Source organism: Bradyrhizobium sp. Kon58 (assembly GCF_055807455.1).
Genome location: NZ_JBVVOT010000022.1, coordinates 56090 through 113760, shown reverse-complemented (window position 1 = coordinate 113760; position 57671 = coordinate 56090). Strand labels below are relative to the sequence as shown.

The 57671-nt window shown below is 64.2% G+C and carries 48 protein-coding genes (2 of these 48 running past the window's edge); 18 read left to right on the top strand and 30 right to left on the bottom strand.

Annotated features, from left to right (window positions below; translation table 11 throughout):
* On the top strand, positions 1 to 132 hold the 3' portion of the coding sequence (locus AC0L20_RS28740) for an amidase (RefSeq protein WP_473294060.1). Its footprint begins 1362 nt before the window's first position; the window shows 132 of its 1494 coding nt (coding positions 1363–1494); its start codon lies off the left edge, out of view; its stop codon occupies positions 130 to 132.
* A gap of 175 nt (positions 133 to 307) precedes the next feature.
* On the opposite strand, the gene AC0L20_RS28735 is transcribed toward AC0L20_RS28740, so the two are convergent.
* A complete protein-coding gene (locus AC0L20_RS28735; RefSeq protein ID WP_473294059.1) occupies positions 308 to 1207 on the bottom strand; it encodes a LysR substrate-binding domain-containing protein in 900 nt (299 codons plus the stop codon).
* Between the two features lie 178 nt (positions 1208 to 1385).
* On the opposite strand from AC0L20_RS28735, the gene AC0L20_RS28730 reads away from it, so the two are divergent.
* On the top strand, positions 1386 to 2183 hold the full coding sequence (locus AC0L20_RS28730; protein WP_027519798.1) for a fumarylacetoacetate hydrolase family protein: 798 nt from the start codon (positions 1386 to 1388) through the stop codon (positions 2181 to 2183).
* A 272-nt stretch (positions 2184 to 2455) separates the two neighbouring features.
* Here AC0L20_RS28730 and AC0L20_RS28725 read toward each other — a convergent pair whose 3' ends face one another.
* Positions 2456 to 3307 (bottom strand): HpcH/HpaI aldolase/citrate lyase family protein, encoded by an 852-nt coding sequence (locus AC0L20_RS28725; RefSeq protein WP_473294058.1) that lies wholly within the window; start codon positions 3305 to 3307, stop codon positions 2456 to 2458.
* Positions 3307 to 3810, bottom strand: a complete 504-nt coding sequence (locus AC0L20_RS28720; RefSeq protein ID WP_473294069.1) for a MaoC family dehydratase — start codon at positions 3808 to 3810, stop codon at positions 3307 to 3309. The genes AC0L20_RS28725 and AC0L20_RS28720 overlap by 1 nt, the downstream gene beginning before the upstream one ends.
* Before the next feature lie 178 nt (positions 3811 to 3988).
* Between AC0L20_RS28720 and AC0L20_RS28715 the strand changes: the two genes are divergently transcribed.
* Positions 3989 to 5155, top strand: coding sequence for an acyl-CoA dehydrogenase family protein (locus tag AC0L20_RS28715; protein WP_007613843.1), 1167 nt, complete (start codon positions 3989 to 3991; stop codon positions 5153 to 5155).
* A gap of 55 nt (positions 5156 to 5210) precedes the next feature.
* On the opposite strand, the gene AC0L20_RS28710 is transcribed toward AC0L20_RS28715, so the two are convergent.
* From AC0L20_RS28710 to AC0L20_RS28670, 9 genes are all read right to left on the bottom strand, one after another.
* Positions 5211 to 6794: an AMP-binding protein gene (locus tag AC0L20_RS28710; protein WP_473294057.1), complete on the bottom strand. Its 1584-nt coding sequence runs from the start codon at positions 6792 to 6794 to the stop codon at positions 5211 to 5213.
* 33 nt (positions 6795 to 6827) lie between these two features.
* Positions 6828 to 7463: a uracil phosphoribosyltransferase gene (gene upp, locus AC0L20_RS28705; protein ID WP_085351919.1), complete on the bottom strand. Its 636-nt coding sequence runs from the start codon at positions 7461 to 7463 to the stop codon at positions 6828 to 6830.
* Positions 7464 to 7622: 159 nt separating this feature from the next.
* Positions 7623 to 7751: a hypothetical protein gene (locus AC0L20_RS28700; RefSeq protein ID WP_473263600.1), complete on the bottom strand. Its 129-nt coding sequence runs from the start codon at positions 7749 to 7751 to the stop codon at positions 7623 to 7625.
* Positions 7752 to 7841: 90 nt separating this feature from the next.
* Entirely contained in the window at positions 7842 to 8228 is a 387-nt protein-coding gene (locus tag AC0L20_RS28695; protein ID WP_473294068.1) for a hypothetical protein, read from the bottom strand.
* A gap of 17 nt (positions 8229 to 8245) precedes the next feature.
* The gene (locus tag AC0L20_RS28690) at positions 8246 to 8437 is read right to left on the bottom strand and encodes a hypothetical protein (protein ID WP_473263599.1); all 192 of its coding nucleotides are present in this window, start codon (positions 8435 to 8437) and stop codon (positions 8246 to 8248) included.
* Positions 8438 to 8611: 174 nt separating this feature from the next.
* Positions 8612 to 9529 (bottom strand): 4-hydroxy-tetrahydrodipicolinate synthase, encoded by a 918-nt coding sequence (gene dapA, locus AC0L20_RS28685; RefSeq protein WP_473294056.1) that lies wholly within the window; start codon positions 9527 to 9529, stop codon positions 8612 to 8614.
* Between the two features lie 24 nt (positions 9530 to 9553).
* Positions 9554 to 9808, bottom strand: coding sequence for a hypothetical protein (locus tag AC0L20_RS28680; RefSeq protein WP_473294055.1), 255 nt, complete (start codon positions 9806 to 9808; stop codon positions 9554 to 9556).
* 132 nt (positions 9809 to 9940) lie between these two features.
* Positions 9941 to 10219, bottom strand: coding sequence for a hypothetical protein (locus AC0L20_RS28675; RefSeq protein WP_473294054.1), 279 nt, complete (start codon positions 10217 to 10219; stop codon positions 9941 to 9943).
* A gap of 20 nt (positions 10220 to 10239) precedes the next feature.
* Positions 10240 to 10710 (bottom strand): hypothetical protein, encoded by a 471-nt coding sequence (locus AC0L20_RS28670; RefSeq protein WP_473294053.1) that lies wholly within the window; start codon positions 10708 to 10710, stop codon positions 10240 to 10242.
* Between the two features lie 340 nt (positions 10711 to 11050).
* Here AC0L20_RS28670 and AC0L20_RS28665 point away from each other — a divergent pair, with 340 nt between their 5' ends.
* From AC0L20_RS28665 to AC0L20_RS28635, 7 genes are all read left to right on the top strand, one after another.
* The gene (locus AC0L20_RS28665; protein WP_473294052.1) at positions 11051 to 11218 is read left to right on the top strand and encodes a hypothetical protein; all 168 of its coding nucleotides are present in this window, start codon (positions 11051 to 11053) and stop codon (positions 11216 to 11218) included.
* Positions 11219 to 11229: 11 nt separating this feature from the next.
* Entirely contained in the window at positions 11230 to 11319 is a 90-nt protein-coding gene (locus tag AC0L20_RS28660; protein ID WP_007595755.1) for a K(+)-transporting ATPase subunit F, read from the top strand.
* 111 nt (positions 11320 to 11430) lie between these two features.
* Positions 11431 to 13134, top strand: coding sequence for a potassium-transporting ATPase subunit KdpA (gene kdpA, locus AC0L20_RS28655; protein ID WP_473294051.1), 1704 nt, complete (start codon positions 11431 to 11433; stop codon positions 13132 to 13134).
* A gap of 65 nt (positions 13135 to 13199) precedes the next feature.
* On the top strand, positions 13200 to 15314 hold the full coding sequence (gene kdpB, locus AC0L20_RS28650) for a potassium-transporting ATPase subunit KdpB (protein WP_473294050.1): 2115 nt from the start codon (positions 13200 to 13202) through the stop codon (positions 15312 to 15314).
* A 108-nt stretch (positions 15315 to 15422) separates the two neighbouring features.
* The gene (locus AC0L20_RS28645; RefSeq protein ID WP_473294049.1) at positions 15423 to 16025 is read left to right on the top strand and encodes a K(+)-transporting ATPase subunit C; all 603 of its coding nucleotides are present in this window, start codon (positions 15423 to 15425) and stop codon (positions 16023 to 16025) included.
* A 37-nt stretch (positions 16026 to 16062) separates the two neighbouring features.
* The gene (locus tag AC0L20_RS28640; RefSeq protein WP_473294048.1) at positions 16063 to 18786 is read left to right on the top strand and encodes a DUF4118 domain-containing protein; all 2724 of its coding nucleotides are present in this window, start codon (positions 16063 to 16065) and stop codon (positions 18784 to 18786) included.
* Positions 18783 to 19472 (top strand): response regulator, encoded by a 690-nt coding sequence (locus tag AC0L20_RS28635; protein ID WP_473294047.1) that lies wholly within the window; start codon positions 18783 to 18785, stop codon positions 19470 to 19472. Before AC0L20_RS28640 ends, AC0L20_RS28635 begins: the two co-directional genes overlap by 4 nt.
* 223 nt (positions 19473 to 19695) lie before the next feature.
* Here AC0L20_RS28635 and ku read toward each other — a convergent pair whose 3' ends face one another.
* Positions 19696 to 20580, bottom strand: coding sequence for a non-homologous end joining protein Ku (ku, locus tag AC0L20_RS28630; protein ID WP_473294046.1), 885 nt, complete (start codon positions 20578 to 20580; stop codon positions 19696 to 19698).
* A 118-nt stretch (positions 20581 to 20698) separates the two neighbouring features.
* On the opposite strand from ku, the gene ligD reads away from it, so the two are divergent.
* A complete protein-coding gene (gene ligD / locus AC0L20_RS28625; RefSeq protein ID WP_473294044.1) occupies positions 20699 to 23389 on the top strand; it encodes a DNA ligase D in 2691 nt (896 codons plus the stop codon).
* A gap of 94 nt (positions 23390 to 23483) precedes the next feature.
* Here the strand turns inward: ligD and AC0L20_RS28620 are convergent, their stop codons facing one another.
* Positions 23484 to 23648, bottom strand: coding sequence for a DUF3309 family protein (locus AC0L20_RS28620; protein ID WP_007595743.1), 165 nt, complete (start codon positions 23646 to 23648; stop codon positions 23484 to 23486).
* 185 nt (positions 23649 to 23833) lie between these two features.
* Between AC0L20_RS28620 and AC0L20_RS28615 the strand changes: the two genes are divergently transcribed.
* Entirely contained in the window at positions 23834 to 24151 is a 318-nt protein-coding gene (locus AC0L20_RS28615; RefSeq protein ID WP_473294043.1) for a polyhydroxyalkanoic acid system family protein, read from the top strand.
* A gap of 3 nt (positions 24152 to 24154) precedes the next feature.
* On the opposite strand, the gene treY is transcribed toward AC0L20_RS28615, so the two are convergent.
* Genes treY through AC0L20_RS28585 form a run of 6 tightly spaced genes read right to left on the bottom strand, consistent with a single transcriptional unit; the run spans position 24155 to position 38158 of the window.
* On the bottom strand, positions 24155 to 26941 hold the full coding sequence (gene treY / locus AC0L20_RS28610; protein WP_473294042.1) for a malto-oligosyltrehalose synthase: 2787 nt from the start codon (positions 26939 to 26941) through the stop codon (positions 24155 to 24157).
* Position 26942: 1 nt separating this feature from the next.
* Positions 26943 to 28697, bottom strand: a complete 1755-nt coding sequence (treZ, locus tag AC0L20_RS28605) for a malto-oligosyltrehalose trehalohydrolase (RefSeq protein ID WP_473294041.1) — start codon at positions 28695 to 28697, stop codon at positions 26943 to 26945.
* Positions 28694 to 30772: a glycogen debranching protein GlgX gene (glgX, locus tag AC0L20_RS28600; RefSeq protein WP_473294040.1), complete on the bottom strand. Its 2079-nt coding sequence runs from the start codon at positions 30770 to 30772 to the stop codon at positions 28694 to 28696. Before glgX ends, treZ begins: the two co-directional genes overlap by 4 nt.
* A 3-nt stretch (positions 30773 to 30775) precedes the next feature.
* The gene (gene glgB / locus AC0L20_RS28595; RefSeq protein WP_456768284.1) at positions 30776 to 32914 is read right to left on the bottom strand and encodes a 1,4-alpha-glucan branching protein GlgB; all 2139 of its coding nucleotides are present in this window, start codon (positions 32912 to 32914) and stop codon (positions 30776 to 30778) included.
* Complete coding sequence (treS, locus tag AC0L20_RS28590) at positions 32907 to 36200, bottom strand: maltose alpha-D-glucosyltransferase (protein WP_473294038.1); 3294 nt, start codon at positions 36198 to 36200, stop codon at positions 32907 to 32909. Before treS ends, glgB begins: the two co-directional genes overlap by 8 nt.
* Positions 36201 to 36211: 11 nt before the next feature.
* Positions 36212 to 38158, bottom strand: a complete 1947-nt coding sequence (locus AC0L20_RS28585) for a maltotransferase domain-containing protein (RefSeq protein WP_473294036.1) — start codon at positions 38156 to 38158, stop codon at positions 36212 to 36214.
* A gap of 204 nt (positions 38159 to 38362) precedes the next feature.
* Here AC0L20_RS28585 and malQ point away from each other — a divergent pair, with 204 nt between their 5' ends.
* Both malQ and AC0L20_RS28575 read left to right on the top strand, forming a co-directional pair.
* Complete coding sequence (gene malQ, locus AC0L20_RS28580; RefSeq protein ID WP_473294035.1) at positions 38363 to 40324, top strand: 4-alpha-glucanotransferase; 1962 nt, start codon at positions 38363 to 38365, stop codon at positions 40322 to 40324.
* Between the two features lie 42 nt (positions 40325 to 40366).
* The gene (locus AC0L20_RS28575) at positions 40367 to 42169 is read left to right on the top strand and encodes a glycoside hydrolase family 15 protein (RefSeq protein ID WP_473294034.1); all 1803 of its coding nucleotides are present in this window, start codon (positions 40367 to 40369) and stop codon (positions 42167 to 42169) included.
* A gap of 194 nt (positions 42170 to 42363) precedes the next feature.
* Here AC0L20_RS28575 and AC0L20_RS28570 read toward each other — a convergent pair whose 3' ends face one another.
* From AC0L20_RS28570 to AC0L20_RS28540, 7 genes are read right to left on the bottom strand one after another with little or no spacing between them, the layout of a single operon-like run.
* Positions 42364 to 42858: a phytanoyl-CoA dioxygenase family protein gene (locus AC0L20_RS28570; protein WP_473294033.1), complete on the bottom strand. Its 495-nt coding sequence runs from the start codon at positions 42856 to 42858 to the stop codon at positions 42364 to 42366.
* Positions 42859 to 42880: 22 nt separating this feature from the next.
* Positions 42881 to 43693 (bottom strand): HAD family hydrolase, encoded by an 813-nt coding sequence (locus AC0L20_RS28565; protein WP_473294032.1) that lies wholly within the window; start codon positions 43691 to 43693, stop codon positions 42881 to 42883.
* 34 nt (positions 43694 to 43727) lie between these two features.
* A complete protein-coding gene (locus tag AC0L20_RS28560; protein ID WP_007595717.1) occupies positions 43728 to 44258 on the bottom strand; it encodes a gluconokinase in 531 nt (176 codons plus the stop codon).
* A complete protein-coding gene (pgl, locus tag AC0L20_RS28555; RefSeq protein WP_473294031.1) occupies positions 44245 to 44994 on the bottom strand; it encodes a 6-phosphogluconolactonase in 750 nt (249 codons plus the stop codon). The genes AC0L20_RS28560 and pgl overlap by 14 nt, the downstream gene beginning before the upstream one ends.
* Positions 44991 to 46502, bottom strand: a complete 1512-nt coding sequence (gene zwf, locus AC0L20_RS28550; RefSeq protein ID WP_473294030.1) for a glucose-6-phosphate dehydrogenase — start codon at positions 46500 to 46502, stop codon at positions 44991 to 44993. Before zwf ends, pgl begins: the two co-directional genes overlap by 4 nt.
* A 38-nt stretch (positions 46503 to 46540) precedes the next feature.
* Complete coding sequence (gene gnd, locus AC0L20_RS28545; RefSeq protein WP_473294029.1) at positions 46541 to 47539, bottom strand: phosphogluconate dehydrogenase (NAD(+)-dependent, decarboxylating); 999 nt, start codon at positions 47537 to 47539, stop codon at positions 46541 to 46543.
* 14 nt (positions 47540 to 47553) lie between these two features.
* Complete coding sequence (locus tag AC0L20_RS28540) at positions 47554 to 50403, bottom strand: bifunctional transaldolase/phosoglucose isomerase (protein WP_473294028.1); 2850 nt, start codon at positions 50401 to 50403, stop codon at positions 47554 to 47556.
* 307 nt (positions 50404 to 50710) lie between these two features.
* Here AC0L20_RS28540 and AC0L20_RS28535 point away from each other — a divergent pair, with 307 nt between their 5' ends.
* The 4 genes from AC0L20_RS28535 (at position 50711) to AC0L20_RS28520 (ending at position 56445) form a co-directional block, all read left to right on the top strand.
* On the top strand, positions 50711 to 51373 hold the full coding sequence (locus tag AC0L20_RS28535; protein WP_473294027.1) for a hypothetical protein: 663 nt from the start codon (positions 50711 to 50713) through the stop codon (positions 51371 to 51373).
* 299 nt (positions 51374 to 51672) lie between these two features.
* On the top strand, positions 51673 to 53616 hold the full coding sequence (locus AC0L20_RS28530; RefSeq protein WP_106945859.1) for a PrkA family serine protein kinase: 1944 nt from the start codon (positions 51673 to 51675) through the stop codon (positions 53614 to 53616).
* A gap of 19 nt (positions 53617 to 53635) precedes the next feature.
* Positions 53636 to 54913 (top strand): YeaH/YhbH family protein, encoded by a 1278-nt coding sequence (locus AC0L20_RS28525; RefSeq protein ID WP_473294067.1) that lies wholly within the window; start codon positions 53636 to 53638, stop codon positions 54911 to 54913.
* Positions 54910 to 56445, top strand: a complete 1536-nt coding sequence (locus AC0L20_RS28520; RefSeq protein ID WP_007613791.1) for a SpoVR family protein — start codon at positions 54910 to 54912, stop codon at positions 56443 to 56445. The genes AC0L20_RS28525 and AC0L20_RS28520 overlap by 4 nt, the downstream gene beginning before the upstream one ends.
* Before the next feature lie 214 nt (positions 56446 to 56659).
* Here AC0L20_RS28520 and AC0L20_RS28515 read toward each other — a convergent pair whose 3' ends face one another.
* The 3 genes in view from AC0L20_RS28515 to AC0L20_RS28505 are tightly spaced (at most 44 nt apart) and all read right to left on the bottom strand, a layout consistent with a single transcriptional unit that may run on beyond the window.
* Positions 56660 to 57103 (bottom strand): DUF1801 domain-containing protein, encoded by a 444-nt coding sequence (locus tag AC0L20_RS28515; RefSeq protein ID WP_473294026.1) that lies wholly within the window; start codon positions 57101 to 57103, stop codon positions 56660 to 56662.
* A gap of 2 nt (positions 57104 to 57105) precedes the next feature.
* Positions 57106 to 57324 (bottom strand): hypothetical protein, encoded by a 219-nt coding sequence (locus AC0L20_RS28510; protein WP_473294025.1) that lies wholly within the window; start codon positions 57322 to 57324, stop codon positions 57106 to 57108.
* Positions 57325 to 57368: 44 nt separating this feature from the next.
* Positions 57369 to 57671, bottom strand: partial view of an SRPBCC family protein gene (locus AC0L20_RS28505; protein ID WP_473294024.1) — the 3' portion only. It continues 129 nt past the right edge of the window; only the last 303 of its 432 coding nucleotides appear in the window; its start codon lies beyond the right edge, outside the window; the stop codon is at positions 57369 to 57371.

The following is a 57671-nucleotide window of genomic DNA, read 5'->3' as shown; positions in this document are numbered from 1 at the left end:
GTCGCTCCCTGGCTCGACGAACCCACGATCTTCCGCATCGCCGCCGCGTTCGAGGCGGCGCAGCCCTGGGCAAACTTCTGGCCGTCACTGGCGCTCCGCGAAAGTCCCGCGCGCACGAAAGCGGCGCCTTAACCTCGCCCCGCTTGCGGGGAGAGGTCGGATTGCATCGGAGATGCAATCCGGGTGAGGGGGAGTTTCCGCGAAGGCAGCTGTCACCGAATGTGCGGAAGCAGCCCCTCACCCCAACCCTCTCCCCGTAAGAACGGGGCGAGGGAGCGCACCATCGCAGCGGGAACAGGCCCCCAGCTCAGGACAGCTCGATCGGATCGCCGCGGCCGCTGAGCTCTTCGTCGAGGCGCAGATAGTGCGCGAGATAGTCGTGCAAGGCGGTCGCCGCCTTCGAGGTTGCGCCGCTCGACTTGTAGAGCAGCAGCTCGATCTTCGGCAGCGGCGGCAGGCCCTCGTTCGGGCCGATCTCGCGCATCGCCGGGACCAGCGCGCTGCGGCCGAGTACGGTCACGGCCATGCCGGCGAAGGCGGCGGCCTGTAGGCCGCCGACGCTTTCGCTGACGCAGGCGATGCGCCAGCGCAAATTCGCGCGTTCCAGCGTATCGATCGCGTAGTCGCGATAGATGTTGCCCGGCGGTAGCAATGCCAGCGGAATGGGCCGTTCCTGGTGTGCGGCGGACTGCTCGCCGGTCATCCAGACCAGTTGCTCGCGCCGTACCACCTGGCCGCCCGTAAAATCGTTCATGCGGGTGACGAGGGCGATGTCGACATCGCCGCGCTTGACGAGGCCCACCAGCGGCGTCGAGAGCGCGCAATTGAGCTCGACCTGGACGCGGGGGAAGGATTTTCGGAACACGCTGAGGATCTGCGGCAGCATGAAGGCGGCATAGAGGTCGGGCGTGCCGAGTACGACCTGACCCTCGATCTCCTGTGACGCCAGCTGCGAAATCAATTCGTCATGCAACCGCAGGATGGATTTGGCGTAGGTGAGAACCGTGGTGCCGTCCTCGCTCAGCGTCAGCCGGCGCCCGGCATGCTCGAACAATTGCTTGCCGGTGAGCTTCTCCAGCCGCTGCAATTGCAGGGTGATCGCCGGCTGGGTGCGGCCCAGCCGCCGCGCGGTCTCGGTGATGCTCCCGGTCTCGACCACGGAGATCAGCGACCGGAGCATGCGGATATCGAGGCTGATGAGGTTCATGCGGCGTCCATGTCGCCCAGAATTTATGCAAGTTCCATGCTAGGGCGAAAGGGAGCAGGCGGCCCGTTCTCGTCGATTAGAGCACGTGCCGGTCCAGCATTGCTGGCATACTGAATATTGATTATCAGGCGGCTCGGCGCGCATGATGCGCCCAACGAACATAAAGGGAGCACAAAACATGAAAGAGACATCAGCAACGCGACGAGAGCTGCTCGCAATTGCCGCGGCCGCAGGTGCTGCCTCAATCGCGGAAGTTGCGCCGGCTGCGGCGCAGGCCGGCCCGAAACCGATCTTTCCTGTGCCGATGGTCACCATTCCGATCGTCGGCGAGGCCCAGGTGTTTCAGGTCCGCCGCATCTACTGCATCGGGCGCAACTATGCGGCGCACGCGATCGAGCGCGGCTCGGACCCGAACCGCGAGCCGCCGTTCTTCTTCCAGAAGCCGACCGACGCAATCCAGAACGTCGCTGTGGGCGAGGTCGCCGATCATCCTTATCCGTCGCTGACCAAGAACTATCACCACGAGGTCGAGCTGGTCGCCGCGCTGAAGTCTGGCGGCTCCAACATCCCGGCCGAGAAGGCGCTCGACCATGTCTATGGCTACGCGCTCGGCCTCGACATGACCCGACGCGATCTCCAGAACGGCATGGCCGCGGAGAAGAAGCCATGGGAGATAGGCAAGAGCTTTGACCACGCCGCGGTGATCGGACCGATCCACCCGGCCAGCAAGACCGGTCATTTCGACAAGGGAGCCATTTCACTGGCGATCAACGGGACGGTGAAGCAGAGCTCGGATCTCAGCAAGATGATCTGGAGCGTGGCCGAGCAGATCGCAAAACTGTCGGAAGCGTTCGAGCTCAAGGCCGGCGACATCATCTATTCCGGCACGCCGGAGAATGTCGGCCCGGTGGTGAAGGGCGACGTGCTCTTGTGCAAGCTCGACGGCTTGCCGGACATGTCGATCAAGATCGTCTGATTGTTTTCGCCTCTCCCCGCGTGCGGGGAGAGGTCGGAATTTGCGCGAGCAAATTCGGGGTGAGGGGGACTCTCCGCGAGTTCAACTGCTACCGTGATCGTGGAGGCAGCCCCTCACCCCAACCCTCTCCCCGTAAGAACGGGGCGAGGGAGCGCACTGCCGGTAGGGCTATAGCTCGGGCGCAGTCGTCTTGGAGCTTTGCGGGGAGCACTCCATGATCTCCAGAACATTGACGGCTTGGCGCACAATCATGGTGAGGCTTGCGTCCTGATCTAGCTCTGGCCGAGGATCTTCATCGCGGCGCGAAGATGCGGTTTGTCGATCATCTGGCCGTCGAGGCGTAGCGTGCCTGAGTCCGGATTGTTCGCGAACGCCGCGATCACCTTCTCCGCCCAATTGCGCTCGGCCTCGGTCGGCTCGAACGCCGCGTTGACCACGTCGACGTGCTTGGGATGGATCAGCGCTTTCGCCGAAAAACCGTCACGCCGCGCCGCGCGCGTTTCCTGTTCGAGCCCCGCCAGATTGTCGATGTCGGTATAGACGGTGTCGATCGGCGCGACCTCGGCCGCGGCGGCGGCCATCAGGCAGAGATCGCGCGCCAAGCGATAAGGGCTGTGGAACACGCCGCCCGACGCCTTTTCGGTAGCGCCGAGCGAGGCCGAGAGATCCTCCGCGCCCCACATCAGGCCCGCGAGGCGAGGGGAGCAGCCCTTGTAGCTGCCGAGCCCGAAGATCGATCCTGCGGTTTCGGTCGCGACGCAGACGATGCGCGTTGCGCCGATGGCGATGCCAGCCGCAGCCTCAAAAGCTTGGAGCCAGGTCGCGACCTGTCGCACGTCGTCGCCACCCTGCGATTTCGGCAGCACGATGCCGTCGGGCTTGCCTGGAATCACCGCGGCGAGGTCAGCGAGCGTCATGCCGGTGTCGAGCGCGTTGACGCGGACATAGAGCTGACGGGGCTTGTTGCGGCCCTTGAGCATCGCCAGCGTCAACCCGCGCGCCTCCGGCTTCTTGTCGATGACGACGGAATCCTCGAGATCGATGATCAGCGCGTCGGCGTTGCCTTCGCTGGCCTTCTCGAATTTGCGCGGGGAGTCGCCCGGCACGAATAGCATCGAACGCATCAGACTGGCCTCTTGTGCATCATCGCCATGCGGCGGCATTTGCCGACGATCTCGTCGTTCTGGTTGAGAGCGTGATGCTCGAACTCGACGATGCCCGCTTTGGGGCGCGATTTGGATTCCCGCAACGAAAGCACCTTCGTCGTCGCCCGCAGCGTGTCGCCATGGAAGACCGGTTTCGGAAAAGTGACGTCGGTCATGCCGAGATTGGCAACGGTGGTGCTCATGGTCGTATCATAGACCGTCATGCCGATCATGATGCCAAGCGTGTAAAGGCTGTTGAAAATGCGCTGGCCGAACTCGGTCTGGGCCGCAAAATGTGCGTCGATGTGCAGCGGCTGCGGATTGAGCGTCAGCAGGCTGAACATGGTGTTGTCCATCTCTGTGACGGTCCGCGTCAGGGGATGCCTGAACTCCTGGCCCACGGAAAAGTCTTCGAAATAAAGTCCGGCCATCGCGGTTTCCTCCCTGCGAAATAACGGCGCGCCCGCATCCTCGCGCCGCATGACCCTATGCATGCTACACACAGTTGATAGGGAAATTCACGTATCTGTACCCTGTTTTTCAAGTTAAAGAACGCAAGCGAAGGCACGTTCGGGCGCAACAATCCGCCACGGCCTTCGCGTGGGGAACGCGACGAGGGGAGATTGCGCGGTCGCTTCTCCCAAGAAGGAGATCAGGAACATGGATTTCGCGCTCACCGCTCAGCAGGAAGCCATTCGCGACGCCGTCGCAAAGGTTTGCGAAGACTTTCCCGACGCTTATTGGCTGAAGAAGGATCACGACGGCGGCTTCCCGCACGACTTTCACAAGGCCATGGCGGACGCCGGCTGGCTCGGCATCTGCGTGCCGGAGGAATATGGCGGCTCCGGCCTCGGCATCACCGAGGCCGCGATCATGATGCGCGCCATCGCGGAATCCGGCGCCGGCATGTCCGGCGCATCCGCGGTGCACATCAACGTGTTCGGCCTCAATCCCGTGGTCGTGTTCGGCACCGAGGAACAGCGCAAGCGCATGCTGCCACCGATGGTCGAGGGCCGCGAGAAGGCGTGCTTTGCCGTCACCGAGCCCAACACCGGCCTCAACACCACCCAGCTCAAGACCCGCGCGGTGGCCAAGAACGACCGCTACATCGTCAACGGCCAGAAGGTGTGGATCTCGACCGCGCAGGTCGCGCACAAGATCCTGCTGCTGGCGCGCACCACGCCGCTGGAGGACGTGCGCTCGCCGACGCATGGGCTGAGCCTGTTCTATACGGACTTCGATCGCAACAGAATCAAGGTCCACGAGATCGAGAAGATGGGCCGCAAGGTCGTCGATTCCAACGAGCTGTTCTTCGAGGACTTTGAAATCCCGATGGAGGATCGCATCGGCGAAGAAGGCAAAGGCTTCCAGTACATTCTCGAAGGCATGAACCCGGAGCGCATTCTGATCGCAGCGGAAGCCGTCGGCCTCGGCAAGCTCGCGTTGTCGCGCGCGACCGAATACGCCAAGACCCGCGTGGTGTTCAACCGGCCGATCGGCAAGAACCAGGGCATTCAGCATCCGCTGGCCGTCAACTGGGTCGAGCTCGAGGCGGCCTGGTTGATGGTGATGTCGGCGGCCTGGCAATACGACAAGGGCATGCCTTGCGGCGGCGCCGCCAATGCCGCGAAATACATCGCGGGTGAGGCCGGATATCATGCCTGCGAGCAGGCGGTGATGACCCATGGCGGCTTCGGCTATGCCAAGGAGTTCCACGTCGAGCGTTACTTGCGCGAAGTTCTGATCCCGCGCATCGCGCCGGTCAGCCCGCAGCTTGCGCTCAGCTTCATTGCGGAAAAGGTGCTGGGGCTGGCGAAGTCGTACTAGCTGATGCGCGACCTTTTGGCCGGGACGAGTTCGCGCGCTATCCCAGTGGCCGTGCTTATTCCGCGGCGATCCGCTCCATCGCCATGGCCCGAAGCCGGGCGCGCTGGATCTTGACGCCGTTGGCGCTGTCGGTGACGGGGAAGGCCTCCACGACATAGATCCGCGCCGGGACCTTGTAGCCGGCGAGCCGCTCGCGGAGGCGCGCGGTCAACGCGTCCTGCCGCGGCGGCTCGTGGTGGGGGTCCTGGGCGGGGATCACGAAAGCAACGCAGCGGGCGTTTCCCTTCAGATCGACCGCGACGACCTGAGCGTCGGCCACGCCAGCGCACGATTTGAGCTCGTCCTCGATCTCGCCGGGCGCGACGAGGAAGCCGCCGAGCCGCATGGCGTCGCCCGCGCGGGTTTCGTAGACGAAGGAGCCGTCGCCGCGCAGCCGGCCGATATCGCCGGTGCGGAAGAAGCCGTCCGCGGTGATCGTGTCGCGCGTCGCGTCGGGATTGTTGTAGTAGCCGAGGAAGCGCGACGGCGCATGGATCTCGATCTCGCCGGAGACGCCGCGAGCCGCGAGTTCGCCGGTCTCGGTGTCGCGCACACGGACCTTGGCCTCCGGGGACATTGGCCAGCCGCCGCCCTCGATGCGATCGGCGAAGCCATCACTCGAGCGTGCGATCGAGAACAGGGCCTGCGCTTCGCTCGAACCATAGAGGCCGTGCAACGGCATGCCGCGCGCCTCGGCCTCCGCGGCAAGCTCGCGCCAGCCGGGCTGGAACGCGGCAAATCCGCAGACTTCGAGATGCGGAAACGGATGCGGCGCCTCGGTGAGGGCGAGGATGCGGCGGAACATTTCATCCGAGCCAAAGGCGTGCGTGATCCTGCACTCGCGGAGAATCTTCAGCGCCGGCGCCGCCTCGAAGGCATCGAGCACATGGACGGTCGCGCCCGCTGCGATGAAGCCGAGCAGGCTCGTCATGCCAAAAGTGCCGCAGAACGGCAGCATGGCCAGCAGTGCATGGCGCTGGGGCGAAAGTTTGAGCGCCTTGGCGACGGAGGCGGCGTGCGTGGCCAGCGTTCGCTGCGAATGCGCGACGAGTTTTGGTCCTTTGGTCGTGCCTGACGTCGTGTAGAGCAGAACCGGCAGATCGAAATCATCCTGAGCCGGCGGGGCAGGCGGATAGCGCTTGTCGAAGGCGTCGAAGCGCACGCACGGCCAATGTGTCGGAATCGCATCCGCGCCGACCACCGCGAGCTCTCGCAGCGCAGGCACCTCGTCCTTCGCAACGTCGGCGAGAATAGCTGCAAAGTCGATCGAGCGGAACGCGGCTTCGACCACCATCAGCCTAGCGCCGGACAGCTTCAGGAGATGCGCGACCTCCGCGCTGCGGTAGCGTGTATTGACGGCGGCGACGATTGCCCCAAGCCGGGCGGCGGCGAACAGCAGCGCGATCCATTCGATCCGGTTGACCAGCCAGACCGCGACGACGTCGCCCTTACCGACACCGTACGCGGCAAGCCAGGCGGCGGTCTGCTCGATCTTTTCCGAGAATTCCGCGCGCGAGACCGGCGTGCCATCGAACACGAAGGCCGGATAGGCCGCCTCGGTCCGGATCAGCGATTGCAGCGAAAATTCATTGGCGCTCATGGCAACCGGACTAACCCGACCGCGCGAACCTTTCTACTTGGTGCCGAACATCCGGTCGCCGGCGTCGCCCAGCCCCGGCACGATATAGCCGTGGTCGTTGAGCCGCTCGTCGATCGCGGCGGTCCAGACCGGCACGTCGGGATGCTCGCTCTGGAACTGCGCGATGCCTTCAGGCGCCGCCAGAAGGCAGACGAAGCGGATGTCGCGGGCGCCGCGCGCCTTCAGCAGCGAGGCGCCGGCGCAGGCCGAGTTGCCGGTCGCCAGCATAGGGTCCATCAGGATCACGGTGCGGTCCGACAGGTCCTGCGGCGCCTTGAAGTAATACTCCACCGCCTGCAACGTCTCAGGATCGCGGTAGAGCCCGATATGAGCGATGCGCGCCGAGGGCATCAGCGCCAGCATGCCATCGAGGAAGCCGACGCCGGCGCGCAGGATCGGCGCCAGCGTGAGCTTCTTGCCGGCGATCTTGGGCGCCCGCATCGGCGCAATCGGCGTCTCGATCTCGACCAGCTCCAGCGGCAGGTCGCGCGTCACCTCGTAGCCGAGCAGCATCCCGATCTCGTTCAGGATCTCGCGAAAGCTCTTGGTCGAGCGGTCCTTCTCCCGCATCAGGGAGAGCTTGTGCTGGACCAGGGGATGGGCGACGACGTTGACGTTGCTGATGCTCATGAAACCGATCTACACGGTTCCGTGAAATTTCGCCAGATCGGCCGGGTATTTTCCGCGGGATACGTGGCCTCAGGCGGGCATCGCGACCGCGCTGTGCGCCCGGCTGCTTGCCTCGTAGGCAGCCATGGTCAATTGGCGGTCGATCGCCGCGCGGAAATCCTAGACCCCGAGCCCGCGCGCGACGAGCGTGATCACGATCGTTAGGATCGCGCCCCAGACCAGACTCAACGTCATGGTCAGGATCGTCGTGGTGACCGCGTGCTCGAGATTTCCCTTGAGGAGGTGCACGTTACCTGTCCGGGGCAGGCGCAGCGCCGATGCGCGTGCCGAGCAGCAACGCACCCAGCAATGCGACCAGGATGGCGATCTTGAGCTCGATCACGGCCACAGCCTTGCCGCCACGCGCGCAAGAATCTGCCTGGCTCGCTGCGCCAGCACGATCAGGAAATTGCCGCGGTTCTCGACGTCGAGTTCGAAGGTGTCGGTGGGGAACACCAGGGCGCAGTGCGCCGGTGCGCTCTGACGGTTGGCAAAATCCACCGCCGAGCTCTTGAACAGGAACAGACCGCCGACACGTTCATTCGCTTCGCGCGCGACCCAGAGGCCGGCGCTGTTGCGCCCAATGAAGAAGGCGGGAATGGCGGTGCTGACGACATCCGGATCGAGCGGCCTGAGCGTTGCCGCCTGTTTGATGTGAGCTCCGCGACGGGAAGTCTGAAGGCTAATTGCGGCCATGGCGGCCTCTTCACACATCTGCAAGGTCATGATGGTCTCCATGCCGGTCAGACGTGCATGTGCCAGACATAGATTGCGGTCCTCAGTGCGATCAGCGCAGTGAGCACGCTACCCATCGAGAGCAGCGTGAGCGCGCCGAGGACGAGGCGCTTGAGCTGGGCTTTGCGCGCGGTCGAGATCCCCGACGGGCGATCGGCCTCACCGAAGGGCCGGTCAAGGCTATGTGTCAGCATCGACATCTTGAAAGTCCTTGTCTGTGGATCGGCTAGACGGCCGCTCCAATCTGCCTCTCATGATGACCACCGCAGCGTAAGATTGCGAGATGACCGCCGGGGCCGCCGCATAGGAATGTCATAAAGACGCCGGCGGTCGCACCTTGGCTGCATGCGATATCCGCAACGCTACGCGAGGCGTCAGGCCCCGACGCTGTCGGTCAGCTCCTCGTCGGCGAGCGCCGCGAAGGCGCGTACCACCTCCCGCTGCGCGGCCGCGTCCAGCGGCACGATCGGCAGCCTTGTGGCCGGCGACATCAGACCCAGCACGCTCAGTGCGCTCTTGAGCGCCGCCGGGCTGTCCTTGGCGAGGCAGGCGATGAGCGGGATCAGGCGCTTGTGCAGGTAGCGGGCGGATTGCAGGCGGCCTTGCCTGACCTGGGAAAAGATCGTTCGGCACAGACCCGGCGCGATGTTGGCGACCTCCGAGATCGCGCCGTCGCCGCCGCTTGCGATATAGCCTAAGGCGGTGACGTCGTCGCCGGAGAGCAGGCGAAAGCCTGATGGCAGCAGCCGGGCGAGGCGCATCGGGCGGGTGATGTCACCGCTTGCGTCGCGCAGGCCCACGAACTGACGGGATTCGACGAGGCGCAGAAGCGTCTCGTCGGCGAGTGGGCGCAGCGTACGGGAGGGAATGTCGTGCAGGATCAAGGACAAACCGGTCGCACCGGCAATGGCGCGGAAGTGCGCGAGCATCCCGTCCTGCATCGGCTTGTTGTAGGCCGGCACCACAGCCATCATGGCATCGGCGCCGGCGGCCTCGGCGCGGCGGGCAAGTTCGATGGCATGGCCGGTCGAATTCGACAGCGCGCCGGCGATGATCCGCACGCGGCCGCGAGCGACATCGACCGCGGTGCGAATCACGAGCTCCTGCTCGGCCGGCGAGAGCGTTGGTGCCTCGCCGGCGGTCTCGCAGACCACGATGGCGGGGACGCCCGCCGCGACTTGGCGCTCGCAGAGCGCTGCGAACGCCTTGAGATCGATGGCGTCAGCCGCGTCGAACGGCGTCGGCAGATCCGGAATGAAGCCGGTGAACCAGGCAGAGGGAGGAATGAACATGGCTTCCCGCGGAAAAGCGCCGGCTCAGGCGGCGCGCTGCGAGACGATGGTGTTAGGGTTCTTGCCCATGTCGAGCTCGATCTCGCGCGGCAGCTCGACGACGGTTTCCGGATGCTGTCCGTTCTCGAACAGCGCATATTTGACGGCCTGGGCGCGGCTGACGAACAGGCCGCCGTAGAGGCCATCCTGCTCCTGCGCGATCCACTGGCCGCGACTGTTCCTGCCAATGAAGACGATGGTGGAAGGCGCGCTGCACGAGGGAGGTTCGACGAGTTTCACGGATGTATTCCTTCTGAACAACGCCGGCGCGGGAGGCATGTCCCTGCCTGCGCGCTCAATATCCTGTCTTGCGAATATGATTTCGAGGGCGCCTGCGCGGCGATCTCATAGGAAGGTCATAAAGGCGGTCGCTCAGGCCACATCATTGGCGATGTGGACCAGCGCGAACAATGCGCCGAAGGCGACAGCTTCGTCCCAATGATTGAGGGCAGGGCTGAACAGCGGTTCGCGCCTGACGAGGCCGGCGAGCGCGCATAGGATGATCGACGTCCAGAGCAGGACGGCGAGGCTTCGGCCAAAACCGACGCTGCCGAATGCGGCAAAGACAACGAGCAGCACAACGCGAACGGCGAAGCGTGCGATCACGCGCGCCGGGCTCAGCGTGTGCGACATGTCGGGGGCTTGCGACACGGCGTGAATCCGTCAGGCCGCTAGCCGAAATTGTCGCAGGCGAGCGGTTCGTAAAGCGGATCCAGTGCAGGACGAACGGAGGGAACGCTCGGCCGCGACGCTTCCGCGGCGAGTGCCTGGACCTCGACGAACGCCGACAGCAGGGCGACCGCGAGGTCGCTATGGCATCCTTCGATCGCGGCGTCCAGCCAGTCCGGTAATTCGCGCTCCCGCGAGAGCGCGCAGTGCCATTCGCCCTCGTCATAGGCGAGGCGGCGGACCTGCCACATCGGCAGCTCGAGCTCCATCAATGCCAGCGCCGCATCGGCCCAGGCCTCGGCATCGATCAGGCGCATGATACGTGCCGTGCGCTCGCTTCGGCCGAGTGAAGGGAAGCGCCGGCAGGCCTTGTCGATGATCTCGAGCATCAACGGTTGCGTCATCACCTGCGCATTGCGCAAGCGGTCGCCAAGTGACGGGGGATCGTAATGTCGGAGAGCGGCGGTGGTCATGTCAGGCCTCCTGGAGGTGGCGTCGGTCAGTCGGCCGGCGTCTCCAAGATGGCCAAAGCGGCATTTGAAAACGAGATGGGGAAGGGGCGGCAGATATAGGGATTTCATAAGTGTGGGATGGGGCGGTGGCACGCCATTCTCCGCCGTCGTCCCGGCCCCGTGCGCAATTGCGAACTAGGCCGGGACGACGATGTGATGTGCCTCGCGAGCGTTGTCCGACCACGCCGTCAGCCCCGGCCTTTTATGAGATTCCTATAACTTCACCATGGCCCTCGTCTCGAAAACCTATGCCCGTGGTGGCACTTCAGCACGGTCAAAAGTCCTGGTTGGCGTTGTGGAAATGGACTGCGCTTCCTCCCACTCACTCACCAGGTCTCCCGAGAAATGTTGCACCGAAGCCAAGGGCGCAACGAGGAGTATCTCCATGATGGACATTCTGATGCTGGCGCTGGGCTTCGGCTTCTTCGCCCTTGCGATCGGCTACACCTACGCCTGCGAACGGCTCTGAGGGAGCGGACCATGATCTTCGATTATTCGCTCGCCGGCGTCGTCTCGCTCGGCCTCCTGTTCTACCTCACTTACGCGCTGCTGCGGCCCGAGCGATTCTGACCGTGCTCCTGCTTCTCAAACTGCTGCTGGCGGACGCCGCGCTCGTCGCCTGCCTGCTTGCACTGCTCCTGCCGCTCCTGCGCAGGGCACAAGTCCTAAAGGGTTAAATCCATGACCGTGATCGGTTGGCTCCAGATCATTCTCTTTTGCGTCATTATCGTCGCGCTCGCAAAACCGCTCGGCTGGTACATGACGCGCGTGTTCAACGGCGAGCGAACCTTCCTGTCGCCGGTGCTGCGTCCGATCGAGGCCGGCATCTACTGGTTCTCCGGCGTCGACGAGAAGCGCGAGCAGCATTGGCTGACCTATACGGTCGCCATGCTGTTGTTCCACGTCGGCGGCTTCCTCATCATCTACGGCGTGATGCGGCTTCAGGATGTATTGCCGTTCAATCCAGCCGGGCAGTCGGCGGTCGCCGCCGACTTGTCCTTTAACACCGCGATCTCCTTCATCACCAACACCAACTGGCAGAACTACGGCGGCGAGAGCACGATCTCCTATCTCGTGCAGATGCTCGGCCTGACGCACCAGAACTTCCTGTCCGCGGCGACCGGCATCGCGCTCGCGGTGGCGCTGATCCGCGGCTTCTCGCGCGCGTCGGCGCGCACCGTCGGGAATTTCTGGGTCGATGTCACCCGCTGCACATTGTACGTTCTGCTGCCGATCTGCATCGTGTACACGCTGTTTCTCGTCTCGCAAGGCATACCGCAGACGCTCGGTGACTATGTCGAGGCCACCACGCTCGAGGGTGCCAAGCAGACCATCGCGGTCGGTCCGGTCGCCTCGCAGGTCGCGATCAAGATGCTCGGCACCAACGGCGGCGGCTTCTTCAACGCCAACGCGGCGCATCCGTTCGAGAATCCGACTGCGCTGTCGAACTTCATTCAGATGTTGTCGATCTTCGCACTTGGAGCGGCGCTCACAAACGTGTTCGGCCGCATGGTCGGCAACCAGCGCCAGGGCTGGGCAATCTTGTCCGTGATGGGTGTGCTGTTCGTCGCCGGTGTCGCCGTCACCTACTGGGCCGAAGCCAGCGGCACCTCGACCCTGCATGCACTCGGCCTGACCGGCGGCAACATGGAAGGCAAGGAGGTTCGCTTCGGCATCGTCGCGTCCTCCCTGTTCGCCGTGATCACGACGGCCGCCTCCTGCGGCGCCGTCAACGCCATGCATGACAGCTTCACCGCGCTCGGCGGCATGATTCCGCTGATCAACATCGAGCTCGGCGAAATCATCGTCGGCGGCGTCGGCGCCGGCATGTACGGCATGCTGCTGTTCGTCATCCTCGCGATCTTCGTGGCGGGCCTGATGGTCGGTCGCACGCCGGAATATGTCGGCAAGAAGATCGAAGCGCGCGAGGTCAAGATGGCAATGCTGGCCATCCTGGTGCTGCCGCTGATGATCCTCGGCTGGACGGCCGTCGGCGTGGTCTATCCGGCGGCGGTCGCCTCGATGGCGAATGCCGGGCCACATGGCTTCACCGAGGTGCTCTACGCCTTCACCTCGGCGACCGGCAACAACGGCTCGGCCTTCGCGGGCCTCACCGGCAACACCTTCTTCTACAATGTCACGCTTGCAAGCGCGATGTTCGTCGGCCGCTTCTTCATGATCATCCCGGCGATGGCGATTGCGGGGTCGCTCGCCGCCAAGAAATCGATTCCGCAGTCCGCGGGCACCCTCCCGACCACGGGCGGGCTGTTCGTCGGCCTGGTCGTCGGCGTGATCCTGATCATCGGCGGCCTCACCTTCTTCCCGGCGCTCGCCCTCGGCCCGATCGTCGAGCATCTCGCGATGAACGCCGGCCAAATCTTCTGACCAGCAAGTGTTCTGAACAACTAGTGTTCTGATCGACCGCCTTCTGATTGTTTGGAGTGACCTCCATGGATACCATGAAACTGCAAAAACGCGCGTCCGTCTCGGCGATGCTCGATCCCAAGATCGTCGTGCCTGCGATCCGCGCGTCCTTCATCAAGCTCGATCCGCGCTTGATGATCAAGAATCCAGTGATGTTCGTGGTCGAGATCGTGGCTGCGCTCACCACCGTGATCTTCCTGCGCGACCTCGTCACAGGCGGCGCGAATCTCGGCTTTACCTTCCAGATCATCGTCTGGCTCTGGTTCACGGTGCTGTTTGCCAATCTTGCCGAAGCCGTGGCCGAAGGCCGCGGCAAGGCACAAGCGGAATCGCTGCGCAAGACCCGCACCGAGAGCCAGGCCAAGCTGCTGACCGGCGCCGGCCTGGCCTTCAATCTCGTGCCGGGCACCGGCCTCAAGGTTGGTGACATTGTGCTGGTCGAGGCCGGCGATACCATTCCCTCCGATGGCGAGGTGATCGAGGGCGTCGCATCCGTCAACGAGGCCGCCATCACCGGCGAGTCCGCACCCGTGATCCGCGAATCCGGCGGCGACCGTTCGGCGGTGACCGGCGGCACCCAGGTGCTGTCCGACTGGATCCGCGTGCGGATCACGGCAGCTCAAGGCTCGACCTTCATCGACCGCATGATCAAACTGGTCGAGGGCGCCGAGCGGGCGAAGACGCCGAACGAGATCGCGCTCAACATCCTGCTGGCCGGCCTCACCATCATCTTCGTGTTCGCCACCGTCACCATCCCGAGCTATGCGGCCTATGCCGGCGGCTCGATCTCGGTGGTTGTGCTGGTCGCGCTGTTCGTGACGCTGATCCCGACCACGATTGGCGCACTGCTGTCGGCGATCGGCATCGCCGGCATGGACCGTCTGGTCCGCTTCAACGTGCTGGCGATGTCTGGCCGTGCCGTCGAGGCCGCGGGAGACGTCGATACGCTGCTGCTCGACAAGACCGGAACGATCACGCTCGGCAACCGCCAGGCGACCTCCTTCCGCCCGGTGCGCGGGGTCACCGAGCAGGAGCTCGCGGACGCGGCCCAGCTCGCCTCGCTCGCCGACGAGACTCCGGAGGGCCGTTCGATCGTGGTGCTGGCCAAGGACAAATACGGCATCCGTGGTCGCGACATGGCCGAGTTGGGAGCTACCTTCATCCCATTCACCGCGCAGACCCGCATGAGCGGCGTCGATGCCGGCGGCTCGTCGGTGCGCAAGGGCGCGGTCGATGCGATCCTCAATTATGTCGGCGGCGGTGCGCCGCTGGTGGTCGCTTCCGGCAACACGGCTCGTTCCATCCAGCCCGCCGGGCTCTCGGACATCGGCCGCGAGATCCAGACCATTGCCGACGACATATCGAAGGCCGGCGGCACGCCGCTGGCGGTCGCCAGGGACGGCAAGCTGCTCGGCGTCATCCAGCTCAAGGACATCGTCAAGGGCGGCATCCGCGAGCGTTTTGCCGAGCTGCGGCGCATGGGTATCCGCACCGTCATGATTACTGGCGACAATCCGATGACGGCCGCGGCGATCGCAGCGGAAGCCGGCGTCGACGACTTCCTGGCGCAGGCAACTCCCGAGGACAAGCTCAAGCTGATCCGCGACGAGCAGGCCAAGGGCAAGCTGGTAGCCATGTGCGGCGACGGCACCAACGACGCGCCAGCGCTGGCGCAGGCAGACGTCGGTGTCGCCATGAACACCGGCACGCAGGCGGCTCGCGAGGCCGGCAACATGGTCGACCTCGACTCCAACCCGACCAAGCTGATCGAGGTGGTCGAGATTGGCAAGCAGCTCCTGATGACGCGCGGCGCGCTGACCACATTCTCGATCGCCAACGACGTCGCGAAATATTTCGCGATCATCCCGGCGATGTTCCTGGCGTTCTACCCCCAGCTCAACGTGCTCAACATCATGAACCTGTCGAGCCCGCAGAGCGCCATCCTGTCGGCGATCATCTTCAACGCGCTTGTTATCATCGCGCTGATCCCGCTGGCGCTGAAGGGCGTCGCCTATCGCGCGGTCGGGGCCGGCGCACTGCTCCGGCGCAACCTGCTGATCTACGGCCTCGGCGGCATCGTCATTCCCTTCATCGGCATCAAGGCGATCGACCTCGTCGTCGTTGCCTTGCACCTGGCCTGACCCCGTCATTGCGAGGAGCGAAGCGACGAAGCAATCCAGACTGCCTCCGCGGAAAGACCCTGGATTGCTTCGCTTCGCTCGCAATGACGAAATAACTGGAGACCTAACATGCTCAGAGAAATCCGCCCCGCCATCGTCCTGCTGCTGGTGCTCACCGCCATCACCGGACTTGCCTATCCGCTCGCGATGACCGCTATTGCCGGCGCGATCTTCCCGGCGCAGGCGCAGGGCAGCCTGATCGAGAAGGACGGCAAGGTGGTCGGCTCCGCCCTGATCGGGCAGGAGTTCAAGGACGACAAATATTTCCACGGCCGTCCCTCGGCGACGGTGGCGCCCGATCCGAACGATTCGACCAAGACGGTATCGATGCCCTACAACGCCGCCAATTCGGGCGGCTCCAATCTCGGCCCGACCAGCAAGGCGCTGGCGGACCGGCTGAAGGAAGACGTGGACAAGCTCAGGGGCGAGAACCCGAATGCCGCCGTGCCGGTCGACCTCGTGACGACGTCGGCCAGCGGCCTCGATCCGGATATCTCGCCGGAAGCGGCGGAATTCCAGGTGCCGCGCGTCGCGAAGGCGCGAAACGTGCCGGTGGATCAGGTCAAGCAAATGGTGGCTTCCAACATCGAGGGCCGCCTGCTCGGCCTGATCGGCGAGCCCCGGGTCAACGTGCTGGCTCTGAACCTCGCGCTCGATCGTGCCACGAAGTAGTCTAGGCTAGGTCCGCGCCGATGATTATATTGATCTGATGGTCCGAGAGCGCCGCGATCCCGAACAACGTCCTTCGCCCGAGGCGCTGCTGGAGGCCGCGCGCCGGGAGGAGGGCGTGAGCGGCAAGCTGAAAATCTTCGTCGGCGCCGCTCCCGGCGTCGGCAAGACCTACGAGATGCTGCAAAGCGCCCACGCCAAGCGCAAGGCCGGCATCGACGTCGTGGTCGGCTTCGTCGAGACCCATGGCCGCGCCGAGACCGAGGCGCTGGTGCGCGGGCTGGAAGTGATCCCGCGCAAGAAGCTCGATTACCGCGGCCAGGTTGTCGAGGAGATGGACCTCGACGCCGTGATCGCGCGCCGGCCGAAAATCGCGCTGGTCGACGAGCTCGCCCACACCAATGCTCCCCTTTGCCGCCATCCGAAACGCTATCTCGATGTCGAGGAGCTGCTGTCCCACGGCATCGACGTCTATACCGCCGTCAATATCCAGCACATCGAGAGCCTGAACGACGTCGTCGCGCAGATCACCCATGTTCGGGTGCGGGAGACCGTGCCGGATTCGGTGTTCGACCGCGCAGACGCCATCGAGCTGATCGACCTCACGCCCGACGACCTGATCCAGCGGCTGAAAGAGGGCAAGGTCTATGTCCCCAGGCAGGCCGAGCGGGCGCTGGAGCATTATTTCTCGCCGGGCAACCTGACCGCGCTGCGCGAACTCGCGCTGCGGCGCACGGCCGAACGGGTCGACGAGCAGCTGCTCACCCACATGCAGGCGAACGCGATCGCCGGTCCCTGGGCCGCAGGCGAGCGCATCCTCGTCTGCGTCAGCGAAGATCCGCGCGCGGCCAGTCTCGTGCGCTACACCAAGCGGCTGGCCGACCGGCTGCACGCGCCGTTCATCGCGGTCTCGATCGAGACGCGGCGATTCCTGCAAATGTCAGATGAGGAGCGCGACCGGCTGGCCGATACGCTGCGGCTCGCGGAATCGCTTGGCGGGGAGGCGCTGACGATCCCGGGCGTCGGCCGCCGCCTCGCCGACGACGTCGTCAACTTCGCGCAGGGCAACAACGTCACCCAGATCGTGATCGGCAAGTCGACGCGCTCGCTCTGGTTCGAGATGACGCGCGGCTCCGTCGTGCACGATCTGGTGCGCCGCGCTGGCAATATCAGCGTGCATGTCATTCCTGGCGACGAACTCACGAGCGAGCCGGCGCCGAAGACAGCGGTGCAGACCGCAACGCGATCGGACCCGCTCGATGCGCGGCCCTATCTGAAGGCACTCGGGATCACCGCGCTTGGCCTCGCTGCCGCCGTGGCGATCAAGCCGTATTTCGGCATCGAGAACGTCGACCTGATGTTTCTGACCGCCGTGGTGACGGTTGCCGTGCGCTATGGATTGTGGCCGTCGCTGCTTGCGAGTCTCGCGGCATCGCTCGCCTACAATTTCTTCTTCCTGCCGCCGGTCTATACCTTCACCATCACCGATCCGACCAATGTCGCGGCATTCTTTTTCTTCATGCTGATTGCGTTCGTGGTGTCGAACGTCGCGGGACGGGTCCGAACCCAGGCCGATGCTGCAATCGGCCGCATCCGAACCACCGAGCAGCTCTATGCTTTCAGCCGCAAGCTCGCCGGCACAGGCACGCTCGACGACGTGCTGTGGGCGACCGCCTACCAGATTGCGCTGATGCTGAAAGTCCGCGTGGTGCTGCTGTTGCCGGACGAAGGTCTGCTCACGGTGAAGTCGGGCTATCCCCCCGAGGACGATCTCGATCAGGCCGACCTTGCCGCTGCCAACTGGGCCTGGAGCAATGACCGGCCTGCAGGCCGCGGCTCGGATACGCTGCCGGGTGCAAAACGGCTGTTCCTGCCGATGCGCACCGGGCGCGGCCCGATTGGCGTCATCGGCATCGACAACGACCGCACCGGTCCCTTGCTGACGCCGGACCAGCGCCGGCTGCTCGACGCGCTGGTTGACCAGGGCGCGCTGGCGATCGAGCGCGTGCTGCTGGTCGAGGACGTCGATCGCGTCAAGCGCTCCGTCGAATCCGAGCGGCTGCGTTCCGCATTGTTGACGTCGATTTCACACGACCTGAAGACGCCGCTCGCATCCGTGCTGGGTGCGGCCTCGACCATGCGCGATCTCGCCAGCGCGCTCTCCGACACCGAGAAGCGCGACCTGCTCGCCACCGTGATCGACGAATCCGAACGGCTCAACCGCTTCATTGCCAATCTGCTCGACATGACCAAGCTCGAATCCGGCGCCATCGTGCCCAACGCTGCGTTGCACGATCTCGGAGAGATCGTCGGCAGCGCGCTCCGGCGGGCAGCCAAGATCCTCACCGCCCACAAGGTGGAGCTGGAGTTGGCCGCAGACCTTCCCATGCTCCAGCTCGATGCGGTGCTGTTCGAGCAGGTGCTGTTCAACCTGCTCGACAACGCCGCCAAATATTCGCCGCCGCACGCGACGGTCTCTATCCGCAGCCGCCGCGACAGCGATCATGTGGTGCTCCAGATTGCCGACGAGGGCGATGGCATTCCGTCCGAGGAGCTCGAGAGCGTGTTCGACAAGTTTTATCGCGCGCAGAAGGGCGACCATGTCCGTCCCGGCACCGGGCTCGGGCTCGCCATCTCCCGCGGCTTCGTCGAGGCGATGCGTGGCACGATCTCGGCCGCGAACCGCAGCGACCGGCGCGGCGCGGTTCTGACCATCCGTCTGCCCATTCCGGCCCGGACGCACGCATTGGATACCGCCGCATGAGCGCTGCCCCGATCAAGGTGCTGGTCATCGACGACGAGCCGCCGATCCGAAAGTTGCTGCGGATGGGGCTCTCGACGCAAGGCTATGAGATCCTGGAGGCGTCGAACGGCAAGACCGCGCTGGAGAAGCTCAGCGAGGATCCCGCGCTGATCATCCTCGATCTCGGCCTGCCCGATATCCAGGGCCATGAGTTGTTGCGTACCATCCGCGCCCGCAACGAAGCTGTGCCGATCGTGGTGCTGTCGAGCCGTGGCGACGAGGCCGGCAAGGTGGAGGCGCTCGATCTCGGGGCCGACGATTACCTGACAAAGCCGTTCGGCATGGACGAGCTGCTGGCGCGCCTGCGCGCCGCGCTGCGGCACCAGCTTCAGATCCAGGGCGAACGGCCGGTGTTTCGTGCCGGCGATCTTTCGGTCGATCTGGTGCGCCGGATCGTCAAGGTCGGAGAGCGCGACGTCAAACTGTCGCCGAAGGAATATGACCTCCTGCGTGTGCTGGTGCAGCACGCCGGCAAGGTGCTCACTCACCGCTTTCTGCTGAGGGAGCTCTGGGACGAATTGACCGACGCGCAATATCTACGTGTCTATGTCCGCCAGCTCCGGCAGAAGATCGAATCCGATCCGGAGCGGCCGCAATACGTGCTGACGGAGACGGGGATCGGCTATCGGCTGAAGGCGGGGGATTAGGCTGACCACGTGCGACGATCCGTCATGGCTGGGCTTGTCGCGGCCATCCACGTCCTCACGCCGCATCGAGAACGTGGATGCCCGGGACAAGCCCGGGCATGGCGACCGAAATGGCGGCGCAAGCCTACATCAACATCGTCATTGCGAGCGCAGCGAAGCAATCCAGACTGCCTCCGCGGAAACATACTGGATTGCTTCGCTGCGCTCGCAATGACGGATTAAGTCAACCCGCTTTCCTCTGCCGCGCTGTCGACCGGTGCGTCTTCTTCGCGGCGCGCGTTCGCCCCGATGCCCGGCGCGCATGGGACTTCGCCGCCGTCTTCTTCCCGCCGCGCCCCTTCAAGCTCTGCTTCAGCGCATCCATCAGGCTGACGACATTGCTCGGCTTCTCCTCGGGCTCCGGCAGTTCGATTGTCTTGCCGCTGGCCTTGCGCCTCACCAGGGCCTTCAGCGCGTTCTCGTAGTCGTCCTTGAACTTGCTGGGATCGAAATGGGAGGCCTTGGTCTGGAGGATATGGCCGGCGAGCTCCACCATGTCCTTGGTGATCTTCGGGCTCTTGATGTCGTCGAAGAACTGGTCCTCGTCGCGCAGTTCGTAGGGGAAACGCAGCGTGGTGCCGAGCAGGCCCTTGCCGAGCGGCTCGATCGCGATGATGTGCTCGCGGTTGGTGAGCACGATCTTGGCGAGCGCGACGCGATCCTGATCCTTCATGGCGTCGCGGATCACGGCAAAAGCATCGACCGCCGCCTTGCCGTCGGGCGCGATATAGTAGGGATGGTTGAGGTAGCGCTGGTCGATCTCGTCGCTCGGCACAAAACTCTCGATGTCGATGGTGTGGTTGCTCTCGATCTGGACCGCTTCGAGCTCCTCCGGCTCGATCTCGACATATTTGCCCTTGCGCAGCTCGTAGCCGCGTCCCTTCTGGTCGCTTTCGACGACGTCGCCGGTCTCGGCGTCGATCATCTGCTGCTTCAATCGGTTGCCGGTCTCGCGGTTGATCATGTGAAACCGCGTCTTCTCGGCCGCGGTGGTCGCCGGATAAAGCACAACGGGGCAACTGACCAGCGAGAGCTTCAACGTTCCCTTCCAATAGGCGCGCGGTGCCATTCCGTTCTCCAGCGTCTGCGAGTCATTTTGGAACCCCAACCGTCCCGCGGGGTTTTGGTTCCGGGTGGGATGCGGGCCGTGATAGGCTTCCACGCCGAAAGAGAATCCGGGACCAGTCGTGCTGCAAAAGCTCTCCAAGTATCGACAGAAACGTGATTTCGAGAAAACGCCCGAGCCGTCGGGCAAAACCGCGGTGGCGCCGTCGAAGCAGCGCCGCTTCGTGATCCAGAAGCATGACGCCTCGCGGCTGCACTACGATCTGCGGCTCGAGTTCGACGGCGTGTTCAAGTCCTGGGCGGTGACGAAAGGGCCCTCGCTCGATCCGCACGACAAGCGGCTGGCCGTCGAGGTCGAGGACCATCCGCTCGACTATGGCGACTTCGAGGGCACGATTCCGGAAGGCCAGTACGGTGGCGGCACGGTCATGCTGTGGGACCGCGGCACCTGGGAATCCGAAGATCCCGAACGCGGCTTCAAGAAGGGCGATCTGAAGTTCACCCTGCATGGCGAGAAGCTGCACGGCAGCTGGGTCCTGGTGCGCATGCGCAACGACCGCACCGGCGGCAAACGGACCAATTGGCTCCTGATCAAGCACCGCGACGAATATGTCCGCGAGGGCGCAGGCAACGACATTCTCGAGGAGGACAAATCGGTCGCCTCAGGGCGCGCGATGGAGCAGATCGCCGGAGGCAAGGGGCGCGCGCCAAAGCCGTTCATGCTGGCGAAGGGCACCAAGGCCAAGGCCGATGCGGTCTGGCAGTCTAACCGGACGGATGAGGCGAAAGGGCACACGGTCAAGCCGTCGCCGCGCGCGGCGTTGAAGACCGGCAAAACGGCAAAGAAGAAAGCGACGACGGCCACGACCGCGAAGAAGGCGGCGGAGATGCCGGATTTCGTGGCGCCGCAGCTCTGCACGTCCGTCGAGCGCCCGCCGGGCGGCGATGGCTGGTGCCACGAGATCAAGTTCGACGGCTATCGCGTGCAGCTGCGGGTCGAGGGCGGCAAGGCGACGTTGAAGACGCGCAAAGGCCTCGACTGGACCGAAAAATTCGCAAGCATCGCGAAGGAAGCGGGCGCGTTGCCGGATATGATGATCGACGGCGAGATCGTCGCGCTCGACCACAACGGCGCACCGAACTTTTCGTCGCTCCAGGCCGCGCTGTCGGACGGCAAGACCGACGAGCTCATCTTCTTCGCCTTCGACCTCCTGTTCGTCGAAGGCCTCGATTTGCGTCGGCTACCGCTCGGCGAGCGCAAGGCGCGGTTGAAGGAGCTGCTGGAGGCGCGCAAGCGCAAATCGAGCCAGATCCGCTATGTCGAGCATTTCGAAAGCGGCGGCGACGCCGTGCTGCAATCGGCCTGCAAGCTCGAGCTCGAGGGCGTGGTGTCGAAGAAGCTGGACGCGCCTTATCGTTCGGGGCGGACGGAAAGCTGGACCAAGGCCAAATGCCGCGCTGGCCATGAGGTCGTGATCGGCGGCTACAAGACAACCAACGGCAAATTCCGCTCGCTGATGGCCGGCGTGCACCGTGGCGATCATCTCGCCTTCGTCGGCATGGTCGGCACCGGCTTCGGCGCCGACAAGGTCAAGCGCATCATGCCATCCTTGAAGGCCTTGGAGGCAAAGCAAAGTCCGTTCGGCGGCAAGAATGCACCGAAGAAAGCGCGGGAGGTGCACTGGCTGAAACCGGAGCTCGTGGCGGAGATCGAGTTCGCCGGCTTCACCGCCGACGGCAATATCCGCCAGGCCGCCTTCAAGGGGCTGCGGCAGGACAAGCCGGCGGAGGAGGTCGAGGCGGAGACGCCGGTGGATACCGAGCTTGCCGAGCCCTCGACGAAGCGGCGCGCCAGGCCGCGCGCGCAAGCGAAGACTGGCGCACGAACGGCCCAGGCTGGCGGCAGTGCCGAAGTGATGGGAGTTGTCATCTCCAAGCCGGACAAGGAGCTCTGGCCGGACGACGGCAATGGCGATCCCGTCACCAAGCTGGATCTCGCGCGCTACCTCGAAGCCGTCGGCGAATGGATGATCGTGCACCTCAAGGGCCGGCCGTGCTCCCTGATCCGTGCCCCCGACGGCATCAAGGGCGAATGCTTCTTCCAGCGCCACGCCATGCAGGGCACGTCGAACCTGCTGGAGCTCGCGCGGGTCTCCGGCGACCGCAAGCCCTATTTGCAGATCGACCGCATCGAGGGGCTCGCGGCCGTGGCGCAGATCGGCGGCGTCGAGCTGCATCCCTGGAATTGCGCGCCTTACGCCTACGATACCCCGGGCCGGCTGGTGTTCGATCTCGATCCCGCGCCCGACGTCGTCTTCGCCGAAGTCGTCGAGGCCGCCAAGGAGATGCGGCAGCGGCTGTCCGAGATCGGCATGGAAAGCTTCTGCAAGACCACCGGCGGCAAGGGCCTGCACGTCGTGGTGCCCTTGCGTCATGGCGCGCGCGATCAGGTGAGCTGGAAGGAGGCCAAGGCCTTCGCACAAGGCGTTTGCCAGTGGATGGCGGATGACGATCCGGAGCGCTATCTGCTCAACATGTCGAAGAAGCTGCGAACGGGAAAGATCTTCCTGGACTATTTGCGCAACGACCGCATGTCGACGGCGGTGGCCCCTCTGTCGCCGCGTGCGCGCGCCGGCGCCACTGTGTCGATGCCGCTCACCTGGGCGCAGGTGAAGACCGATCTCGATCCGAAGCGGTATACATTGCGCACGGTGCCGGCGCTGCTGCCGCGGTCGAAGGCGTGGGATGGTTATGACGATGCGGCCGTGTCGATCAAGGCGGCGATCAAGAAGCTCGCGACGAAAAAGAAGTAGGGTGGGTTAGCGAAGCGTAACTCACCACTTCTGTTGACGCGGAAAGAAAAGAGGTGGGTTACGCCTTGCGGCTAACCCACCCTACCGAACCCAGCTAGATCCGTCCCAGCAGCAACAGGATCAGCAAGATCACGATGACGAGCCCGAGACCGCCGCCGCCGTAATAGCCGGTGCCGTAGAACGGGCCGCCGCCGATGCCGCTGAAGCCGCCGAGCAGCGCGATGACCAAAATGATCAGAATGATCGTACCGATAGACATGCCAAATCTCCTCCGGCCCTTCGTTTGAAGGGTCTCTTGCAACCTGTCCCGTGGTGCGAGGGCAACTTGCCGCAGGTTTTAAAGTTCCCCCAATGAAACACCGGTTGCACGCTCCACTTGCATGGAACCTTTGTGGTACCGGCGGGCATGATTATGTGAGGTTCAATCACTAACCGGGCAGAGCCATGTCAGCACCGCTTGTCGTCTCCATTCCCCACCGCCTCGGCCGCGAGGAGGCGGTGCGCCGGCTCAAGACCGGGCTCGGCCGCACTGCCGCCAGCATTCCGGTGATGCAGGTAGAGGAGGAGCGCTGGAGCGGCGACAGCATGAACTTCCGCATCCGCGCGCTCGGGCAGATCGCGACGGGGCAGGTCGACGTCGCCGACGACCATGTCAAGGTGCAGGTGGTGCTACCCTGGCTATTGCAGCGCTTTGCGGAGATGGCGCAGGCCACGATCCGCAAGCGCGGCCAGCTGCTGTTGGGCAAAGACGCGAAAAGTTAGCGTTCAAGCGCGGGCGCGCTGTCGCACCGGCTTCGCCGCACCTGCGGGGCGCGCCGGGATCACAGAAGCGGGAAAACCGCGAAGCGCCTGCGCGAGCGGCAGATCGTTCCCTGCAAAGCCCGGCACGTTGTAGCCCGTGACGTCGATGGTGGCATCGACCCCATCGAGCGCCGGCCATTCACGTCCTGCTTGCGTGAAAGGTGCGAAGTGGCGCCCGACCGCGACGATCGCAGCAGTGCGGCCGTGGCGGCGGGCAAAGGCCACGACATGGTCGGCATGTGCGCCCCGCACCTGAAGCGGCTGGTAGTCACCTCGCGCGAAGACGTCGGACAACTCGTTGCGCAGCTTGAGCAGGTGCCGCGTCCAGGCCAGCTTGAGCTGGCCGTCCGGCCAACTCTTGATCAGATGATTCCAATCCGGGTTGTCCAGCGTGCCCAGCGCCGCGTGTCGTGCGGAAAAATCCACCGGGCGGCGGTTGTCGGGATCGACCAGCGAGAGGTCCCAGAATTCGGTGCCCTGGTAGAAGTCGGGCACGCCCGGCAGTGTCGCCTTCAGCGTGAGCTGGCTCAGCCCGTTCAGCGCGCCGAGCAGCGCGACGCGACGAGCCAGGGTTTGCAGCGCCTCCAGGAATTCGCCTGACAGTGCGGGATCGAGGATCTTCTCGATGAAGCTCTTGACGCCGTTCTCATAGGCCTCGTGCGGGTTGAGCCAGCTGGTCTCCTCCTTGCCCTCGCGCGCGGCCTTGAGCGCATAGGCCTGGATACGCGCGACGAAACCGGCGTCGGCCGTCTCCACAAGCGGCCAGGCGCCGAGCAGGGTCTGGTAGAGCATGTATTCGAACGTGGCCGACGGGGCGCGCAGATTGCCGTCGAGCGCGAGGTGCGGGGCGTTGAGGACTTTCCAGCGTGCCACGGCGCTGGTCCATTCGCCGGGAATTTCACTCAAGGCCGCGATCCGCGCCCGGGCGTCCTCGCCACGTTTGGTGTCGTGCGTAGCGGTCGCCGTCATCCCTTGCGGCCATTCCCTGGCGCGGGCCTGCATGGTCTCGTGGAAAGCGGGAATGGTGAGGCCCTTGCTCGCGGGATCGCCGCCGACTTCGTTGAGGGCGAGCAGCCGGTGGAATTGATAGAAAGCGGTGTCCTCCAGCGACTTCGCCATCATCGGTCCGGTGAATTGCTGCACTTTCAGCGCAAAGCGGCGCACCCGCGGGGCGCTGTGCGGGGGACGGCCGGGCTTGAGCAGGTCCATGGTGAGCGCGTCGCGCAGGAAGTCGAAAATGCCTTCGTCCGCGGCGAACCATTCCCGGCGCGCTTGCTCGATAGTGTCGTCGATCAGCTTGCGATCGTTCGCCGTCGGCGCGCTTGTCGTCAAATAGGTGCGGTACACCGGGAAATGCAGCACGTAGAGCTCGAGCGCCTGCCGCAGGCTGTCGGCGGAAAAGTCGCGAGTCGAGTAGTGCCCATTGGCGATGCGCGCAAGCAGGCGCGTCAGAACGGTGAATTCGCTGGTCAGCAGCGTCTCCAGCACGCGCCGTTTGGCGTCCTTGACGTAAGGCGCCAGCCGTGGCGGCCGGTTGCTGATCTGCCGCCAGGTCTCGTCCAGGGCCTCCAGCCCCTTGGCGTCGACCAGAACGTGAGTGATGGCATTCATCCACTCATAGCCGGTGGTGCCCTGGACGCCGGCGAAATGCGGCAGGCGCTCGTGCTCGCACAGGATCTTCTCGATCACCGTATAGAACGGCTTTGTGGTGCCCTGCGCGTCGCGCACCAGCCGGCGCAGCCGCTGGCAATATTGAGCGGGATCGCGCAGGCCGTCGATATGATCGAGCCGGATGCCCTGCAGTTTGCCGTCGGCAATGAGTTGCTTCACCAGCCGGTGCGTGGCGGCGAACGTGCCGGGATCCTCGACGCGCATGCCGGCGAGGCCGTTGACGTCGAAGAAGCGACGATAGTTGATGTCGCTGGAAGCAAGCCGCCAGTGCCCGAGCTTGTAGTGCTGGCGCTCCAGCAAATGATGCAGTGCCAGCGTCTGCGCGGGGCGGTCCTTGGCGGCGCGATAGGCGCCGAGGCCGCGCGCGATGATATCGGCGCCGCCTGCGATCTCTTTGAGCTCCGCCTTGAAGCCGGGCGCTTCCTTGCGGTTGGGACGGCGCAGTCCCGTGTAGCGGGCCGCAAGCGACAGCAGGCGCTTGCCGGTCTCGGTCTCGGCGGCGTCGGCGTCCTTCACGATCATCCGCAGCATCTCGCCATAGCGCTCCGGCGCGATCGGCAATCGATGCTCGAAATACCAGGCGGAAAAACTACCTTCGTCGGGATCGTAGCGCAGCTCGATATCGCCGCTCTCGAGCGCTTCGCCATAGGACGCTCCGAGGATCGGCAGCAGCACGCCGCCACGGGCGCGGAAAGCCAGTTGATCCCAGTCGATATCGAAGGAGACGGCGTGCGGCGAGGCCTGGCCCCATTCCAGCACATCCAGCCACCAGGGATTGTCGGCAAAGTGCACGCCGACATGGTTCGGTACGAAATCGATGATGAGGCCGAGGTCGTTTTGCGTCAGCGCCTCGCTCAGCCGCGCGAAGCCGGCCTCGCCGCCGAGCTCCGGATTGAACTGGCTGTGATCGACGGTGTCATAGCCGTGCGTCGAGCCCTTGCGGGCCTTCATCACCGGCGAGGTGTAGAGATGCGTGACTCCCAGCGCCTTCAGATAGGGTACCACCGCGGCGGCCTTGTCGAAGTCGAAATCCGCAGTGAGCTGAAGTCGGTAGGTTGCGAGAGGAACGGCTGAAGGCATGTCAAGCTCCGAGGCGCCAGACCACCGACCAGGGCGCAAGCCGGTCGCCGGTCGCACCGCCCCAGATCAGGGTCCCAACACTGCTGTCGGAATACGCGACGTCCTTGTCGGAGAGATTGGCCACGAGGCGCAACGTCGCGCCATCCCCCATGTTCCAATCCGCGGTGAGCAGGCCACTATCGGCCACGGCGGCATCGCCGAAGCGCGCACCTTTCAGTCGCGGCGCGATCTCCTTGTGGCGGAGCGCGAGCAGCTTCCGCACCAGCGCGAGACGTGCATCCTGCTCCGGCGTGTGGCCGGTCCAGTCGAGCATGGCCGATTGCAGCGTTGCCGGATCCAGCGGGTCGGGCACCTCGTCGCCATACGTCTCATAGGCCCAGGCGTATTCCTGCTTGCGCCCCTTGCGGACGGCATCAGCCAGTCCGCCCTGGAAGTCGCAGAAGAACGGGAAGGGCACGGTGGAGCCCCACTCCTCGCCCTGGAACAGCATCGGCACCATCGGCGCGAGCAGGGTCACCGCGAGTGCTGCTTCGATCTGCTTGGGCGATGCCAGGCTTTCGAGCCGGTCACCGAGCGGCCGGTTGCCGATCTGGTCGTGGTTTTGCAGGAAGTTGACGAAGGTTGCCGGCGGCAGCTCGTCGCTTTTCTCGCCGCGCGGCTTCTTGCCCCAGAATTCCGAGATCTCGCCCTGATAGACGAAGCCGGAGGCGAGCGCGCGTGCGAGATCGAGCCGCGGCGTTTGATAGTCTGCGTAATAGCCGGCGAGCTCGCCCGTCAGCATCACGTGCCAGACGTGGTGGTAGTCGTCGTTCCACTGGGCGCGATATTTGCCGTTCGGAGGCTCCTGCGCCGAGTCGAGCAGGCTCGCGCGGTTGTCACCGTTCTCCAGCACGAGATGGATGTGCCGCCCCGTCGCCTTGGCAAGCTCGCCCGCGGCGACGCTGAGGTCCTGCAGCATCGATTGCTCGCCGGGGATCGCCATGATGTGGTTGGCGGCATCCAGCCTCAGGCCGTCGAAGCGATAGTCGCTGAGCCACGACAGCGCGTTCTCGACGGCAAAAGCGCGAACCTGCGGCACGCGATAATCGATCGCACTGCCCCACGGCGTGTGCGCGTCGGTGAAGAAGGTCGGCGCGTAGCGGCCGAGGTAATTTCCCTCGGGCCCGAAATGATTATAGACGACGTCGAGGAACACCATCAGCCCGCGCAGATGGGCTTCGTCGATCAGCGTCTTCAAATCATCGGGACGACCATAGGCGCTGTCGGGCGCGTACCACAGCACGCCATCATAACCCCAGCCGCGGCGACCTGCGAAGTCGGCCAGCGGCATCAGCTCGACCGCGGTGATGCCGGTCGCGACGAGATGATCGAGCTTGTCGATCATGGCACGATAGGTGCCTTCCGCGGTGAAGGTGCCGACATGCGTCTCGATCAGCACCGTCTCTTCCCAGGGACGGCCGCGCCAATCGGATGCGCGCCAGGCAAAGGCGTCGTGATCGATCACCTCGCTCGGGCCGAACACGTCGTTAGGTTGGAATGCAGACGCCGGATCGGGCACGTCGATCTCGTCATCGATCCTGAATTTGTAGTCGCTGCCGACGGGCAGATTGGCAATCTCGGCGACATACCAGCCATCCTGCCGGCGCTGCATCGCGTGTCGTCTGTCGAGCAGGAGATCGACACGGCGCGCGGCAGGCGCCCACAGCCGGAACGAAACGCCGTCCTTCGTCGGCCTCGCCCCGAAGGATGGCCTCATAGCTCCCCCGCGAAAGCGAGCACGGAGCGCGGCGGCGCCTTGCTGTCGCCTCCGGGCAGGAAATCGATCGTGTTCAGCTTGGCGTCGGTCGTGTTCAGGATCTGCTGCCAGCTCTTGTATTCGGTCATTTTTGGCAATTTGAATGCGATCTCTTCGGGGGCTGCGTTAAGTACGATAAAGATCGCGGCGCTGCCCGGTTCCATCGGCCCCATCACATAGGAGAGGAACCGCCCTTCCGGGAATTTCCAGTCGCTTTCCGTCATTTCGTCGCCGGCCGGCGTCAGCCACAGCGCGCCGTAGGAGATGCCGTCCTTGGGGCGGCCGTCGAGCCAGCGATGGCTGCGAAGCTGCGAGAACCGGCGACGGATATCGGCGAGCTCGGCGACGAAATCGACCATGTCGTCGCCGTCCTTGCCGAGATTGTCCCAGCCGACCCAGCCAACTTCGTTGTCCTGGCAATAGGCGTTGTTGTTGCCTGATTGCGAATTCCCGACCTCGTCGCCGGCAAGGATCAGCGGAATGCCCTGCGCCAGCATGAGGCAAGCCAGCACGTTTTTGCGAAGCTGCCGGCGCAAGCTGACGATTTGGGGATCGTCGGTCGGGCCCTCGACACCGCAATTGTTGCTGTGGTTGTCGTTGGAGCCGTCGCGATTGTCCTCGCCATTGGCCTCGTTGTGCTTCTCGTTGTAGCTGAAGAGATCGGCGAGGGTGAAACCGTCATGCACGGTGATGTGGTTGACGCTGGCGCGCGGCCGCCGTCCATCGTGGTTGAACAGGTCGGAGGACGCCGTCATTCGGCTGGAGATGTCGCCGATCAGGCTGCCTTCGCCGCTCCAGTAGCGGCGCATGGCGCTGCGGTAGCGGTCGTTCCACTCCGACCATTGCGAAGGAAATGCGCCGACCTGGTAGCCGCCAAGGCCGAGGTCCCAGGGTTCGGCGACGAGCTTGACGCTCGCCAGCACCGGGTCTTGGCGGATCGCGGTCAGGAACGAGCTGCCGCGATCATAACCGTTCGGCCCGCGCGCCAGCGTGGTGGCGAGGTCGAAACGGAAGCCGTCGACGTGGCAGACCTCGACCCAGTAGCGCAGGGAATCCATCACCATCTGCAGCACGCGCGGATGGGTGAGGTTCACCGATGAGCCGCAGCCGGTGAAGTCGTCGTAATAGCGCGGGTTCTCGCGGTTCAGCCAGTAATAGGAGGCGTTGTCGATGCCGCGGTAGCACAGCGTCGGGCCGAGGTGATTGCCCTCGGCGGTGTGGTTGTAGACGACGTCGAGCATCACCTCGATGCCAGCATCGTGCAGGCGTGCGACCGTGGTGCGGAAGGAATCGAGGGCGTTGTCCTGGGCGTAGCGCTGCTCGGGCGCGAAGAAGGATAAGGTGTTGTAGCCCCAGTAATTGGCGAGCTTCTTCTCCACCAGGATGCGGTCATCGACGAAGCTGTGCACCGGCAGAAGCTCCACCGTGGTGACGCCGAGCTTCTTCAGGTGCTCGATCATCGCGGGCGAGGACAGGCCGCCATAGGTGCCGCGCAAATTCGGCGGCACGTCGTCGCGCTTCTGCGTCAGTCCCTTGACGTGGGCCTCGTAGATGATGGTGTCTTCCCAGGGAATGTTGGGCCGGATCTCGCGGCGGCCCCAGTTGAAGGTCTCGTCGACGACGACCGCCTTGGGCATGCCGCGCGCGTTGTCGCGCCGGTCGAACGACAGGTCCTCGCGCGGGCTTCCGGTGCGATAGGCGAAATGCGCATCACTCCAGACCAGCCGCCCGGAAAGCCGCTTGGCGTAGGGGTCGAGCAGCAGCTTGTTGGCGTTGAAGCGGTGGCCGTGCTCGGGCTCGTAGGGGCCATGCACGCGGTAGCCATAGAGCTGGCCGGGCGAGACGTCGTTGAGATAGCCGTGCCAGACATCCTCGGTGCGTTCCGGCAGCTCGACGCGCTCGAGTTCGCGGCGGCCCTGCATGTCGAACAGGCACAGCTCGACCTTCTGCGCGTTGGCGGAGAACAGCGCGAAATTGGTGCCGCGTCCGTCCCAGCTTGCGCCAAGGCGTGCGGGCGATCCAGCAGTCAGGCGCATCGTTCAGCTTTCCGGAACGAGGAAGATCGCAGCGAGCGGCGGAATGGTGAGCCGGAGCTCGCCATTGACGGCGTGGACTTCGCCGATGTTGCCGACATTGCTGCCGCCGTAATGGGCGGAGTCGGAGTTGAAGACTTCCTTCCACTTGCCACTGAGGGGCGCGCGAACGCGGTAGTTGCGATAGACGTTGGGTGAGAAGTTGACGATCACCATGCACCGGGCGTGCTCGTCAAATCCCTTGCGCAGCCAGGCGAAGACGTTGCGGTTGGCGTCGTCGGTGATCAGCCATTCGAAACCGGCCTGCTCGCAGTCCATCTGGTGCAGGGCGGGCACCGCGCGATAGAGCCGGTTGAGATCGCGGATCAGCGCCTGGATGCCTGAATGGGGCTTGTATTCGAGCAAGTGCCAGTCGAGCGACTGGTCGTGATTCCATTCGCGGCTTTGCGCGATCTCGGCGCCCATGAACAGCAGCTTCTTGCCGGGATGGCCGAACATGAAGCTGTAATAGGCGCGCAAATTCGCGAAGCGCTGCCATTCGTCGCCGGGCATGCGCCCCAGGATCGAGCGCTTGCCGTGCACGACCTCGTCATGCGACAGCGGCAGGACGAAGTTCTCCGAGAAGGCGTAGTGCAGGCCGAACAGGATGTCGCCGTGATGATGCTTGCGGTGGATCGGGTCCTTGCTGATGTAGTTCAGCGTGTCGTGCATCCAGCCCATGTTCCACTTGTAGCCGAAACCGAGCCCGCCGAATTCGACCGGACGCGAGACCTGCGGCCAGGCGGTGGACTCTTCGGCGGCCGTGGTCGCCTGCGGGAAACGCGCGAACAGCTCGGTGTTGAAGCGGCGCAGGAACGCGATCGCCTCGATGTTCTCCCGGCCGCCGTGCTGGTTCGGAATCCACGCGCCGGGTGGACGGCTGTAGTCGAGGTAGAGCATGGACGCGACCGCATCGACGCGCAGTCCGTCGATCGCGTAGCGCTCGAGCCAGAACAGCGCGTTCGAGACCAGGAAGTTCGTCACTTCGGTGCGGCCGTAATTGTAGATCAGCGTGCCCCAATCGAGATGCCGGCCCTGGAGCGGATTAGCGTGCTCGTACAGCGCCGTGCCGTCGAAGCTGCCGAGCCCGTGCGGATCGTCCGGGAAGTGGCCGGGCACCCAGTCGAGCAGCACGCCCACGCCCTCGCGGTGGCAGGCGTCGACCAGCGCGGCGAAATCCTCCGGCGTGCCGAAGCGGCTGGTCGGCGCATACAGGCCGGTCGGCTGATAGCCCCATGAGCCGTCGAAAGGATGCTCGCTGACCGGGAGGAATTCGAGATGGGTGAAGCCCATGTCGCGGGCGTAGGCCGGCAGCTGCTCGGCCAGCTCGCGATAGGTCAGCCATTCATCGCCGTTCTTGCGCCGCCACGAGCCGAGATGGACCTCGTAGATCGACATCGGCGCGGACAATGCGTTGATGCCGTCGGGCGCCGGTCGCGGCCGCGGCAGATGCGCTTCGTCGAACACGATGGAAGCGGTCTTCGGCCGCACCTCGCTTGCAAAGGCCATCGGGTCGGACTTCAGCGGAAGCAGATGGCCATGCGGTCCGATGATTTCGAACTTGTAGTGGTCGCCCGCCTTGGCGTGCGGGATGAACAATTCCCAATAGCCCGCGCCGCGCACCCGCATCGGATGGCGCCGCCCGTCCCAGAAGTTGAAGTCGCCGACCACGGAGACACGTCGCGCGTTGGGCGCCAGCACCACGAAGCCGATGCCATCGATGCCTTCGAGCCGCAACGGATGCGCGCCGAGCTTGTCGTAAAGGCGCTGGTGGGTGCCTTCGCCGAGCAGATAGAGGTCGAAATCGGTCAGGATCGGCGGAAAGCGATAGGTGTCCTCGAATTCGATGACGTTATCGCCGAACTTCGCGCGGAGCTGATAGTGCTTCGCGCCGTTCGGAAGCGCGCCGATGAACAGGCCGGCATCATGGACGCGATCGAGCTTCGCCACCTCGCCGTGCTCGCCCACCGCCTCGACGTTGGAAGCATCGGGGAGAAACGCGCGCACCACGCTCTTGTCGCCCTCGGGATGCAGCCCGAGATAGTGGAAGGGATCGGAGTGGCGACCCTCGATGATAGCATAGGCCTCGGCAGGGAGTTTAGGCATGGGCTTCGCTCTCGATACTGGACAGAATGCGAAGCAGTCCGGACAGCGGCGCATGGAGCCCCTCAGGCCGGTTGGACAGCTCGTACTCTACTTCCTCGAACGCTTGATCAAGCAGGAAAAACCTTAACAGGCCTGCCGCGGATTGCGGATCTTCCGGCCACAGCCGCCGATCGGTCATGGCTTCGCGGTAGGCGGTGAGGAACGTTGCGGTGGTGCGCTCGCGCCATTCGTCGAGCGCAGCCGTAAGCCGGCCCTGTTCGTCGGAAGCACCGGTGAGCGCGCGGTGGAGCGCCGCGTTAACCGAAAGATCAATCGAGCGGATCAGGCCGGCAACGTCGCGCGCCGCAGGCAGCTTGCGCCGCTTGTCGGCCAGCGGCAAACGCGGATCGCCGTCGAAGTCGATGATGAAGATATCGTCCTTCACGATCAGAGTTTGCCCGAGGCGGAAGTCGCCATGATGACGGATGTTCAACCCGCCGATCTCGGAAGGTAAGAGCGCGCTGAGCCGGCCGGACAGCGACGCGCGCTCCGCGGCGAGCTGATTGATCAGCGGTCGGTCCACCTCCCGCAGGCCGTCGGTGCTGGCGGCCAGCCGCTCGAAAACCCGCTCGGCCCGTGTCTTGAGCTCCGATGACCAGCGCTTGACCTGTGCGGAGCCAATCGGCTCCGGCGCGAGATCTCCGGGCTTTGCAGCGGCCAGAGCCACATGCAGCTCGGCGAGCCGCCGGCCGATCTGCGCGATGAAATGCAGATAGGGCGCTTGCTCCTGGGTCTCGCGGGGCATCTCGCCCGGTGGCAGCACCCGCTGCCCGTCGATATAGCGGTCGAGATAGCCCGCGGTGACGCCCCAGCCGTCGCCCTGGTTCTCGACATAGGCGTGCAGCACGCCGACTGCGCTGCGACGATCGTCTTCGACCAGCTCGACGCTGCCGAGCAATGCCGGCGTATTGGCAAAGCGGGCGATTTCCGTGAGGTACGAGCCGATCTCGATCTCGGGATTAATACCGGCTTTGAGCTGGCGATAGATCTTGGCGACATACTGGTTGTCCACCAGCGCGGTGCTGTTCGACTGCTCGATCGCGCGGATGCGTTCGGGCTCCTTGATGGTGTACTCGGCAAACCGGCTGGTCGCCTTGAACTCCAGCCGCAGATTGTTTTCCTCCACCACCAGGTTCTGCGACAGGTTGCGCAGGAACAGGCCAATGAAGATCTGCTCGGTCGCCACATCCAGCAGCGTGCCTTCGCGGGCGCCCTGGCGCACGGCGGCGAGCGCCCTGGGATTGAAGCGTTCGCGGTCGAAGCGCACCCATTCGATCTGCATCGGCAGCACGTAGCGCGTGGTGACGTCGCCCTGCGCCACCTCGAAGAACGCGATCCAGGGCCTGTTGTCGCCGATGTCGCAGAACGGCACCGCCGAGGTCAGCGTCGGCTTGATCTGCTTGGGATTGTGCTCCGGATACCAGCGCGTACGCGACAGGAATCCCGGCAGCACCTCGTGCTCGAACACGCCGCGCTCGCGCGCCAGCGACACCCAGGTCGAGTTCACCGGCACCACCAGCGTCTCGAATTCCGGCACAGCGCGCGGCATCACCGGCTCGGACTTGTCGCGCTCGGTGAGCTGGAACCAGTAGAAGCCATAGGGCCCCAACGTGACCATGTAGGGCAGTTCGCCGATCGCCGGAAAACGCGTGCGGCCGAGCATCTCCTGCGGGATGCGGTCCTTCCAGGGCGACAGATCGAGCTCGGTCGCCTGGGCTGCGCGCGACAGATTGGCGACGCAGAGGATCACCTCGTCGCGGTACTGCCGGACATAGGCCAGCACGGCGCGGTTAGCCGGGCGGATGAAGGTCATGGTGCCGCGGCCGAAGGCCAGCGTTGATTTGCGCACCGAGATCAGGCGCTTGGTGGCGCTGAGCAGCGAGGACAGGCTGCGCGACTGCGCCTCCACGTTCACCGATTCATAGCCGTAGACGGGATCCATGATCAGTGGCGCGTAGAGGCGGGCCGGGTCGCAGCGCGAGAAGCCGCCGTTGCGGTCCGGGCTCCACTGCATCGGCGTGCGCACGCCATTGCGGTCGCCGAGATAGATGTTGTCGCCCATCCCGATCTCGTCGCCATAGTAGATGATCGGCGTGCCCGGGAAGGACAGCAGCAGCGAGTTCATCAGCTCGATCTTGCGCCGGTCGTTGTCCATCAGCGGCGCGAGGCGCCGGCGGATTCCGACGTTGATGCGGGCGCGGGGATCGTTGGCGTAGGTGGTCCACAGATAATCGCGCTCGACATCGGTCACCATCTCCAGCGTCAGCTCATCATGGTTGCGCAGGAACAGCGCCCATTGGCAGCTCGCCGGAATGTCCGGCGTCTGGCGCAGGATGTCGGTGATCGGGAAACGGTCCTCCTGCGCGATCGCCATGTAGATGCGCGGCATCAGCGGGAAGTGGTAGGCCATGTGGCACTCGTCGCCGCGGCCGAAATATTCCTGCACGTCCTCCGGCCATTGATTGGCCTCGGCCAGCAGCAGCTTGCCCTTGGAGTAGGAATCCAGCTCGTGGCGCAGCCGCTTGATGATGGCATGCGTCTCGGGGAGGTTCTCGTTCGAGGTACCTTCGCGCTCGCAGAGATAGGGGATGGCGTCCAGACGGAAGCCGTCGACACCGGCGTCGAGCCAGCGCTTCATCACCTGGATCAGGGCGCTGACGACGCGCGGATTGTCGAAATTGAGATCCGGCTGGTGCGAGAAGAAGCGGTGCCAGTAGAACGCGCCGGCCTCGTGATCCCAGGTCCAGTTCGACTTCTCGGTATCGGTGAAGATGATGCGGGTGCCCTGGTATTTCTGGTCGGTGTCGCTCCAGACATACCAGTTGCGGGCGCTCGAGCCCGGAGGGCTGCGGCGCGCGCGCTTGAACCAATTGTGCTGGTCCGAGGTGTGGTTGACGACGAGCTCGGTGATGACGCGAAGCCCGCGCTTCTGCGCTTCCTGGATGAAGCGCTTGAAATCCTTCATTGTCCCGAAATCGGGATTGACCGCGCCGTAGTCGGCGATGTCGTAGCCGTCGTCGCGGCCGGGCGAAGGATAGAACGGCAGCAGCCACAGCGCGGTGACGCCGAGCTCCTGGAGATAAGGCAGCTTCTCGGTCAGCCCGGCGAAGTCGCCGATGCCGTCCTGATTGCTGTCGGCAAACGCCTTGACGTGGAGCTGATAGATGATGGCGTCCTTGTACCAGAGTTCATCCACGATCTCGGCAGCCTCGGCTTTCTTGGTGTCGACGGAAGACAATACGTTCATGGCGTGCGCCCTTACGCCAGGCAGCGGAACAGCAGCGCCGGATCGCGCTCGGGATCGATACGCAATTTGATCCCGCCCCATTCGATGCGGGCCTGTTCGCCGGTGAGGAGGTTTTCGAGTGCCGACACATGGTGTCGCTGCCCGCCGTCGTCAACCGTGACGTCGCCGAGCGGCAACCAGAATTCGCGCACGTGGCGCGAGAGCGCAACCACGGTCACGACGACATTGGCCGGGTCGGTTGCTTCCTTGACGAAAGCGATCGTCTCGCCGTCTTCGATGCCGATGAAGCGCAGGTTCGCCGTCTGCTGAAGCGCAGCATTCTCGTTGCGGACGCGATTGAGCTCCGCGATGTAGGTCTTGATATGGCCGGGCTTGTTCCAGTCGCGCTGCTTGATCTGGTATTTCTCGGAGTCGAGATATTCCTCCCGGCCGGGGACCGCGTCGTGCTCCAGCAACTCAAATCCGCTATAGACGCCGTAACTGCCGGACAAGGTCGCCGCCAGCGCGACGCGCGATTTGAACGCCCAGGTTTCGCCGCCCTGGAGATGATAGGGCAGCAGGTCGGGCGTGTTCACGAACAGGTTCGGCCGATAGAAGTCACGTTCGGGATAGTGCGTCAGCTCGCCGAGATATTGCTCCAGCTCCCACTTCGCCGTGCGCCAGGGGAAATAGCTGAACGTTTGTGCAAAGCCGAGCTTGGCGAGGCCCTTCATCAGCTTCGGGCGCGCGAACGTCTTGGAAAACAGGATCACCTCGGGATGCCGGCGGCGGACGTCGCGGATCAGCCACTCCCAGAAGGCGAGCGGCGCGGTGTCGTGATTGTCGATGGCGAAGATGGTGACGCCGTGATCGATCCAAAACAGCATGGCGTCGCGAAACGCGTTCCACAATCCAGCCCGGTCGACGGACGTGAAATCGGGAATGACGATATCGGAATAAGGCCCGTCAGCCGTCCGCACCGAGCGATCCGGGCGCCATTTGAACCATTCCGGATGCTGCGTCAGCCACGGGTGGTCCGGCGAGCATTGCACGGCGAAGTCGAGCGCGAGTTCGAGGCCGTATTCCAGGCAGGTCGCGACCAGCGCGCGAAAATCCTCGATCGTGCCGAGTTCGGGGTGCAGCGCGTCGTGCCCGCCTTCGATGGCGCCGATTGCATAAGGCGAGCCGGGATCGCCGTCGCCCGCCACCGGCATGTTGTTGCGGCCCTTGCGCCGGGTGCGGCCAATGGGATGGATCGGCGTGAAGTAGAGCACGTCGAAGCCCATCGCCGCGATGTCGGGCACGCGCGCGATGCAGTCGCGAAGCGTGCCATGCTGTCCTGGCACCACGCTCTGGCTGCGCGGCATCATCTGATACCAGGCGCCGAAGCGTGCCTTGTCGCGGTCGACGAACAGTGGGAATAGCGCCGAGCGCGTGAGATCAGGCCGCGACTGGCTCTCGGCCATGGCTGCGCCGAGCTCGGTTGCCAGCAGCGGGGCAACGTCGCCGGTCTGAAGATAGTCCTCGCATTGCCTGACGATGACGGCGGCGGCGTCCTGCTGCGCGCCATGCGCCTTGGTCAGGAGGCCGGCGCCTTCGATCGCATCGAGCGTGACGTCGGCACCGGAGCGCTGCTTGCGCGCGACCCCGTGCGACCACGTCGCGAATTCGTCGGTCCAGGCTTCGATCGCATAGACATATTTGCCGGGCGCGACGGGTGTGAACGCGCCGGACCAGCGGTCATTGCCGTGATGGATCATCGGCTCGCTCTGCCATTCGCGGTCCTGCTCCTGTCGCCAGATCAGCGCTGCGCCGATCACGGCGTCGCCGTCCCGGTAGATGTCGGCCCAGACCTCGACCGGTTCGCGCGCGATCCGCTTCACGGGGAAGCGCCCGCCGTCGATCAGGGGATAGACGTCCTCGATGAGGAAAGTGCTGCCCGCTGCGGCACTCTCGACAGTTTGAATTGTCTTGTTCACGGTGATGCCATTGACAAGAAAGCAGGAGCCCGTTTCCCTTGCCGGGAACCTACGCTTGATACCACTATAGAAAGCCGCTTGTGTGTCATTGGTTCCGTTGGGAACGGCAGGTGCGGTTTGCGAGTTAACCCTGACTAACCTCTTCCGCGACCTCGTTAAAATCGATGCCCCCGGCCAAATAATGGCCTGCAAGCTGCGTGCCGAATGGATCTTTTAGCTCAAGCCCGGATCAAGGGCGTTCAATCTGAATTCGTCGATGCCCTTGGAAAGCTGCGGGTCACCGATCCCGTGGCCCTCAAATCCATCCTCGACGCCCTGCCGGAGAAGCGGGTTTACCGCTTCGTCAGCGGGCCCGTGGTGGTCCGCGCCTTGGCACAGCCGCGCACCGAATTGGTGACGATCGGTGCGCCGCCGCTCAAATGGAAAATGACCAGCAACGGCAATTTGATCGCGCAAGGTGAGACGCACGAGCCCGTGATTGCCTGGCCCGCCGGCCTGCCGCTCGGCTATCACCGCCTGACCCTAACCGATGCCGAAGGCGTGACGGAAGAAGTGCCGATGATCGTGGCGCCGGAGCGGGCCTTTGGCGGCGATTTCGACCGCGGCTGGCTGCTTGCCGTGCAGCTCTACAGCGTCCGCTCGGAGCGCAATTGGGGCATCGGCGATTTCACCGACCTCGCCGGTCTCGTCCGGCTCGCCAAGCAGTTGGGCGCCGACGGCGTCGGGCTCAATCCCCTGCATGTGTTGTTCGACGACCATCCGGCGGATTGCAGCCCCTATTCGCCGAACAGCCGGCTGTTTCTCAATCCGGTCTATATAGACGTCGAGGCGATCCCGGAATTTTCCCCCGACCTCGTCCCCGACGCGGCCGCAACCGCGGCGCGGCTCCGCGACGGCGATCGTGTGCCCTATCCGGACATGGCGGCCTTGAAATGGCTCGGCCTGCGCGCCGCCTTCGACAGCTTCGTCAAAACCGCGAGCGGCGTCCGCCGCAACCAGTTCGACGCCTTCCGCGCGGCTCGCGCGCCGCTGTTGTCCCGCTTTGCCTGCTTCGAGGTGCTCCGCCATCGCTTCGCGGCGCCGTGGTGGGAATGGCCCATGGAATGGCAAAAGCCGGACGAGACAAAATGCGCCGAGTTGCGCAATGGCCCAGACAAGCGCGAGGTCGAGTTCATCGAATTCGTGCAATGGACGGCCGATAGCCAATTGCATGCGGCCAAGGAGCTGGCCGGCCAGCTTGGCATGCGGGTCGGGCTCTATCTCGACGTTGCTGTCGGCGTGCAGTCGAACGGCTTCGATGCCTGGAACGAGCAGGGGGCGATCTCACGTCATCTCGCCGTCGGCGCGCCGCCGGACGTGCTCAACACCATCGGCCAGGATTGGGGTCTTGCCGGGTTCAACGCCGGCGGCCTGGAGGCGCAGTCGTTCGTGCCGTTCGCCGATATGCTCGCGGCTTCGATGCGCCATTCCGGCGCCATCCGTCTCGACCACGTGCTGGGCCTGAAGCGGCTGTATCTGGTGCCGCGCGGCTTTAAACCCGACAACGGCGCCTATGTGCAGATGCCGTTCGAGGCGCTGCTGGCGACCGTGGCGCGCGAGAGCGCGGCCCATAAGTGCATCGTGATCGGCGAAGACCTCGGCACGGTGCCGGAAGGATTTCGCGAGACCATGCAGGATTTCGGCATCTGGTCCTACCTCGTCATGATGTTCGAGCGCGACGATGCCGGTCACTTCCGGCCTGTCGATCACTACCGGCCCAACGCGCTGGTGACGCTGAACACCCATGATTTGTCGACCTATGCCGGCTGGCGCTCATTCAGCGATCTCAAGATGAAGCGCTCGCTCGGGCTCGATCCCGGCGAGAACGATCAGGCCCGCTGGGATGCGCTCGGCCTGCTCGACGAGATTCTGCGTGCCAACGGCATCCGTGCCAATGATGTCTATTCGGTGCTCGCCTTCCTGTCGCGCACGCCGTCGCGGCTGCTTGCGGTGTCGCTGGAGGATCTGCTCGGCGTGATCGACCAGCCCAACATTCCCGGCACGATTGACGAGCATCCGAACTGGCGTCAGCGCCTGCCTGTGACGCTCGACAAGATTGCCTCGAAGGTCGATCTCGCAGCTTTGAAGGCCGCGACGCGGGAACGCTCGTTGCCCGGCGGGCGTTGATCGCCGGGCTCTCCGGACGTCGTTTTCGAGGCTCGCACGACATTGTCTCAGAAAATCGAGGACTATGCGCTGATCGGCGACTGCGAGACCGCGGCGCTGGTCGGTCGCAACGGCTCGATCGACTGGCTATGCTGGCCGGCCTTCGATTCCGATGCCTGCTTTGCAGCCCTCCTCGGCACGCACAAGAACGGCCGCTGGCTGATCGCGCCGAGCGAGGACGTCACCGCGACGTCGCGCCGCTATCGCGGCGACACCCTCATTCTCGAAACGCGCTTTGAGACGAAGAGCGGCACCGTCGCGCTGATCGACTTCATGCCGCCGCGCGGCAAGGCCTCCGACATCGTGCGGCTGGTCCGCGGTGTCAGTGGCACGGTCAAGATGCGGATGGAGCTCGTCATCCGCTTCGGCTTCGGCGTCGACATCCCGTGGGTGCGGCGGATCGACCATTCCCTGCTGGCGGTCGCCGGGCAGGACATGACCGTGCTGCGGACGCCGGCGCAGACCCGCGGCGAGGATCTGACCACGGTTTCCGATTTCGAGGTGAAGGCCGGCGAGACCGTGCCGTTCGTGCTGACCTATGGCCCCTCGCATCTCGAGCCACCCCCGCCGATCGACCCGGAGCTCGCGCTCCAGGAGACGGAAAAATTCTGGCAGGACTGGTGCAGCCACTGTCATCGCGATGGCGACTACCGCGACCTGATCGTGCGCTCGCTGATCACGCTCAAGGCGCTGACCTTCGGTCCGACCGGCGGCATCGTCGCGGCGCCGACCACCTCGTTGCCGGAGAAGCTCGGCGGCGCCAGGAATTGGGACTACCGCTTCTGCTGGCTGCGTGACGCCACCTTCACGCTGCTGGCGCTGATGAACTCGGGCTATACCGAGGAAGCCCTGGCCTGGCACAATTGGCTGTTGCGTGCGGCGGCAGGCTCACCGTCGAACATGCAGATCATGTACGGCATCTGGGGGCAGCGGCGGCTGCTGGAATGGGAAGCCGGTTGGCTCGATGGCTACGAAGGCGCGCAGCCGGTGCGCGTCGGCAATGCCGCGCATGCGCAGCTCCAGCTCGACGTCTACGGCGAACTGATCGACGCCTTCCACCAATCGCGGATGGCCAAGCTCAAGCTCGACGACGAGACGACCTGGGCGCTGGAATGCGCCGTGCTCAAGCATCTCGCCGAGGTCTGGGACCAGCCCGATCATGGCATCTGGGAGCGGCGCGGACAGCCGAAGCACTACGTCTTCTCCAAGGTGATGACCTGGGTCGCCTTCGACCGCGGCATCAAGAGCGCCGAGACCTTCGGGTTCAAGGCGCCCCTGCTGCACTGGCGCACCTTGCGCGAGGCCATTCATCGCGACGTCTGTAACCGGGGCTTCGACGCGGAGGAGAATGCCTTCGTGGAGTCCTACGGCTCGAAGCTGCTTGATGCGAGCGTGCTGCTGCTGCCGGCCGTCGGCTTCCTGGAAGCGTCGGATCCGCGCATTCGCGGCACCATCGCGGCGATGGAAAAGCACATGATGCCTGACGGCTTTGTGTTGCGGCACGATCCGCGCGAAGTGTCCGAGGAGAAGCAGCCGATCGAGGGCGCCTTCCTCGCCTGCACTCTGTGGCTGGCCGATGCCCATGTGCTGGCGGGCGATCTCGACAAGGCGCAGATCCTGTTCGACCGCGTGGTCGGCATCGCCAATGATGTTGGGCTGCTCGCCGAGGAATATGATTCAGGCGCCAAGCGTCAGACCGGCAATTTCCCGCAGGCGCTGACGCATATCGCGCTGGTCAACACCGCGCATAATCTGTCGGCGGCACGGCATGGCAGCGAGAAGCCCGCGATGCAGCGGTCGCAGTAGTGACTCTTGTCCCTAGACTCCGAGCCATTCCAGGCCAGCTGGGAGCTCGCCTGTTGTAAAATCCACCTGAAGCACGCGGCGTTGCATCGGAGTGATGGCCGCGTCCGATGCATGGAGAATGGGTGTCGCATAGAGCCAGATGTCGCCAGCATTGGCCAGGCAGGCGACCGTGCCACAATGCCGCGCGACGTCCTTCACGTCCTGCTCGGAATCCGTCCAAGCTTGTGCGACCCGGGCGCAATCAACAGCGGTGCGTTGGTGTCGGGGATTGTATCGATATGAACCCGCAACGTCACCATGTCCGACAGCAGCGCAAAGGGCGGCTCGACATGCTGCATACCACTCTTGACGCTCCAGGTCTCGAAGCCGTCAACGGCGATGCGTTCCTTCACGGCGATGGTGCGGTCCTGGTGCCAACCGAGCGCCCAATTCGTCGCGGCGGTCTTGTCGAACAGGATGGCTCTGACTGGACGACAGGCTGCTCCGAGCACTGATGCGGCGCAATTTCCGACAGGTCCGCTCGCGGCAAGGAAGGGTGCGAGACCTTCGACGCCTCTCAGCCTCAGCCCGGCGTGATCGGGCGGCAAATGAGACAGGATTTCCTCAAGCTGGTGCAATTGATCGGAGGCCAGCGCTTGCCGGAATAGCTGCGCGCCATCATCGAAAAAAGTTAACTGTTCGAGTCCCAAGTTGCGCACCACAGTCGATCGCTTAGCCCACCTCGTTCCGCTTCAAAATCATCTCCATCGCCTCAGCAAAACCGTCCTGCTCGTTGCTCGCGGTGACGTGGGTGGCCTGCTCCTTGACGTTGTCGGTCGCATTGCCCATCGCGATCGAGGTGCCGCTGACGCGGAACATCGCGAGGTCGTTCTGCATGTCGCCGATGGTGGCGACCGCGTCGGTTGAAATGCCGAGGCGCTTGGCCATGGCTTGCACGAAGGTGCCCTTGTCGAAGCCGGGCGGGGTGATGTCGAGGTAGTAGGTTTGCGAACGCACTGCCATCGCCTCGCTGCCGAGTGCCTGCTGCATCGCCTTCTCGCAACGCTCGAGGCCAGCCGCATCGGCGCTGGCGCCGACGATCTTGCAGGCGCTGGCGAGATACGGCGAGAAATCCGTGACGATGGTCGGATCGGAGCGGATCGTATGCTGCTCGTGAGCGACGTATTGGCCATCAGGCTTGTCGATCAGCCATTTGTCGGTGGTGAACAGCCAGATGTCGGAGCCGAAGTCCCGGAGAATTTGCAGGCTTCGCTCGGCCGCGCTCGCCGGGATCAAATGCTGCTCGACCGGTTTCATTTCGGGATCGACGATCGAGGAGCCGTTGAATGGGCCGACCGGCAGCCAGAGCGCCAGCGGCTCGATCAGGAAACGCATGCCGATCGCGGGGCGGCTCGACGTAATCGTGAAGCCGATGCCGGCCTGGTGCAGACGCTGCACGGCGGACCTCGCGCGGTCGGTCAGCGCCTTGTCCTTGGTCAGCAGCGTGCCGTCGACGTCCGAGACGACGAGCGAGATTTTTGTCATGGCGGTCCCTTGGGTGTTTCTTGGGTGTTTGGCCTCAGCGTTTCGCGCCGCCCAGTTTCAACTGCCGCACCGCGCCGTCCACGATCGCTTCCACGGATTCGTCGATCGAGACAGTGATCACGTGCTCGCCGGCCTCCGGCGGCTCCAGCGTGTTGAACTGGCTCGTCAGCAGGCCGGGCGGCATGAAGTGCCCCTTGCGTTGCGCCAGGCGTGCGGCGATCAGCTCCTTCGTGCCCCTGAGGAAGACGAAACGGACGTCGTCGCGTCCGCGCAGCAGCACGTCCCGATAAGTATGCTTCAGCGCCGAGCAGGCGATGATCACGTGCTCGCCCTTGTCACAGACCCGCGCGATCTCGTCGGCGATGGCGTTGAGCCAGGGCCAGCGATCCTCGTCGGTGAGGGGATGGCCGGCCCGCATCTTCTCGACATTGCTGGCGGGATGAAAGCTGTCGCCGTCCTCGAAGCGCCAGCCGAGGCGCTCGCCCAACGCTTTTGCAACCGTGCTCTTGCCCGAGCCCGACACGCCCATCACGATCAATGCACAAGGTGCTTCAACGCCCGTCACGAATTCCCCCCGGAAGCGCGGCCTGGTCGACCAGCCAGACGGTCTCGCCATTCGAGCGCGCGCGTACAGCCGGCAGAGTCTCGCCATTGAGCAGGCGCGTCAAGATCGGCTGCTTGTCGTGCCCCGCTATCTCGAACAGCATTTCGCGGCAGGACGCCAGCGCGGGCAGGGTGAGCGAGACCCGTGGCACGAAGGGGGCAACATTGGCCTTGAGGACGCCGACCACCCAGCGTTTCGTCTCCTCGATCGCGGGGTAACCCGGGAAGAGCGACGCCGTGTGGCCGTCGGGACCTGCGCCCATCAAGACCATGTCGAACAGCGGCCGCGCCGGATCCAGGCTTTCCGCGCCATAGAAAGCCTGCAGCTCGCGCGCATAGGCCTCGGCGCTCTGATCGGGGGTGTCAGCCGTCGTCGGGATCGGGTGAACATGGCCGGAGGGCGCGTTGCGATCGAGAAAGGTCGCGCGGGCAACCGCCATATTGTTGAGGGGGTCGCTTTCGGGCACGAAGCGCTCGTCACCGATGAACCAGTGCACGCGCTCCCACGGGATTTTTTCGCGCCAGGCCTCGCTGCCCAGCAGATGGTAGAGCTTCTTCGGGCTGGAGCCGCCGGTCAGGCAGATCGCGATGCGCCCGGGATTGTCGGCGATTCGCGCCATCACCCGCTCGGCCGCGGCCCGCGCGAGAGCCTCGGCGTCGGCCGCGACGATGAGCTTCGGCTGTCCGGCCGCCGTCACGAAAACTTGCGCCAGCTTCGGCCGTCGCGGCGGAGCAATTCATCGGCGCAGGCGGGGCCGTCGCTGCCGGCTTGATAGGTCTCGATGCCGTTGCTGCCCGCGTTCTTCCAGGCGTCCAGGAACGGCTGCACCGCCTGCCATCCGGCTTCGATGCCGTCGGCGCGCTGGAACAGGATGTTGTCGCCGATCATGCAGTCGTAGATCAGCGTCTCGTAGCCGGTCGAGGGATCGGCCCGGAAATAGTCGCCATAGCGGAACTTCATCTCGACGCCGTCGATGGTGACGCTCGGCCCCGGGATCTTGGCGTTGAACTGGAGCTCGATGGTCTCGGTCGGCGCGATGCCGATCGTGAGGAAGTTCTGGGAGAGGCGATCGACAGCGGTGCCTGAGAACATCGACAACGGTGCCTGCTTGAACTTGATCGCGACCTCGGTGCGCTTGTGGCCGAGCGCCTTGCCGGTGCGCAAATAGAACGGCACGCCGGCCCAGCGCCAATTGTCGATCATCAGTTTCAGCGCGACAAAGGTCTCGGTGGTGCTGCCGGGTTTGACGTCCTCGGTCTTTCGATAGTCCGGGATCTCATCGTCGCCGATTCGCCCCGAGAGATATTGGGCGCGCACCGAACTCTTCAGCGCTTCTTCCTCGCTCGGGCGCTGAATCGAGGTCAGAATCTCGGCCTTCTCGGAGCGCACCGAATGGGCGTCGAAACGCGCCGGCGGCTCCATCGCGACCAGCGACATCAGCTGAAACAGATGGTTCGGCACCATGTCGCGCAGCGCGCCGGTGGCATCGTAGAAGCCGCCGCGATGGCCGACGCCGAGCTTTTCCTCCACCGTGATCTGGATGTGGTCGATATGGTTGCGATTCCAGATCGGCTCGAACATGCCGTTGGCAAAGCGCAGCACCAGGATGTTCTGCACCGTCTCCTTGCCGAGATAGTGATCGATCCGGTAGATCTGGTGCTCGTCCATGATCTTCAGCAGCTCGCCATTCAGCGCTCGCGCCGAGGCGAGGTCGGTGCCGAACGGCTTTTCGATCACCAGCCGGCGCCACGCGCCGTTCTCCTTCATCATTCCGGTGCGGCCGAGCTCGCGCGCGGTCGGCGCGAACGCAGCCGGCGGGGTCGCGAGGTAGAACAGCCGGTTGCCGCCGGTGTCCTGCGCGCATTCCAGAGAATCCAGATGCTCGCGCAGGCGATCAAAGGATGGCGGATCCTTTGCGTCGGCTTCGACGAAGGTCACGCATTCCAGCAGCTTCTTGGCAATGTCGTCGTCCACCGGACGGGTCGCGAACTGGCGCAAGCCCTTCAACAGGCTGTCGCGCAGCTCGTCGTCCGACTGGCTCCGGCGGGCGACGCCGACCACGCAAAACTTTTCCGGTAACAGATGCTCGGCCGCAAGATTGTAGAGCGATGGCATCACCAGCCGATGGGTGAGGTCGCCGGTGACACCAAAGATGACGAAGGCGCAATTTTCCGGCTTGCGCTTGGCTTGCAGGTCTTTTGTCACGAACTATTGGCCTTCGCTTGTTACGTTTTACTTCCGAGCTATTTGGGCTTCGAAGCAGCCGACTGCTTCGGCTCCTTGTGGCCGCCGAAGCCGGCTCGCATCGCTGAGAGAATTTTCTCCGCGAAGGTGTGTTCCTTGCGCGAACGGAAACGTGCGAACAGCGCCGCGGTCAGGACTTCGGCCGGCACGGCCTCGTCGATTGCGGCGTTCACGGTCCAGCGTCCTTCGCCGGAATCCTCGACGAAACCGGAATATTCCGTCAACGCCGGGCTGTCGGCGAGTGCCGTCGAGGTGAGATCGAGCAGCCAGGACGGGATCACGCTGCCGCGCCGCCACACTTCGGCAATATCGGCGAGATCGAAATCGTAACGATGATCCGCCGGCAAGGCCTCGATGTTGGCGTTCTTGAGGATGTCAAAACCTTCGGCGTAGGCCTGCATCAGGCCGTATTCGATGCCGTTGTGGATCATCTTGACGAAATGCCCGGCGCCGACGGGGCCGGCATGGATGTAGCCCTGCTCGATGCGGGGATCGCGGCCCTCACGTCCCTCCGTGCGCGGAATGCCGCCGGCGCCGGGCGCGAGCGCGGCGAAGATCGGATCGAGTCGATCGACCACCTGTTTCTCGCCGCCGATCATCATGCAATAGCCGCGCTCGAGGCCCCAGACGCCGCCGGAGGTGCCGACGTCGACATAGTGGATGCCGCGCTCCTTCAGCGCCTTGCCGCGGCGGACGTCGTCCTGCCAGAACGTGTTGCCGCCGTCGATGATGACGTCGCCTTCCTGCATGGCACCCGCGATCGTGTCGATCGTGGTCTCGGTGATGTGGCCGGCCGGCAGCATCACCCAGGCCGTGCGCGGCCGCTCCAGTTTCGCAATGAACTCTTCGAGCGTCGCCGAGCCTGTCGCGCCGTCTGCGGCAAGGCCCGCGACGGCCTTGGCGTCCTTGTCGTAGACCACCGTCGAATGTCCGTGGCGCATCAGCCGTCGAACGATGTTGCCGCCCATCCGGCCGAGGCCGATCATGCCGAGTTGCATTTGAGGAATTCCCCTTAGTTCAGTGCGTCGTTGAGCGCCGCATTGAGCGCCGCGAGACCCTTCTTGAGCCCACCCTTCAGGTGGACCCGCAGCGCGCGCCGGCCGCGCTCGGTAAGCACGTCGAAGTCGCCGCGCGCCTGCGCGGCCTTGATGACGCCGAAGCTGGCCTTCTGGCCCGGCACCGGCAAGTCCTTGGCATCGTCGGCGGTGATCTGGAGGAACACGCCGCTGTCGGGCCCGCCCTTGTAGGCCTGCCCGGTGGAGTGCAGGAAACGCGGTCCGAACTCGGCGCAGGTTGCGACATGTCGCTTCTCGCGCACTTCGAGCCGCATGGCCTGGAGCGCGTCGATCGTCGCCTTGTCGCGCGCGATGTAGCCGAGCAGGGCGACATAATCGCCATGCTTGGAGCGCGACAGATGCGCCTTCAGCCATGAGGTGAGGTCGCCGTTGGCGCCGGCGGCGCGCAGGGCCGCGGCATTGGTCTCGTCGGTGTAGAGATCGGCCTCGGTGGTGCTGACCACCGGCCGTTCGGCCGGCAGCGCGCCGGTCTTTTCGAACGAGGCGGTGAGCTCCCGGGTCTTGATCTTGGCCGCTTCCACGTCCGGCTGGTCGAACGGGTTGATGCCGAGGATGCTGCCCGCCACCGCCGTTGCCATCTCGAAGCGGAAGAACTCCTGGCCGAGATGGTCGATCGACTTCATCACGATGCGCACGACGGGGTGGCCGGCCGCTTCGATCGCAGCCAGCTGCGAGTCATGGGCGGCGTCTGCTTCGCCCTCGATACGGATGTCGATGAAGAGCCGGTCATTGCCGTAGACCGCGGGCTCGCCCAGCGGCTCGCCGTCGATCGGGATCAGGCCCTTGCCGTCCTTGCCGGTCGATTCTGCGATGAGCTGCTCGGCCCAGGCGCCGAAATCGGCGATCTTCTTCGACGACAGGATCGTCACCTTGTCGCGGCCTTCAAGCGCTGCATGGCCCATGGCAAGGCCGAGCTGCACGCCGGGGTTCTCACTTGGCGGCACGTCCGGTCCGCAGGAGCGGGCCATCGCAAGCGCGTGCTTGACGAAGGTCTTGATATCGATGCCCGCGGTTGCCGCCGGCACCAGCCCGAAAGGCGAGAGCACCGAGTAGCGTCCGCCGATGGAGGGCTCGCCGTGGAAGATGCGCGCGTAGTTCAGCGTCTTCGCCGCCTTCTCCAGCGACGATCCGGGATCGGTGACCGCAATGAAGCGATGGCCGGTCTTGACCTTCGGCCCGACCGCCTGCGCGACGCGCTCGTGGAAATAATCCTTCATCGCATTCGGTTCGGTGGTGCCACCGGACTTGCTGGAGACGATGAACACGGTGTTGGCGATGTCGATCCTGGCCTCCATCGCCCGCACCTGGGCCGGATCGGTGGAATCCAGCACGTGCAGCTTCGGGAACCCGGGCTTCTTGCCGAAGGTCTCTGCCAGCACCTCCGGCCCGAGGCTTGATCCGCCCATGCCGAGCACGACGGCGTCGGAGAATTTCTGGCCTTTCACGCGGCTGGCATAGTCCTCATAGTCGGCGACGTCGGCCTTGGCGGCGCTGTCGAGCCAGCCGAGCCATTTATCCTCGTCGGTGCCGGTCCAGACCGACTTGTCGCGCTGCCAAAGCCGGCGGATCTTTGCCGACGCGCGCCATTCCTCGGTGCTCTTGGCCACGGCCTTGCCGAGACCGTCGCCGAGCGAGAGAAGCTGGCGGTCGATCGCGGGCCCAAGCACGGTGGCGCGCTTGTGGGCGACCGCGCCATAGAGCTTGTCGGCGGCATCGGCGAACTGCTTGACGCCGTCCTTGACGAGCTCCTCGGTGATGGCATCGAGCGAGACGCCGGAGCGCTCCAGCTCTTCCAGCACGCGCCTGGCGTCGTCGACATTCTCTTCCAGGCTGTCGCGCGGCGTGCCATGGTCGCGGAACGCATCCAGTGTCGCCGGCGGCACGGTGTTGATGGTGTCGGGGCCGATCAATTCCTCGACATAGAGGACGTCGCTGTAATCCTTGTTCTTGGTGCCGGTCGAGGCCCACAGCATGCGCTGCGGCTTGGCGCCCTTGGCCGCGAGCTTGTCCCAGCGGGGACCTGAGAACAGGCGCTTGTAATCCTGGTAGGCGACCTTCGCATTGGCGATCGCGACCTTGCCCTTCAGCGCGGCGAGCCGTTCCTTCTCGCTTGGGTCGTTGGCGCGGGCGATCTTCTCGTCGAGCTGCTTGTCGACCACCGAGTCGATGCGGCTGACGAAAAAGCTCGCCACGCTCGCCACGTGCGAGGGGTCGCCGCCACCTGCGACGTATGTCTCCAGACCGGCGAGATAGGCCTCGGCAACCTGCAGATAGACGTCCCTGGAGAACAGCAGCGTGATGTTGATGCTGATGCCGTCGCCGATCAGGGTCTCGATCGCCGGCAGGCCCTCAGGCGTTGCCGGCACCTTCACCATCAGGTTCTTGCGGTTGACGTCCTTCCAGAGCCGCCGCGCCTCTGTGACCGTTTCACCGGTGTCCATCGCCAGATAGGGCGAGACTTCCAGGCTGACATAGCCGTCGCCGCCCTTGAGGCGGTCGTAGACCGGGCGCAGCACGTCGGCGGCGTTCTGGATGTCCTCGACCGCGACGGCCTCGAACAGGTCGGCGACCGACCGATCGCCGCGCTTCAATGCCTTGCCGATCGGCGCGTCGTATTCGTCCGAGCTGCCGATCGCTTTTTCGAAGATCGAGGGGTTGGAGGTGACGCCCTTGACGCCGTCGGTGTCGATCAGCCGCTTCAGGTCGCCCTTGGCGATGAAGCCGCGGGCCAGGAAGTCCAGCCAGACGGCTTGTCCGTGCTTTTCCAGTTCTTTGACGGGATTCATGATGCTAATTTATCTCCAAGCCTGCGGGCGAGGGGTTTCCGCGCCGGTCCTGACGCGCTATCCTCTAGCTTACATGCATCCTTGAGGGAACCAATCAAGGGTATGGGCGTCATATCCTCCAGTGTAACTCCGTCGCGGTCATGGCGATCCGCGTAGAGGGAGCCGAGTTGCGTAAAAGGTCGTTGGCCGTGAGAAATCGGCCTGGTCTCGTTGCGTAACGTCAGCTGCCTCGGCTCGTCGCTAGTGGCTGCGCGGAGTACTCATCAGCGGATTCCGGTCCGCCTGATGCGTCGTGGCTCGGTCGCGAATGGCCATGCTGGGGGAAAGCATGCAAGCACATCATGACCGTCTGGCGCTCGCTGTCACAGACAGTCCGCAATCGGCCCCGTCGACCGGAAGCGTCGATGCGTCCCATGATCTCGAAATCGGTCCATGTACGACCCAAACCCGGCTGCTGGTCGTAGCGGGCTTCGCCACGACGCTGCTCAGCGCGACACTCGCCTTGGGCTGGTGGGATGCTTTTGGCGATTACGACACGACGGTCGGCTCTGCTGGCGTGATGGTGTTCGCCCTGATGACCGGTCGGCTGATCTGGATGCTCCCCGCCGAACGGGGATCGGTGGTGATCGTCACCCCCTATGGCATCCGCGATCTCCGCATCGGCAATGAATTTCTGCTGTGGGACTCGATCGCGGAGATTTCGGCTGAAGAACGCCGCGGGCGCAAGGTGATCGTGCTGACGCCGACGCCGGCCTTGCAGCGGCAGCTCTGCACCATCCGCGGCTTGGCCCGTTGTGCGCAGGACGATCGGCAGAACGACCGCATCGTCATCCAGTCGGAGGGCCTGGCGACCGATTTTGATACACTGCTGCGCGCTTGCCGCGACTGTCACGCCGCCGGCGGTCCACGCACCGCAATGCAGCAGGAAGATGAACGCGGCACCCAAGGCTTCGCCGTACAAGCGTCATAAGATCGCCGTTCGCAGATCGCTATGATGGGGCGCCGGATGAACGCATCCCCGGTAACGCCCGGATGTTGCGAGCGAGTGACATTTTCTGGAAATGAGCCAATATAGACAAAGATTCGCTCAAATATCAGGCAGGTGCCTGTTCGTAACTCACCCTGTGCCTACGTTGTGCGTTGCGCCGAGAAGGCGCCCGGGTGTCGAATGATCGTCATGTGCTCACGCTGATTCGAGAGTGGCGCTAAGGAACGGTCCGGTCGCTGCTTTCGTTCAATTGTGTAGCGGAACTCACGCGGAGAGGGATCATGTACAACGATTCTCTATTCAACGCTTTCGCTAAGTCGTTCGAGGCGAGAAGCCAACACGACATGTCGATGGCGGAATATCTGGAATCGTGTCGAAGCGATCCCATGAAATACGCGAACGCGGCCGAACGACTGCTAGCAGCGATCGGTGAGCCCCAGACGATTGACACGGCCAAGGACCCACGCCTTGGCCGTATTTTTTTGAACCGCACGATCCGCACCTATCCGGCCTTCGCCGGCTTCTACGGCATGGAAGAAACCATCGAGCGCATCGTCGGTTTCTTCCGTCACGCGGCGCAGGGCCTCGAAGAGCGCAAGCAGATCCTGTATCTGCTCGGTCCAGTCGGCGGCGGCAAATCCTCGCTCGCCGAGCGGCTCAAGTCGCTGATGGAAGTGCACCCGATCTACGTGCTCAAGGCCGGCGACGAGCTCTCGCCCGTGTTCGAAAGCCCGCTCAGCCTGTTCGATCCGGATCAGCTCGGCCCGATGCTGGAAGAGAAATACGGCATTCCGCGCCGCCGTCTCACCGGCCTGATGAGCCCATGGTGCTACAAGCGGCTGGAAGCCTTTGGCGGCGACATTTCCCAGTTTCGGGTCGCAAAGATCCAGCCGTCGCGGCTGCGCCAGATCGGCATCGCCAAGACCGAGCCGGGTGACGAGAACAACCAGGACATCTCCTCGCTGGTCGGCAAGGTCGATATCCGCAAGCTCGAAACCTACGCGCAGAATGATCCCGACGCCTACAGCTATTCCGGCGGCCTCAACCGCGCCAACCAGGGCGTGCTCGAGTTCGTCGAGATGTTCAAGGCGCCGATCAAGATGCTGCACCCGCTGCTCACCGCGACGCAGGAAGGCAACTACATCGGCACCGAGAACATCGGCGCGATTCCGTTCACCGGCGTCATCCTCGCGCACTCCAACGAAGCCGAGTGGTCGAGCTTCAAGGCCAACAAGAACAACGAGGCCTTCATCGACCGCATCTGCGTGATCAAGGTGCCTTATTGCCTGCGGATCACGGAAGAGCAGAAGATCTACGAGAAGCTGATCCAGGGCTCCGAGCTCGCGGCCGCGCCTTGCGCGCCCTCGACGCTGGAGACGCTGGCGCGGTTCTCGGTGATGTCGCGGCTGCGCAAGCACGAAAATTCCACGACCTACGCCAAGATGAGGGTCTACGACGGCGAGAGCCTGAAGGAGACCGATCCGAAGGCGCGCAGCGTCCAGGAATATCGCGATGCCGCCGGCGTCGACGAGGGCATGGACGGTGTCTCCACCCGCTTTGCCTTCAAGATCCTGGCTGCGACCTTCAACCACGATCCGCAGGAAGTCGCCGCCGACGCCGTGCATCTGATGTACGCGCTGGAGCAATCGATCAAGCGCGAGCAGCTGCCCGAGGAAGTCGAGAAGCGCTACCTCGAATTCATCAAGGCGGACCTTGCACCGCGTTATGCCGAGTTCATCGGAAACGAGATCCAGAAGGCTTATCTCGAATCCTACTCGGATTACGGCCAGAACCTGTTCGACCGCTACGTCGACTACGCCGATGCCTGGATCGAGGACCAGGATTTCAAGGACGCCGACACCGGCCAGCTGCTTGATCGCGAGCTCTTGAACCAGGAGCTGACCAAGATCGAGAAGCCGGCGGGCATCGCCAACCCGAAGGATTTCCGCAACGAGGTGGTCAAATTCTCGTTACGGTCGCGCGCCCAGAACGGCGGCAAGAATCCGACCTGGATCTCCTACGAGAAGATTCGCGATGTGATCGAAAAGCGGATATTCTCCCAGGTCGAGGACCTGCTTCCGGTCATCTCCTTCGGGTCGAAGAAGGACGGCGAGACGGAGAAGAAGCACGGCGAGTTCGTCGCACGCATGGTGGAGCGCGGCTACACCGAGCGTCAGGTTCGCCGGCTCGTCGAATGGTACATGCGCGTGAAGCAGGCCGGTTGAGGCGGATGGAAAAGTGCCGATTCACATTATTGACAGGCGCCTGAATCCAGGCGGCAAGAGTCTCGAGAACCGGCAGCGGTTCTTGCGTCGGGCCAAATCCCTGGTGCAGGGCGCCGTCAAGAAGACCTCGCAGGAACGCGACATCAAGGACGTCCTGGAGGGTGGCGAGGTCACGATTCCGCTCGACGGCATGCACGAGCCGCGTTTCCGCCGCGACGGCGGAACGCGCGACATGGTGTTGCCCGGCAACAAGAAGTTCATCGAGGGCGACTATCTCCAGCGCTCCGGCCAGGGCAGCGCCAAGGATTCCGGTCCGGGCGAAGGCGACAGCGAGGACGCCTTCCGCTTCGTGCTCAGCCGCGACGAATTCGTCGATCTCTTCCTCGATGATCTCGAGCTTCCCGATCTCGCCAAACGCAAGATCGCGCAGACCGAGAGCGAGGGCATCCAGCGCGCCGGCTACACCACGTCGGGCTCGCCATCCAACATCTCGGTGAGCCGGACGGTTCGGCGCGCAATGGCGCGCCGTATCGCGCTCAAGCGTCCCAGCAAGGAGGAGATCGAGGAGCTCGAAGCCGCCATCGCCGCATGCGCGGATGAGGACGAGCGTCTGCTGCTGCTGGCCCAGCTCGAAAAACTGAAGGCGAAGTCCAAGCGCATTCCCTTCATCGATCCGATCGACATCCGCTACCGCCGCTTCGAGACCGTGCCCAAGCCCGTTGCCCAGGCCGTGATGTTCTGCCTGATGGACGTGTCGGGCTCGATGTCCGAGCACATGAAGGATCTCGCCAAGCGCTTCTACATGCTGCTCTACGTGTTCCTGAAGCGCCGCTACAAGCATGTCGACATCGTCTTCATCCGCCACACCGATCGCGCCGAGGAGGTGGACGAGCAGACCTTCTTCTACGGCCCGGCTTCCGGCGGCACGCTGGTCTCCAGCGCGCTGCAGGCCATGCACGAGATCGTGCGCGAACGCTTCAGCCCGTCGGACTGGAATATCTACGCTGCGCAAGCCTCCGACGGCGACAATTCCTATTCCGACGGCGAGCTCGCGGGCATGCTGCTGACCGACAAGATCCTGCCGGTCTGCCAGTTCTTCGCCTATCTCGAGGTCGGCGAGTCCGGCGGCAGTGCCTTCGATCTGTCCGACTCCTCGCTCTGGACCCTCTACGAGCGCCTGCGCAACAGCGGCGCACCGCTCTCGATGCGCAAGGTCAGCGAGCGTAGCGAGATTTTTCCGGTGTTCCACGATCTGTTTCAGCGCCGCGACACTGCCCAGGAGAAAGCCGCTCCATGACGGAACGCTTGTTCGAAGGCGCCGATTGGGATTTTCACACCTTGCAGCGCATCACGGATGCCTGCGAGGAGGTGGCGACGAAAGATCTCGGGCTCGACGTCTATCCGAACCAGATCGAGGTCATCACCGCCGAGCAGATGCTGGACGCCTATTCGTCCGTCGGCATGCCGCTGTTCTACAAGCACTGGTCGTTCGGAAAGCACTTTGCGTATCACGAGGCCTCATACCGCAAGGGCCTCATGGGTCTCGCCTATGAGATCGTGATCAACTCCTCGCCCTGCATCTCCTACCTGATGGAGGAGAACACGGCGACGATGCAGACCCTGGTGATCGCGCACGCCGCCTTCGGCCACAACCACTTCTTCAAGAACAACTATCTCTTCAAGCAGTGGACCGACGCCGACGGCATCCTGGACTATCTGGATTTCGCCAAGAACTACGTCATGCAATGCGAGGATCGCTACGGCCGCGTCGAGGTCGAGCGCACCCTTGATGCCGCGCATGCGCTGATGTCGCATGGGATCGACCGCTATCCCGGCAAGAAAAAGCTCGATCTGCGCGCCGAAGAGAAGCGGGCAGGGCGCCGCCGTCAGCATGAGGAGGAGGTCTTCAACGACCTCTGGCGTACCGTGCCGGCGGGAAAGAGCAAGACCCGGTCCGCGCTCAGCATCGAACGGCGCCGCAAGCTGCTCGGCCTGCCGCAGGAGAACCTGCTGTATTTTCTCGAGAAGAGCGCGCCGCGGCTGGCGCCCTGGCAGCGCGAGCTGTTGCGCATCGTCCGCCACATCGCGCAATATTTCTATCCGCAGAGCCAGACCAAGGTGATGAACGAGGGGACGGCGACTTACGTCCACTATCGCATCATGACCAAGCTGCATCAGCAGGGCCGCATCAGCGACGGCAATTTCCTCGAATTCCTGCAGTCGCACACCAACGTCGTGTTCCAGCCCGAATTCGACGACCAGCGCTTTTCCGGCTTCAATCCCTATGCGCTCGGCTTCGCCATGATGCAGGACATCGAGCGCATCGTCACAAGGCCGGAAGACGAGGACCGCGAATGGTTCCCGGACATCGCCGGCAAGAACGACGTGATGGGCGTGCTGCGCGACGTCTGGGCCAACTACCGCGACGAAAGCTTCATCGCCCAGTTCCTAAGTCCGAAGCTGATGCGGCACCTCCGCATGTTCCACCTGCATGACGACCCCGAGGAACGTGCCGGCATCCGGGTCGATGCCATTCACGACGAGCGCGGCTTCCGCCGCGTCCGCCGCGAGCTGGCACGGCAGCACGATGTCGGCTACATCGACGCGAATATCGAGGTGGTCGACGTCGATCTCTCCGGCGACCGGCGCCTGATCCTGCATCACCATGTCATCAAGGGCGCGCAGCTCAACGAGACCGACGCCAAGCGCGTGCTCCAGCATCTGGCCGATCTCTGGACCTACGACGTCGCACTGATCGAGGTCGACGCCAACGACAAGGTGCTGCGCGAATATGTCGTGAGCCCGCGCCCGATCTCGGCGGTGGCCTGAGGGCGGCTGACTATTCGGAGCAATACGGCGAGATGCGCATTGATGTGCCCTCGCCCCTTGTGGGAGAGGGCGGCGACGCCGGGAGACACAAGCTCACTGCGGTGAGGGGTATCTCTCCACATTTCCGTGTCGATAAAGACCCCTCATCCGGCGCTTCGCGCCACCTTCTCCCACAAGGGGAGAAGGAAAGCGTTCGTGGCCCACAACGGCTGTTCTATCCGGAACGTTTGGCCGGCTGCTTCTTGGCTTTCGACGCATTCAGCTCTACCGCCGCGCGGATCAGCGCCTTCAACGCCTTCTCGTTGATCTTTTCGCCTTCGCGAATATCGATCGCGCGGCGCACGTTGCCGTCGAGGCTCGAGTTGAACAGGCCGGCGGGATCCTCCAGCGCCGCGCCCTTGGCAAACGTCAACTTCACCACGGCCTTGTAGGTCTCGCCGGTGCAGATGATGCCGTCGTGCTCCCACACCGGCACGCCGCGCCATTTCCATTCCTCGACGATTTCAGGGTCGGCGTCCTTGATCAGGCCGCGGATTCGCCCGAGCATCTCGCCGCGCCAGTCGCCGAGCTCCTTGATCCTGCCGTCGATCATCCTGGAGGGCGAAGCGCCATCCGTCTTCGTCGCGCTGCTGTTTTTCGCGGTCACGGCCTTCTTCATGTTCACGCCTCTTGTCGGGCGCCGCGGCGGCGGCCGAGATATGGCTGCGCGAACATATAGAGCCCGGTCGCGAGCAACGGGATCAGTGGGACCAGCGCGAGGAAGCCGATCCAGATGGCCTGGAGCTGCATGGTCATGGCGACGATGTTGGCGATGACGGCAAGCGTGAAAGCGATCGACAGCCAGCGATGGATCTGCCGAATCCACATGTTTCCGGTCAATGAAACCTCCTCTTGAGATGATCGAATGAAGGCCGGTGGCCGAGCTAATCTGCCCGCGCCAGCAGCTCGTCCAGCTTGGCGAAAAACTGCTTCCAGCCGGCATGCGCGCCGCCGAAAGCCTGCTTCTGCGTCGGGCTGAAGCCGGCTTGCTCGACACGCAGATGCGTGCCTGCGCCCGTCGGGGTCAGCGTGAAGGTCACGACGCTCTTGAGATCGAACGCCGCATCGTCATGCGAGAAATTCCAGGTGTAGGCGAGCGTCTTCTGCGGCTCGATGGTGAGGACCTCGCAGTCCAGCACGCCGCCCCACTCGCCGCGAAGGTTGAAGCGGTGGCCCACGTTCGGCTT

Coding starts and splice junctions, on each gene's coding strand:
- AC0L20_RS28710 (WP_473294057.1), bottom strand. CDS start 6,794: ATGAGCGCCAATGAATTTTCGCTGCAATCGCTGATCCGGACCGAGGCG.
- AC0L20_RS28735 (WP_473294059.1), bottom strand. CDS start 1,207: ATGAACCTCATCAGCCTCGATATCCGCATGCTCCGGTCGCTGATCTCC.
- glgX (WP_473294040.1), bottom strand. CDS start 30,772: ATGCGCCTGACTGCTGGATCGCCCGCACGCCTTGGCGCAAGCTGGGAC.
- AC0L20_RS28660 (WP_007595755.1), top strand. CDS start 11,230: ATGATCTTCGATTATTCGCTCGCCGGCGTCGTCTCGCTCGGCCTCCTG.
- AC0L20_RS28670 (WP_473294053.1), bottom strand. CDS start 10,710: ATGACCACCGCCGCTCTCCGACATTACGATCCCCCGTCACTTGGCGAC.
- upp (WP_085351919.1), bottom strand. CDS start 7,463: ATGAGCATCAGCAACGTCAACGTCGTCGCCCATCCCCTGGTCCAGCAC.
- AC0L20_RS28640 (WP_473294048.1), top strand. CDS start 16,063: ATGGTCCGAGAGCGCCGCGATCCCGAACAACGTCCTTCGCCCGAGGCG.
- AC0L20_RS28730 (WP_027519798.1), top strand. CDS start 1,386: ATGAAAGAGACATCAGCAACGCGACGAGAGCTGCTCGCAATTGCCGCG.
- glgB (WP_456768284.1), bottom strand. CDS start 32,914: ATGCCTAAACTCCCTGCCGAGGCCTATGCTATCATCGAGGGTCGCCAC.
- AC0L20_RS28535 (WP_473294027.1), top strand. CDS start 50,711: ATGGCCATGCTGGGGGAAAGCATGCAAGCACATCATGACCGTCTGGCG.
- AC0L20_RS28565 (WP_473294032.1), bottom strand. CDS start 43,693: ATGACAAAAATCTCGCTCGTCGTCTCGGACGTCGACGGCACGCTGCTG.
- AC0L20_RS28725 (WP_473294058.1), bottom strand. CDS start 3,307: ATGCGTTCGATGCTATTCGTGCCGGGCGACTCCCCGCGCAAATTCGAG.
- AC0L20_RS28635 (WP_473294047.1), top strand. CDS start 18,783: ATGAGCGCTGCCCCGATCAAGGTGCTGGTCATCGACGACGAGCCGCCG.
- AC0L20_RS28695 (WP_473294068.1), bottom strand. CDS start 8,228: ATGACCTTGCAGATGTGTGAAGAGGCCGCCATGGCCGCAATTAGCCTT.
- AC0L20_RS28540 (WP_473294028.1), bottom strand. CDS start 50,403: ATGAATCCCGTCAAAGAACTGGAAAAGCACGGACAAGCCGTCTGGCTG.
- AC0L20_RS28530 (WP_106945859.1), top strand. CDS start 51,673: ATGTACAACGATTCTCTATTCAACGCTTTCGCTAAGTCGTTCGAGGCG.
- treZ (WP_473294041.1), bottom strand. CDS start 28,697: ATGAGGCCATCCTTCGGGGCGAGGCCGACGAAGGACGGCGTTTCGTTC.
- AC0L20_RS28515 (WP_473294026.1), bottom strand. CDS start 57,103: ATGAAGAAGGCCGTGACCGCGAAAAACAGCAGCGCGACGAAGACGGAT.
- AC0L20_RS28720 (WP_473294069.1), bottom strand. CDS start 3,810: ATGCGGCGCGAGGATGCGGGCGCGCCGTTATTTCGCAGGGAGGAAACC.
- treS (WP_473294038.1), bottom strand. CDS start 36,200: ATGAACGTATTGTCTTCCGTCGACACCAAGAAAGCCGAGGCTGCCGAG.
- AC0L20_RS28690 (WP_473263599.1), bottom strand. CDS start 8,437: ATGTCGATGCTGACACATAGCCTTGACCGGCCCTTCGGTGAGGCCGAT.
- AC0L20_RS28615 (WP_473294043.1), top strand. CDS start 23,834: ATGTCAGCACCGCTTGTCGTCTCCATTCCCCACCGCCTCGGCCGCGAG.
- AC0L20_RS28520 (WP_007613791.1), top strand. CDS start 54,910: ATGACGGAACGCTTGTTCGAAGGCGCCGATTGGGATTTTCACACCTTG.
- malQ (WP_473294035.1), top strand. CDS start 38,363: ATGGATCTTTTAGCTCAAGCCCGGATCAAGGGCGTTCAATCTGAATTC.
- treY (WP_473294042.1), bottom strand. CDS start 26,941: ATGCCTTCAGCCGTTCCTCTCGCAACCTACCGACTTCAGCTCACTGCG.
- kdpB (WP_473294050.1), top strand. CDS start 13,200: ATGGATACCATGAAACTGCAAAAACGCGCGTCCGTCTCGGCGATGCTC.
- ku (WP_473294046.1), bottom strand. CDS start 20,580: ATGGCACCGCGCGCCTATTGGAAGGGAACGTTGAAGCTCTCGCTGGTC.
- AC0L20_RS28645 (WP_473294049.1), top strand. CDS start 15,423: ATGCTCAGAGAAATCCGCCCCGCCATCGTCCTGCTGCTGGTGCTCACC.
- AC0L20_RS28715 (WP_007613843.1), top strand. CDS start 3,989: ATGGATTTCGCGCTCACCGCTCAGCAGGAAGCCATTCGCGACGCCGTC.
- AC0L20_RS28665 (WP_473294052.1), top strand. CDS start 11,051: ATGGACTGCGCTTCCTCCCACTCACTCACCAGGTCTCCCGAGAAATGT.
- kdpA (WP_473294051.1), top strand. CDS start 11,431: ATGACCGTGATCGGTTGGCTCCAGATCATTCTCTTTTGCGTCATTATC.
- dapA (WP_473294056.1), bottom strand. CDS start 9,529: ATGTTCATTCCTCCCTCTGCCTGGTTCACCGGCTTCATTCCGGATCTG.
- AC0L20_RS28620 (WP_007595743.1), bottom strand. CDS start 23,648: ATGTCTATCGGTACGATCATTCTGATCATTTTGGTCATCGCGCTGCTC.
- gnd (WP_473294029.1), bottom strand. CDS start 47,539: ATGCAACTCGGCATGATCGGCCTCGGCCGGATGGGCGGCAACATCGTT.